The following is a 57671-nucleotide window of genomic DNA, read 5'->3' as shown; positions in this document are numbered from 1 at the left end:
ATTGTGCCAGGTTATACGGCATTTAAAAAGTCCATTCCATTGCTTTTGCGATGGAATGGCTTACCGTTTTTTTGGTGTATCGGCGGAAATTAACCAGGTTGTTTTGCATAACATATTTATTGTAAAATGATTATGTGTTTTAGTTGCCGGTGTTTGACAGAAGATATTATTGTTGAATAGGTAGCGCTAAAAAATGTAGAAATTTACTCGAATAAATTCGGCTATTAAATTGGAGATTTCTTGATGATTTATAGTGATATTTTACTAATATTTGTACTAATTATAGCACGACCCGAATCTTAAACATGCTTACTTTAAATGATGACACTTGATAAGATCAATCTTGGTCAGACCGTACCTTTAAGTCTCAGTTTTAGCCTCACCTTTGAGCATACCGGCAGGATGTTGACCTGAATCTTTGATGAATTTTATAGCATTAAAATAAAAAACATCTGTTTTTAGATGCACGTTTATAGAACTTTTAAAACCGGAAATTGTCTCAAAAGCTTTTGATACCTGTACTTTTCAATAACCCTTTGAATTAACCATCTTATACTATGGCAGAACCGTTCCTATCCGAGATTAGATTAATGAGCTTTGTCTTTGCGCCCAGGGGCTGGGCATTGTCTAATGGGCAACTGTTGCCCATAAACCAAAACCAGGGGTTGTTTTCGCTGCTGGGAACCACTTTTGGTGGAGATGGCCGTGTAAATTTTGCGTTACCGGATTACCGTGGCCGGGCACCGATTCATGTGGGGTCCGGCCATACGTTAGGTGAAAGAGGAGGGGAGCAAGCGCATACGCTGAGTATATCAGAGCTCCCGACGCACACCCACGTTTTAAATGCGGTGGATACCGGATCGTCGGATGCCAACGTCAATGTACCGGCGGGGAATCTCTTTTCTAATGCCAAGCCAAACAATCTTTACCAGAACACGGCCAGTGGCCTTACGCCCACCGTTGGTGTTTCCAACGTTGGAGGAAGCCAGGCGCATCTCAACATGCAGCCGTTTCTGACCATTTCCTTTTGTATTGCGCTGCAGGGAATTTTCCCTAGTCCGAATTAAAACCAAACCCGATCCTAATTTTCAAAATTAACGATAAGAAATAAATGGCACAGCCCTATGTAGGAGAAATCAGAATGTTTGCGGGAAATTTCGCTCCCGCCGGCTGGAATTTCTGCGAAGGACAATTACTTCCGATATCGGAAAACGAAACGCTTTTTCAATTAATAGGTACTACTTATGGTGGAGACGGCGAAAGTACTTTTGCAATGCCTGACCTGCGTGGCAGAATTCCTATCCATCAGGGAAATGGTTTTATTCTGGCAGAGACCGGAGGCGCAGAGGAAATCACGCTTACCGTTCAACAGATTCCGGGCCACAATCACCCGCTGATGGCCTCGACGAACATCGCGAATACGGCTCAGCCCGCCAATGCAGTGCTGGGGACGGCCTCATCCGTTTCGATGTATATTAGCGAACCGCCAGCGGGAGCGCCGATGAATGTGGCAAGTATTGCGCCGACGGGAGGTAGCCAGCCGCATACAAACTTTCAGCCATACCTTTGTGTGAATTTTATCATTTCTCTTTTTGGTATTTTCCCGTCGCCAACCTAAGCTTTTCGTACCGTTGGTGGACTTATTATACTTTAACTTTAATCAATATTATGGATCCTTTTGTCGCTGAGATAAGAATATTTCCCTTCAATTTTGCGCCCAGAGGATGGGCCTGGTGTGACGGTCAGCTATTGCCGCTCTCACAAAATACAGCGTTGTTTTCTTTGCTGGGTACTACTTATGGCGGGAACGGGAAATCGAATTTTGCCTTACCTGACTTACAGGGAAGATCACCGATGCACCCTGGCCAGGGTCCCGGATTGTCCCTACATGACCTTGGAGAGACAGGTGGCTCTGAAACCGTAACGTTACTGGAGTCTGAAATACCCTCTCATGCGCATGCTGTGGGTGATTCGCCAGAGCCGGGAGAGGTAAAAACGCCGACCGGGAACACGATTGCCAGGTCACTAGGTGGGAATATATATGTTGCCGGCAATCCGAATGTCACCATGAATGGTACTTCACTCGCTCCTGTGGGCGGTGATCAGCCGCATAATAATTTACAACCTTATCTGACGACCTATTTTTGTATCGCCTTGCAAGGTGTTTTTCCACCAAGAGGTTAATCAGATAAAGTATTGAGACCATTTTACTTATTTAAGTATAACCAATGACGCTTAAGCTTACAAACCCTTCTCTTTTTCTCAGGCCAATTGAGGAAAAAGACATGCCTTTACTGCTGGAAATGTATGCCAGCACGCGAAAGGATGAAATGGAGAGGGTTCCCAACTGGCCTGAAATCATGAAAATGGAATTTATTTCCGGCCAGTTTCGCGCGCAGCACGAACATTATCAGAGGAATTATCCGGGAGCATACTTCTGGGTGATCGAACTGGATACAAAACAAATAGGACGTTTATATCTGCATACAGATTATCAGTCCAAAGAAGTCCGGATTATTGATATTACGATTTTGCCTGAATTCAGAAATCGCAAGATAGGCGGGGGAATTCTGTCCGACCTTATGACAACAGCGGCGGAGATGCAAAAACCTTTGCGTATTCATGTCGAATCCTTCAATCCCGCTAAAAACCTTTACAACAGGTTAGGGTTTAAAAAAATAAGTGAAACCAACGGAGTCTATCATTTAATGGAATGGAAACATACGATCTAAGTAAAATAACTGCTGCCGATTTTAGTGAATACCTGGATCAAACGATGGATATCCATTTTTCAGAGACGGGTGCTGTTGCGGCCAGCGTTGTTAAAGTCACAGACCTGGACAATTACTCTCCACTGGAAAGAGGAGCGTTTTCGGTTGTGCTTCAAACAATTGGCGACAATGCGCACCACCCTCAGGGAATTTATGTGATCGAGCATCCGGAAAACAAAAAGCTTGAAGTTTTTTTAGTGCCGATCGGTCCCGGTCAAAATGGAATGAAATATGAAGCCGTTTTCTCCTGATGATGTCAGGGGATACCGGCGGGAAAACTTTCTTATACTCAATAACTGAACATGAAAAACTTTTACCTATTTCTCGCAGGACTTGCCTTGCTTGCATCGGGTGTGCCATTCCTCAATAACACTAAAGATGGTTTTCTTTACGATGTATTGGTATCCGAAAAAGCAGAAAAGCCAGCGGAAGCTGCCATTAAACAGCTAGCCTATTCTCCCTTAACAAAAAGCAGGCTGAAAAGCCACGCGTTGGTTGCGCCGACCATTTCGGCTACCAACGTTTATGCATTGACCAACGATACCGGATTGCCGGGTGCTTCTGCCGGTGATGAACTGGAATACACGGTTACAATCAACAACAGTGGCACGGATGCTGCGGGCGTGAAGTTTACGGAGCAGATCGACCCGAATACCACGCTGGTGCCCAACTCTTTAAAAGTCAGTCCGATTGCGGTAAATGAAACGTATACGACGATCGGAAATGCCGGTTTGAATGTGCTCGCTGCGAATGGCGTATTGGCCAATGATATAAGCCCAAATGGGGCTGTTTTGAGTATCTCCGGTTCAACTACGATCCCAACAACAGAAGGCGGTTCGGTTACCATGAATCTCGCAACCGGTGCATTTGTCTACGAGCCAAAGGCAGGTTTTACAGGTGCTGATACTTTTACCTATACCTTGCAGAATGGTTCAGGACTGACTGCAGCCGCTACAGTGACCATCACTTCCAGCGGCATGATCTGGTTTATTAAAGAAGGAGCAACAGCTGTCGGTGCGAATGGCACCTTTGCCAAACCGTTTCCTTCGCTGGCAACTTTTCAGGCAATCAACAACAATACCGGATTTAATGCCAAAACAGGGCATACGATCTTCATTTATTCAGGCACTTACGATGGTTCGCTTACGCTACTTGCGAGCCAGAAACTTATCGGGCAGGCATCAGCAGAGTCGCTCAGCACGGTCACAGGGATAACGATTCCAATTGGTGGTCAATTGCCAGGTACCGGAGGAACGGCTCCGGCATTGACAAGTTCTGGCAGTGCGGTAACCGTTGGTTCAGGCAATACGATACGTGGACTTAATATTGGTAATACGACGGCAAATAAAATAACCGGCTCCAATTACGGAACGCTTAGGCTCAAGGAAATGTCGTTAAGTGGTAATGGACGGGCGCTCAATCTGGTAGCTGGTACATTGGATGCTACCCTTACGGTTTTATCCGCGGTGGTAACAGGGGCTACTTCCGGGATTGATGTAACAGCTACGAACGGTACGTTGACCGCCACCTCTGGCTCTGTTTCCGCAGGAGCGGCCAGTGCGATTAATATTTCCGGGAAAGCAGCTAATGACCGGTTAGCGATTACGCTGCCTTTTACAGCCGTTTCGTCGAATGGTGCTACCAAAGGGGTATCGGTTTCCAATACAAGTGGCACTTTCCAGATTTTGGGAAACAATACAGACTTGGGTTCGGGCGGCACAATCCAGAATATTTCTGCCCGTGGACTTGAATTTATCAATGCCAATGGTATTACAATCAAAAATATAAACCTTACCAATGCCAATACGGCTGAGGGGGCTGACGGGGGAGTACCAAGCAACGGAAATAACACGAACAGTAATGCCCCCGTGTACGCAAATAATGTAGTTGGGTTAACCATGGACAGGATCATTATTACAGGTACAACTGTTCAGCAAGGGATAAACCTGACTGACGTTACGACGCTGGCGCTCTCCAATAGCTCTGTTGCCAAGGCCGGAACGCCAGGGCAAGCCGAAGAAGGTTGTATTTATGCTGTCAATACCCAGGGTACAAACACGATCACGAGCTGTACTTTCTCAAATCCGGCAGGTCGGGTTGCCTATTTCAGAAATACGAGCAAAAATCTGGCATTGCTAACCGTAACCGGCTCAACTTTTCAGAACTCGCCCAATAATTCAGGGCTTTTGTTTGAAGGATATGGTACGGCTATTATGAGTCTTAAAGTTTTGGGAAATAGTCAGTTTCTTGCCTGCCAGACCGACGGTGTGGAGGTTTATGGAAACGAAAACGCGCAAATGTTTGCCGATATTCGTGCCAGCGTGATGAATAATCAAGGGAATGCCGGTAAGGGAATTGAGATCTCCGGTTCGGGGTCTGCATCCGTCAAGTTTAACGTAATCGGTAATACGGCTTACGGGAAAAATGGCACCGCCATTAATATGTTTGCCAATGCCAATGCGTACCTGGAAGGAACGGTTGAAGGCAATACCATTGAGAAAAACGGCGGCGGTGGCTCAGGGATTTTCTTTGACGCCGAGGGACCTACTGCAAAAGGGGTTATCAAAATACATAACAACCTCGTTAAAAATATCGAGTCAGACTTTGGGGTTGGTGTTTCTGTTAAATCAGTTAATACCACCAGAAGCGATGTGACGATATCGAATAATACTATTAACGTTGTCCATCTCAATGCATTTTATAATATTGATGTAAATGCGGTTACTAGCTACGTCAATAACAAAGCTAAAATTTGCGCGAATATTGCCGATAATACTGTTACCACGGTAACTAATGGGATATATTTGAGAGCAAAGTCAGGGATTGCTGCCGGCACTGAGGTACTTTTACAGGGTGAAGCTGCCAATGTTCCGGAGATTTGGAATCTCAATGGAAACTTGCCGGGCGGTGCTACTTCTTCGAATGTTCTTCAGAGCGGCGCGGGTACTTTCACTTTTAACCAAACCTGTGCAACGCCTAATGTGGCCGATCTGCGCGTTGCAGCTCCGGAAGAACTGGCTGAAAATGCGAGAAAGTCTGCTGTTGATTCTGCTGCGGCGTTGTCTCAAAAATCTGTTGAGACAGTCGCTCCCGTTGCTGCACCAGCCGTAATTAGCACGAACGAAGTTCCCAATGAAGCGGTTTCTTATGAAGCTGCCAGAACAGAAGCTCCGCTTGCCGGTGAAACGGTGACGGTAGACGGTGTTGGCGGAGCTGGCTTTGCGCTTCCGGCCGCGAAAAGCGTTACCATTAAGTTTAAGGTATTGATCAATGCCAATATTCCTGTAAGTACTTGTCTTGTTTCTACGCAGGGAACGGTCAGTGGAACAGGTTTTACTTCTGTTCTTACGGATGATCCGGGTAAAGCAGGTCTTGCAAATCCAACAGATACGCCGGTTGTTTCTGCGCCCGTTGTGACCTGTCCGGCTAACGTATCCGTGAGCCCGGATGCAGGAACGTGTACAGCGACTTTGTCGCCTGTCGCCACGGCACAAGGCTGTCCTGTGCCAACCATTACCTACCGCGTGGCGGGTAATGTGATTACCTTTCCTTATGTTTTCCCGGCGGGTGTAACAACCGTTGCGGTGACAGCAGCCAATGGTATCGGAAGCAACGCCCTTTGTTCATTTACCGTAACGGTAACGCCGACACCGGCACCGGTTATTGACCAGAACCCGGTTGCCAAGAGTATATGTGTGGGAGGAAATACGACGTTCGCCGTAACCACAGCAGCGCTCAACGTAACCTACCAATGGCAGAAAAAGCCGTTTGGCGGAGCTTTTGCAAACATCACGATCGGTCAGAATGCAACGGCTACCTCTGCTACATTGTCGTTGTCAAATATTCCTGTTGGAGATAATCTGTCTGAATACAGATGTATCATTACCAATGCCTGCACCAATGCAAGCACGTCTAATGCTGCTGTGCTGACGGTAAATCAGATCACCTCTTCTTCATTGACAGGTACGACTAGTACTGAAAAAGGCAAACCTGCTGTTCCGGTAACCTTTGGTGCTGTGGGAGGTACTCTGCCTTACGCGTTCAGTTATAAAATTAACAATGGACCTGACCTCAGTGTGTCAACGACGGGTGGTCAAAGTACGGCTGTTGTGAATCAGCCCACTACGACAGAAGGTACCTTTGTTTACAGCCTGAAAATTGTGACGGATAATCAGGGTTGTACATTTACACCTTCACCCGCACAATCTGCAACTGTATCTATTACGCCGGCATTACCTGTTACGCTGGTAGATTTTACCGCTTCAAAATCTGAGAAATCTGTTTTATTGCAGTGGAAAACGACCTTGGAAACCAACAGTGAAAAGTTTGATGTTGAACACAGCCAGGATGGCAAAAACTGGAATGTGGTTGGGACCAGAGAATCCAAAGGCGAAAGCACGGTGATGGTGAAGTATTCATTTACCCATAACGAGCCGACACCTGGCGAGAATCTTTATCGTCTGAAAATGATTGATAAAGATCAGACCTACGCATACAGCAGGATCGTCAGTGTAAGTTTTGATAACCTTGTGAAATCGGTGCTTTACCCGAATCCGGTTACAGATCAGCTGTTTTTGAACAGCGCGGATTGGAACAAGGTATCAGCCGTTGAAATCCATAACCTTGCCGGGAATCTGGTGTACAGATCGGGCAAAAATGTTTCAAAAACGATTTCTGTGAAAGATCTTCCGGTAGGTATGTACATCGTCTCCGTTATTCAGAAAACGGGCGCAGTTGATACGCATAAGGTGGTCGTAAACCGATAAATTGGTTTTGATAGCTGATTATCGCTTTAAAGTAAAAAAGTCAGGATGAGCGATCTTCCTGACTTTTTTTACTTTAAAGCGATAAATATTTTACAACATCACCTTTTATTTATTCAGTGATTACAGGTAACACAATAGAGAAAATGGTTCCTGTATCTGATTCAGACTCTGCGGTAATTGCCCCGCCATGAATTCGGACAATTTTGCGGCAATAAGCCAGTCCAACTCCTTTTCCCTCGGGGATCTGGGCGTGTGGCAGCTGAGAGAAGATGTCAAATATTTTTTCAAGCTGGGATTTTTCAATACCGATGCCATTGTCTTCCAAACGGATTTCAGCATAAGTCAGATCAGCCTGTTCTGTAAGAGCGTGATCTGTTTTTTTTGCCGGAATTCGCTTTGTCGTGACCCGTAAATGTAAAGGCTTGTCTTTTTTAGAAAACTTAATTGCGTTATGGATCAAATGATAAAACAGCTGCTCAATCTGCGATGGAATTCCCTGAATGGAGGGCAGCGTATCCGAGTCGAATGTCGCATTTTTTTCTTCCATATTATCGCTCAACTGCACCCGGACGTCGGTTATAACTTTATTCAGATCGACTTTTTCGAAGGATTGTTTCTGATGATCCAGATCTGAAAAATCGGATAAGTCTTTGATCATCATCGAAAATCTTTGCGCGTTAGAATTAATCTTCAGGGCAAAATCTTTTGTCCGGTGGTTGTCATTTGTATCGGTCGCATTCACCAGCATATTGCTGAACATCCTGATCTTACGGAGAGGCTCCTGTAAATTGTGGTGAGAAATATACCGATACTGACGGTTTTCGTCCAGCGAGTCGGTCAGCTGTCGCTTGAGCTCTTTGACGGCAACATTGCTTCTTTCCAGCAAATCGGCACTCTGCAAATGAAACGAAATCAGTTCCGCAAACAGGCTGAACATGCCCATGATCTTTGGATTGTTCAGCTCTGCCGGGTTAGGGTCAATGGCGCAAAGGGTTCCGAAAAAATCTCCGTTTTTTTTAATGATCGGGAACGAGATATAACTTTGAAGTCCGTAAAGTTTTGGTGTATGGTGGTTGTGGTAAACCTCGCTTTTGTCTACATGATCAATAACGACGGCTTCCCGCATGTCACGAATTTCGTTGCAAATCGTTGTTTCAATTTTTAACTCACCTCCCGAAACGAGGCCAAAGCCAATTTCATCCCTTACGTCACAGGCGATCCACCGATCCTGCGTTACCCTGGCAATCGCGGCAAACCCCATTCCGGTCGACCTGCAAATCACTTCCAGCATGGTCGGAACAATTGGAATTTGTTTTATATTTTCAATGTCCAGTGCTAGACTAGCGTCAGTATAATTCATTTTTGTCAAGTCTTTGATAACGGCCCGCTTCAAATATAGAAATTAACGACAGAATAACATTGATTTGACTTTTTTTGCTAGTATTTAGGAATCAGCAGTACGCTTCTCCAAGATTTTCAAACATTTTATTATCATTAATTCCACCCATCGTTTAAGGTTCTTTTCATTCCTAATTAATTTAATTGGTCATATCAATACCACGAAACGTTCCTATTGGAACGAAAACCACATCGATCTATCCCAGCTTCTACCAACGAAATGTCCCGATGGGACAAGGATCTTAGGATGCTCGGTGTTTTGCTCCGATAGGAACATTTTTTATTTTAAACCGCTAACGTATTAATCTCGTTGACAACCTGCGAGAAAAGCTGGTAAGATTTTATTCTGGCTTGATGATCAAAGATATGCGAGGTTGCCATGATCTCATCAACCTGTGTCTGTTCAAAGAATTTTTTGATCCGCTGTTTTAGTTTTTCAGGTCCGCCGATAAACGAATAAGCCAGCATCTGGCTCACGGCATGTTCCTCCTGAATTCCCCAGATATCATTCATATCTTCTACTGGCGGTTGTAAAAGTTTGCGCTTGCCGCTTACAACACCCAGAAAAAACTGCAATATCGAGGTCGACAACCAGTCAGCTTCCACATCCGTATCGGCAGCGACTACGTTCACACAAGCCATCACGTAAGGCTTGTCCAGATAAACTGACGGGCGGAAATTTTTTCGGTACAGTGCAATGGCTTCCAGGAAATAAGCCGGTGCGAAGTGGCTGGCAAAGGCATAAGGCAGGCCCATCGCTGCCGCCACACGCGCGCTGTCCGTACTCGAACCAAGTACCCAGATGGGAATATCCAGTCCTTCTCCCGGATTAGCCCGTACTTTACTGGTATGGTTATCTTTTGAAAAGAAAGTCTGCAGAGCCTGGATATCATTCGGGAAATTGTGCACGGCATTGAAATTTTCTCCGCGAATAGCACGCGCGGTAACTTGGTCGGTACCCGGCGCACGGCCCAGTCCGAGATCAATTCTCCCCGGGTACAACGAAGCCAGCGTTCCGAACTGCTCCGCAACGATAAGCGGGGCATGGTTGGGAAGCATAATGCCGCCGGAACCAACACGGATCGACGAAGTGCCACCGGCAATGTAGCCGATCAGTACCGAAGTCGCGGAGCTGGCAACACTGATCATGTTGTGATGTTCGGCGAGCCAGTAGCGGGTGTAGCCAAGTTTTTCGGCTGCACGCGCCAACTCCAGACTGGTTTTAAAGGTGTCAGCCGGTGTTTTTCCCTCAATCACGGTAGCGAGGTCGAGGACCGAATAAGCAACAGGTTTTGACTCTTTTGTCTGCATCATATCGAATATTTTTGACTGAATATCTGCCAGGATATTCTTCATTTTTAAAGTAATTCTGTTAAGTAACTGATGGTTTTGCACGATTAGCTACATGTTATAACTTAGATCAACACCAAAAGAATACGAATAGTTGAATAATCGTTCAAGAATTATTGAAGAAATTTTCTTTGGCAAGAGAAATGGCCGCTCAGGCCTTACAGCTTGCTTTTTTGACAAAGGAAACTATTGAAAAGGGTGGAGCACAGGTCAATTTCGTTACTTTTCAATAACTATGCCCGGGCACGGGAACCATTCAGGCTGATTCAGGTTTTTTAATTTATCAGAACTATTTTACGCTACGTATGGACATCGCGAAAATTTCAAAGTAACTTTGCGCCATAATAACATACCATGATTTATTTCTTTTCCAACGACCACGACACTGTTTTTGCTTTACAGATAGAGCGAACTCTCACCGAGCCTGACATTGCTAAACTAAGCTGGCTATTTGGCGGTGCAAAACTTCAAAAGGAAACCGTCCTAAAAAACTTCTTCGTTGGTCCGCGTGCCGCCATGATTACCCCATGGAGCACAAATGCCGTTGAGATTACCCAGAATATGGATATTCATGGAATCATCAGGATTGAGGAATTTAGAAAAGTTGAAGCGGATTTTACCGGTTTTGACCCGATGTTATCTCAGAAATACGATGAGCTTAACCAGGAAATATATCTGATCAGTCTTCAGCCGGAGCCAATTATCGAAATTAACGATGTGGCAGCGTACAACAAGCAGGAGGGACTTTCACTCAGCGATGAGGAAGTCGATTATTTGAATAAACTTTCTGAAAAAATTGGTCGTAAACTGACTGATTCAGAGGTTTTTGGGTTCTCGCAGGTTAACTCGGAGCATTGCCGTCACAAAATATTTAATGGTACGTTCGTCATCGACGGTGTGGAACAACCGACTTCATTGTTTAAGCTGATCCGTAAAACTTCTGAAGCAAATCCGAACGGAATTGTTTCGGCTTACAAGGATAACGTGGCTTTTGTAAAGGGCCCTCGTGTTCAGCAGTTTGCGCCGAAACGTGCGGATGTTCCGGATTATTATGAAATAAAGGATTTTGATTCGGTTATTTCTTTGAAAGCCGAAACACATAATTTCCCGACGACCGTTGAGCCATTCAACGGAGCGGCCACGGGGTCTGGCGGAGAGATCAGGGACAGACTTGCCGGTGGGCAAGGTTCATTGCCTTTGGCCGGAACAGCCGTTTATATGACTTCTTTTTCCCGTCTGGAAGAAAATCGCCCATGGGAAAAGGGCGTGGAGGAGAGAAAATGGTTGTATCAGACACCAATGGATATCCTCATCAAGGCTTCAAACGGAGCTTCCGATTTCGGAAATAAGTTTGGCCAGCCATTAATTACCGGGTCATTGCTGACTTTTGAGCATGAAGAAGATGCGAGAAAGCTTGGGTTTGACAAAGTGATCATGCAGGCCGGTGGTGTTGGTTATGGTAAAGCGGATCAGGCGAAAAAAGAAAAACCATCCGTTGACGACAAAATTGTTGTTTTAGGCGGAGAAAATTATAGAATCGGGATGGGCGGCGCTGCGGTTTCGTCTGCGGATACCGGCGCATTTGGTTTAGGTATTACTTTGAATGCGATTCAGCGTTCAAATCCTGAAATGCAGAAAAGAGTTGCCAACGCGGTTCGTGGTATGGTGGAAAGCGATAAGAATACGATCGTTTCCATTCATGATCATGGTGCGGGCGGACACTTGAACTGTCTTTCTGAACTGGTAGAAGAAACAGGCGGAAAGATTGATCTTGACAAATTACCGGTTGGAGATCCAACGCTTTCTGCGAAGGAAATTATCGGTAACGAGTCTCAGGAACGTATGGGACTCGTGATCAGCAAGGAAAATGCAGCAACCCTGCAAAGAATTGCGGACCGTGAAAGAGCGCCGATGTACACGGTAGGAGAGGTAACCTCTGACCACCGTTTCACATTCGAGTCGGCCACAACAGGAGCCAAGCCAATGGATCTTGAAATGGATGACATGTTTGGAAGTTCTCCAAAGGTGGTTATGAACGACAAAACTATTGAAAGGACTTATCAGCCCGTGACTTATGATGCTGCCAACCTTGCTGCTTACCTTGAACAGGTACTTCAGCTTGAAGCGGTTGCAAGTAAAGACTGGCTTACCAATAAAGTTGACCGCTGTGTGGGTGGGCGTGTGGCAAAACAGCAATGTGCAGGCCCGCTTCAATTGCCTTTGAACAACTGCGGTGTGATGGCGCTGGATTATCAGGGTAAAGACGGAATTGCGACATCCATCGGACATGCACCGCTTTCGGCGTTGATCGATCCTGCTGCGGGTAGCCGTAATGCAATTGCCGAGTCGTTGTCAAATATTGTGTGGGCTCCGCTTAAAGACGGTTTGGAAAGTGTATCGCTTTCGGCCAATTGGATGTGGGCTTGCAAGAATGCGGGTGAGGATGCGCGTTTGTATAAAGCAGTGCAGGCATGTTCCGAATTTGCAATCAGTCTGGGAATCAATATCCCGACAGGAAAAGATTCATTGTCGATGAAACAGAAGTACAAGGATGCAGAAGTGATTGCGCCGGGTACTGTGATCATTTCGGCAGCTGGCCATTCTGACGATATCAGGGCGGTGGTAGAGCCGGTTCTTCAAAAAGATGGTGGTGATATTTATTACATCAATCTTTCTGGTGACGCCTATAAACTCGGCGGTTCGTCTTTTGCACAGATTCTTAACAAAATAGGAAACGAGACACCGGACGTTTTGAACGCTGACGCATTTAAAAATGCATTCAATACGATTCAACAGTTGATCAAAGCCGGGAAAATCCAGGCAGGTCACGATGTGGGCAGCGGTGGTTTGATCACGACCCTTCTGGAACTTTGTTTTGCAGACCGCGATCTGGGCGCTTCTATTGATCTTTCTTCTTTGGGAGATCAGAATATGATTGAAAAGCTATTCGCTGAAAATATCAGTATCGTTTTCCAGGCGGATAAATCTGCTGAGGTGATTTTGGATGCCAATGGTGTAACTTATCACAAAATAGGTTCTGTTGCTTCAAAAGCGGCTTTGACCGTTAAAGATGCAAGCGGAAGCTGGAATTTTGACGTCGATCATTTGCGTGATGTTTGGTTCAAAACTTCTTTCCTGCTGGATCAGAAACAGAGCGGTGAAGTGAAAGCCAGAGAGCGTTACGACAACTATAAAAACCATGTGCTGAACTACACTTTCCCAATTCAGTTTGACGGGAAAGCGCCAGTAATTGATCCTTCAAAACCAAGACCGAAAGCGGCTGTTCTTCGTGAGAAGGGAAGTAATTCGGAAAGAGAACTTGCCAACGCGATGTATCTGGCGGGTTTTGATGTGAAAGATGTACACATGACTGACTTGATCTCGGGCCGTGAAACGCTGGAAGATATTCAGTTTATCGGTGCCGTTGGCGGATTTTCTAATTCAGATGTATTGGGTTCTGCAAAAGGCTGGGCCGGAGCATTTTTATACAATGAAAGAGCAAAACTTTCACTGGAAAACTTCTTCAAACGTGATGATACACTTTCAGTAGGTATTTGTAACGGATGTCAGCTGTTTGTTGAGCTGGGTCTGATCAATGCGGATCACGAAGAGAAACCTAAAATGCTTCATAACGAGAGTCATAAGCACGAAAGTGGTTTTACTTCACTGACCATTCAGGAAAACAATTCGGTGATGTTGTCGACACTTTCCGGCAGTACGCTGGGTGTCTGGATCTCACATGGCGAAGGTAAATTTGCGCTTCCTTATACAGAAGACAAATATAAGATCGTAGCCAAATACGCTTATGAAACGTATCCGGCGAACCCGAACGGATCGGATTACAATACGGCGATGATGTGTGATAATTCAGGAAGACACCTGGTGATGATGCCGCATATCGAACGTTCGCTATTCCAATGGCACTGGGCTAATTATCCGGCAGGCAGAAACGACGAAGTTTCTCCATGGATTGAAGCTTTCGTGAACGCAAGAAAATGGATCGAAACGTCGGGAAAGTAAGGTTATCGTATCTGTTTTGAAAAACAGGTTTAACAATAAAAGTAAAGTCGGTCGCGGGATTAATCCCGCGACCGACTTTTTTATAAATAGCGTTTGTAAATTAGAAGCTTCCCTTCAATGGCCATCAGGCTCCAATTTGTATACAAAATGGACCGTTTTGTATAATCCCGCAAAATCTGAATCTGCCACCTTTGCAGTGTTAATCATTACTTCATTATACAAAATTGGTTTATGAGCAGTATTAAGAAAATAAAACTGGGGAGTCAGGGATTAGAAGTGCCGGTGCTGGGACTTGGCTGTATGGGTATGACGACCATAGCCGGCAATGATATTTACGGAAGGGCAGATGAAAAAGAGTCGATAGCGACGATTCACAGGGCTTTGGCGCTAGGTGTAAATTTCCTCGACACGGCTGATCTTTATGGACCGCTTTTAAATGAGCGGCTGATCAGCAAGGCAATATCCGGAAATCGGGATAAATACCTGATTGCTACAAAATTCGGATATGAAGTTGACGATAACGAGCAGCTTACCTGGAAAATTAACGGGCGCCCGGACTACCTGAGAAAGGCGGTGGAACGTTCTTTGAAAAATCTGGGTACGGATTATATCGACCTGTATTATCTGCACCGTGTTGATCCTGAAACACCCATAGAAGATACCGTTGGAGCGATGGCGGAGCTGGTTCAGTCCGGAAAGGTGAAATACATCGGATTGTCAGAAGTTTCAGCGCAGACATTACGAAAAGCGCATTCGATTCATCCGATCACAGCGGTGCAAATCGAGTATTCTTTATTTGAACGCAGTGCGGAAGAAAATGGTGTTTTTGATGCACTTGTGGAACTGGGGATCGGGTTTGTCTCATATTCTCCTTTGGGCCGCGGTTTTCTTACAGGAGATCTGAAAAGTCCGGAGGATTTTGAGGTAAATGATTTTCGACGGAGTATTCCGCGTTTTCAGGGAGAGAATTTTTATAAAAATCTTGAACTGGTGAAAGCAATACAGAAATTGGCGGAAGAAAAAGGCATCACACCTGCACAGGTGGCTATTGCATGGGCCTTATCAAAGGGAACAGTTCCGATTCCGGGGACAAAACGGATCAAAAATCTGGAAGATAATGTGGCCGCTTCGGACATTACCTTTACCCCGGAACAGCTTACACATCTGGAATCGATCGTACCGGTGGGAATCATTTCAGGTGACCGCTACGACCAGACGTCCATGGCCGGACTGAATTTGTAATTATTTCCCAAACAAAACAGGAATGCGTGTAATTTTAGGATGCGCTTTCCTGTTTTAGAAAATAAAGATCAGATGAAAAAAACGTCCGCTGTGCCACATATCATCAACTCCATTGCCGAGTACCACAGCATTGTGGGTTTGCCGGGCCCTGAACACCCGTTGATCAGTGTGATCGGGCTTACCTGTAACCCGGATTTACCGCAGCTACCAGACGACAAACTGATCTACAATTTTTACAGCATATTTCTCAAAAAAAATATAGACGCCATTGGCTATGGCCGTAAATACTATGATTTCAGCAACGGTGTCATGGGTTTTTCAATGCCCAGACAGGTTTTTACCCTGGATCGTAATGCAGATTATTCGAAAATTACCGGCTGGATGCTGCTGATTCATCCCGATTTCATACGAAAATATCCGCTTGCGAGCCGTATCGACACTTATGGATTTTTCTCTTACAATTTGAACGAAGCCCTGCATCTTTCTGAAAAGGAAGAGGCGATGGTCGACAGGATTATGCTGGATATCCGCAATGAGTATCAGCAGTCGATTGATGGTTTCAGTCAGGATGTGATCGTGTCGCATATTGAGGTTTTGCTTAACTATTCCAACCGCTTTTATAACCGACAGTTTATTACAAGAAGCAATTCGGAAGAGGAGCCGCTGGTCCGTTTTGAGCAATTGACCCGGAAGATTTTTCAACAGGATCATGTGCAGCAAATTCCGAGTGTCAACGAGATCGCTGAACAGCTTAATGTGTCAGCGCATTATATCAGTGATATGTTACGATCACTAACGGGTATGAGCGCGCAGCAACACATTCATAACCTGCTGATAGAAAAGGCCAAAGAGATTCTTCTGACAACCAACCTTTCAATAAACGAAACAGCCTACAGGCTCGGTTTTGAATATCCGCAGTATTTCAACCGTTTGTTCAAAAACAAGACGGGCACCACCCCGGCGGCATTTCGCAAGGCAACAGTCAATAATTTAAATTGAACTACAACTTCCGGATCGCCCAGGAAACCCCGGGAGTAAGTCCGCCTCCTATATTGATAAATGGCGTAAAACCATTGTTCTGATAAAACAGACCAAGCACATCGCCTGCTGTTAAATTAACATTTCTGGACAAAGTCACAACACCCCTGTCAAGAATAGCCTTTAACGTCAGTACTAAGATAATATTTACGTTCAACATGGGTAAATATCCACTTATGATACTGGAAGTGGCCGGTACTGTTTTTCTAACCTCAAAATATGGATTTATACCAACACCTAGATTAACTGTCGTAGTAGTGGTCAGGTTATAGTTAATGGTCGTTTCAATGGCATAAGTGCCGGTTTCCGGAACGGTGTAGTTACCTGTTGTGGGATTAAAACCGGTAGCAGTATAAGAAGGGGCGGTGACACTCCATCCTGTGAGTTGCGTGGAGGCATTGGTGGTGAGAGCATTCAGCGTTGCCGAAAAACCGGGATCACTTGCAGGTGCTGGAACAAGTTCTGAGCTAACCAGTTTCCAACCTTCGGTTTCATGATAAAAATAAAACCCACTTTTGCCGTCAGTCTGATAAACCATTAAGCCGGTAGCTGGTGTGGCGATTGCCTCGCGATCGGCTTTTAAAATTCTGGGAATGAGAATTCCTTTGTTTGGGCTGACAACTTCAAGCATGGCGTTGCCGTCCGGCGTAGTCGTTCCAATGCCAACCTGAGCGGTAACGGATGTAGTTTTAATAAGGAGACAAAATAAGGCAAGAATTACTGAAAGGCGGGTGGAGGGTTTCATATGTAGCATGTTTATTAAGAAGAAGTTCTACGAAATGTATGAAATTTTTCTCTTTTTAGTAATATTTCATGCAGGATTGTGCTGGAAAAGTGCAGTTTATCATTTGATTATTCAATTATTTTCCTGACCAGAAAAATAATCAGATTCAAAAGGCCGCTTAAAAGTATCATCGTGGTGATCGGGAAAAAGAATTTAAAATTTTCTTTTTCTACCCGAATATCTCCCGGGAGCCTCCCCAGCCAGTGGAGTTTGTCGCCCAGGAGATAAACAAGGGTGCCGAGTACAACGAGTATGAACCCGGCTATGATGATGAATTTACCTGTATTTTGAGACATGCCAGATCAGGTTCTTAGAACCTTATAAGGGTGCGTAGTCGATTTCGAGAAAATCCTCCACGTCACGCATCCAGCACTCCTGTACAAAGCGGGTATGGTCGGGATGGTCGGAATAAGCGTCATAAGTCTGCTGGTTTTCAAATTCCATCGTCAGGCCGTAGTCAAACTTGTTCTTCGGACTGGTTTGCTTTAAACACTGAAAATTAAGCACGCCGGGTATTAAAACCAAAGCTTTTGCTGCATCAAGAAATGCGGTTTCTTCAACAGAGTTTTTCGGGTATTTTAGCTTGAAAATAACGGAATGCTGTATCATGTGTTGGTGGTTTGAAATTCGAAAATATATAAGATGCTGTTGGGGAAAGGTAACAGGTTATGAAAAAACCGTTATCTGAAATGGATCATGATAACGGTTTTTTCTATCAATTTTTACGCTGATTACTTTGCAGGGGTGATGATGATGTTGCGGTACTCTACCGGACCGTGATCGCCCTGAATGTACAGCGGGCCTGGCTCACCTTCGTTACTGTCAAGCGCGCCTCCGGTAATGCCCGGAATTTCCTGATTGGTAATAACGGTTTTTCCATTGACTGTCAAGGTCAGCATTCTGCCGATCAGGGTGAGATCAAATGACTGCCATTCGCCCGGATCTTTTGCTACCATATCACTTGGCGTGATAAAACCATAAACGGCACCAAGTTGATCCAGTGCCGGCTCTAGCCCTTTGCCGTCGGTAACCTGAATTTCATAGCGGCCGCGAAGATAAACGCCGCTGTTACTTCCCTTTGGGATTTTAAATTCAGCATGCAATTTGAAGTCGTTGAATTTCTGGTCAGTTACCAGGTTAGCGCCTGATTTTGCACTTTTCAAAACGCCGTTTTCAGCAACCCACTGGTTGGTGCCTTCTGCGTGCCATCCTTTGATGGTGTTTCCATCCGTCAGGCGAATCGGTTTTCCCCAGACAGGAGCTGTTGCTCTGCGTAATGAGGGGGCACGGACACCTGTCCAGTTATACGTTTTGCCACCGGGTGTGGTCAGCGAACCGGTTAATTTTTCGCCCTGAATCGTTCCTTCCAGCGTGAAATCCTTATCACCGCTTTCCCATTGTGGTGGTATGGCAAAATGGAATTTCCCGTCTTTGAAATGAACTTCGGAAATCGGACGGGCACTGCCGGAAAATGAAACAAACTGGCCAATCAGCGTATGATTTCCGGAATGTCTTACTTCCAGCCAGGATGGTGATGGTTTTCCCGCAACATCAACCGTGATATCCCATCTGCCTTCAAGCGGAGAGGCCAGTGGTTTTGCGATGGATGGCATTGCTAAAATAGCCAAAAGCAGGGTGAAAGCCGGCAGCAGGCACCGGGAAAAATGACGTAGGTTGGTTTGGAATAATCTGTTCATACAATTGTTATATTAAGAGGCGTCAATTTACTTATAAAAGTTTAATAAACCGTTTGAATCCAGCCTTTAAGCGTTGGCTTATAAACCGGTATTTTAAACAGGGTTTGATTTACAGTGTATTATGTTTTTTAAGGTTAGAAACGCTAGCAGGATAAACCTGCCCACATGGTTTGACAATATCCGATTTATAGAAAATCTGATCACCCTCATTTTTATAATTTCTGACGATTTTTACGGAGGCGATAAAATCTGCTCCTGCATACTTATCCGTAAATTTTTGGTCCAGGCACATACATGAATTTGCATCCCGGACAAATAGCACTAGCATGGTGAACAAGAATGCTTTCATATCAGAAAAGTCTTTGCTAACTCCGTACAGAATCAAAAAAACAGGTTTGCAGTGCCTGGGCAATTTTTACAAAACCACCGAAGTTGTTGGGTTTCTTGATAAATGCATTGACGCCGGTCTGATAAGCTTCGTCGATCAAATTCCTGTCTGAGGAGGTGGAAATCATCACGGCTGGAATATGTTTTAATTTATCATTGGCGCGGATCGTTTGCAGCGCTTCAATGCCGGTGACCCGGGGCATGTTCATATCCAGCAAAATGAGGATATTAGCCTCTTCGGTATTTTCTAATTCAATAAGATTTAAAAGGTCGTCTCCGTCGGCTGCCTCAACAATTTTTATTGTCAGATCGAGTTTTCGGATAGCATCTGAAATAAATAAGCGGTCATCTTCATCATCATCAGCAACGTAGATAATTGTCGGTTTCATTCGTAAGTTGGGTAATTTAAAGGGCCCTGAGGCGGTTCCCCGGTCAAATCATCGATGAATGGCCGGACGCGCTTTAAAGGTAACGAAAAAACTCTTTTTGCTTTTGATATTGTACTGATTTTAGTCGCGTTGTCTAGCCGGTAGAAAGGGAGTCTTAGGTATTGGTATTCATATCCAACGCATTTCGCGTTGGTTGTGCTCGTTGGAGGATGTATTTGCTACTTACCCAGTGAAATTAAATTGGAAAAAAGACGATAGGCGCCGGGTACGCCTGCCGGCAGTTGACGAAACCAGCTCATGGTCGTGTAAACATAATTTCCTTTGCCGGACTTTGCAATGAGAATACCGCCGTCAAGTTTTTCACTGCCAGGGTCATTGCAGGAAATGATAGTTTCATATTTTTCTGACCAGTTTTCGGGCTGATAAAGACTACGTTCCTGTACCCAGCCGTCAAAATCTTTCTGGGTGATTTTGTTTGGATAGTTTAGCGCCTGGCAATCAGGTTTCAAAAAACGGACTTCTGCCTGTTCAACCGTAACGCGTTTGTTGGAAACCTTAAAGGGGTAGGGCCCAAAATCTTCCATGAGCAATCCCTGATCAGCATTGTATTGAACAATTAAATTTCCTCCATTTTCGACGTAATGCAGCAGTATGGGATTGACCACTTTCAAGCGCTCGACAATGTTGTAAGCCCTCACACCGATAATAACCGCGTCGTATTTTTGGAGTTTTTCAGTGGATATAGCGTCATCCTGCAGGAGCTCTACATGGTAACCGATCTGCTGTAAACTGGCCGGAACCATATCCCCGGCGCCTTTGATGTACCCGATCAGATTACCGGTTTTTTTGATCTCTACCCTGACAACCTTTGCTTTCGCTGGTGGAAAAAATACCTGTGTCGGAATGTGCGGATAACTGATGATTCCCTGGCTTCGGTCATACGTTCTGCCATCAACGGAAACCTCCGCGGTGATCTCATTTTCGTCGGCAAAGTCAGGAGGGAACAACTGGAAATCCACACATTGTTCTGCTCCTTTTGTATTGAGATTAAAGGCAACGGAGGTTGGCTCACAGCGCCAGCCAATTGGAATTTTAAGTTTTACCAAACCCGTGAGATTGTTTTTTCCAGCCTTTACCACCACATTTATTTTTTTATCATCCTTGCCGTCAAATAGGTAAACCTTCTGACTGACACTAACATAAGCAGGCGGGTTGATGGTCAATGGCTGATATGTTTCGCCCAGAATCGGATCCGTTTTTCGGTAAAAAACCGGAGCTGCATAGTGAAAATCCTGGCCATCAATTTCAAGTTCGAAGTCGATTTTCGCTGATGGTGCATTTTCGGCCAACCCGATTTCCTGTTGGGAGTCAATTTTAAAAAGCCCGAGCGTACCTTCTTTATGCAGCCAATAGGGTTGTGAATACGTCGTGTTTTCAGGAATCTTAATCTTGGCGGAGAATTGGATCTGCTGGTTATTGGTTAATCGGATATCAACCAAAGAATCTTTTTTTTCAAATGGAAAACTTACCTTTTTTAAAGTGACAGGGAACGAAGAGCGGTTGATCGCTTCGATATTTAGATTCAACTGCTCACCGGGTGTATAGGAATAATCCTGTGAGGTCGCCTGTAAATATAAACCAAGCGAGCTTGGGATGAGTTTATCAATATCCTGCAATTTGGTCTGCTTCCAGTATCCTTCGGGTAATTTATCTATTTCAGACCTGATTTTCAGTAGGGCAGGTACCACGGCGCAGGGATTGGCTGGCTGGTAACTGCTGATAGCACCGGCAATTAACTGATCGAGCCGTTCAGCCACTTTGACCCGACTCCAGTTGGTATCAACGCCATCCATTAAATCTTCGGATGCTTTATCGCCTTTAACATGTTTGAAATATTCGACCAGACTTCCTCTAAACCCAATCGTTCCAAATCCCTGACTGCGGTGCTGGCTCCGACTTTCAGCAGCAATTTCGCCGTAAGATTTGCCAAGCAACGGGTTGAAAATGCCGACATCTATTTTAAGATAATCTTTTGCGTCCTTTTCATCAACCTGATCCCTTCTCTGGTTCCACCACATGCCGGCATTCCAAACCAGGCGTTTTGTTTTCCAGGGTTTGACCCATTTCAACTGTTCAGGAAATTTATTGGGATCGGCGGCCGCGTCAAAAGCTTCTTCTGCAAGAATCGCCGAGGCAATATGATGGCCATGTCCGGCTCTCTGGTCAGGTGGGAAACGTGTAACAATAACATCGGGTTTGAAATTCCGAATAACCCACACCGCATCTGAAAGCAGCTTTTCTCTGTCCCAAATGGTAAAGACTTCTTCGGCACTCTTGGAAAAACCAAAGTCGACTGCGCGGGAAAAAAATTGCTGCCCTCCATCAATTTTCCTTGCCTGCAATAATTCCTGTGTCCTGAGAATACCCAGATTTTCCTTGATTTCTGTACCAATGAGATTTTGCCCGCCATCTCCCCGAGTCAGCGAAAAATATGCTGTGTTATAAAGTTTTTCATTGGCCAGATAAGCGATGAAAGTCGGGTTTTCATCATCGGGATGCGCCCCGAAATACAGTACATTACCCAGCACATTAAGTTTTTGAATGCCCTGTAAAATCCTCGACGAAGAAGGCCGAATCTGCGCTTGCACGGTCTGCGATAAACAAAAAGCACCGAGTAGGAACCCAGTTAGCAGAAAACGAGTAAAATGGCGCAGCATAACATTCGAAGGATGTGGTAATATAAACGGTCACCGGGTTTTAATCCATGCAAGATAATAAATACTATATATAAATTATAGGATAAATATACTTATTGTCTTATGAGTTATTTTCGGATATTTTACTATATCCGAATTCAATAGGATGGTGTTGTCTAATCGAATTTAGTTGTTAAATATAATATATAAAATCTATCGATTTTATATATTATAAAAATATTGTTTTAATTTGGCTGATATTAAATATAAAGGAGATAATTATCTAAGCTTATTCATCGACTAATTAGGATATAACTAATCATTAAACACAGAAAAAATGATACACGAAAAAACATTTATACTGGCAGTAGGGAGAGAAGCGAAAATCATCATTTCAGGAAAAATACAGCAAAACGGAAAGGAGATCGAAGTGGGTTTTGAATTCTTAATTAAAGACTCTCATGACCAGTACTTCCATAGCCCGATTGGTCTTAATCATCCCCAGTATTGGAAACTGAAAAAGTCGAAGGCGGAGAAAGCACAGTTGTTGCAAATGGAATACAGTGGCGTATCCCGAAAACAATTAAACGAGGTCATCCGGGAATTCAGGCACTTGATTGGTCCGGGGTTTAATTTGAAATACGATGTCAAAATTCAGGATCGGATCAAGACATTGAAAGGTATCCGTTTGAGTACGGGGACCCGGCGAATGCTTGCGGCTGTTTAGCAAAGAGTCTGGCGCCATTTTGAGATGCATGTAAGGATGCGCCGTGCTGGTTTGTAGATTGGTTTCGGGTTGAAGAAATTAGGGTAATGGGATCGGTCTGAATTACTTAGTTATCCAGGATTCAGGTATGATCATGAGCTAGTACCGCATCAAGAAAACATTTTAGCAAAGCCTGCCATTAAAGCAGGCTTTACCTGTTTTAAACCCATGTGAAAGGATCACCGGAGGCTAAATGTGTAACTTTAATATCAGTCAGTTTCGGTTCGATCCACTCCGCCACCCAGTCCATCCCGGGTTCTTCGCTTACTGCATGACCCAAAACGATTAGTGAGATTTTCCTGCCGAAAGATCTGGCATCGCGGATGTATTCAACAGTTTCCCACTCCGGTGATTCCCCGACAATCAATACGTCCGGTTTTTCTGATTCTGCAACGGAAACCTGCCTTTGTCCACCCCAGGCACCAGGAAGCAGCGCGATTCTTTCACATGGCTGCGTCGGCTCACCGATGGTTCTGACGTGCGAAATACCAAGCGATGATTTCAGATGCTGTACCAGTTGCTGAAAAGTCAGCTGAGGAATGGTTAACATCACCTGTCCGGTTTTGTAATAGGATAACCAGTTTGCTTTTTTGGCGACACCATAACTGATCGCGTCCGGTTTCAAAGCGTGGCAATAGTCGTGAAACCGCCAGACTGCGATTTTATGTTTTTCCAAAAGCGCTTGTTTTTCTTTCAAAACGGTGTTGTTTTTCACCCATTCAGGGTTATCACTGTGATTATAAAATGAGGGTTCGTGCGCAATAATGAAATTTGCATTTTGTTTCACGGCTTGTTCTATTACGGGAATGGTAGGAAACATCGTTGTAACAATGCCTGTCACAACCTGATCGGGCCTCCCGCTTTTGATTGTATCTACGGTATCTTTCAAAACAGACAAATTTCCCTCTTTTAGGATCAGGGCTATAATTTCCTGGACGGTGAAAGATTTTTTTACCGGCAAATCAGCATTTTTTATAAATGACGAATGCAAACCCAGCAATGTAAGAGCGCCTGCGGATTTGATAGAATTTTCAATAAACTTTCGTCGTTTGAGATCGGAATCCGAAAAGGGGGAAAGTAGTTTGTCCATAATATTTGTTTTTTATATAAAATGCTAAAAGATGATTAATTTACCTTAACAGCTGTTGCATTTGATTTCTTTGGAGAATTTTTTTTGAAAGAAAATCAAATTTTGAAGCATTGACGCAAAAAATGGAAAAATAGAACAGTTTCTTTCACAGTATGTTAGTCTGTTTGAAGATGAAGTGCGTATTGATGTAAAGAGGGACAAGATTTTACCCGATGAAAGCTTGTCTGGTAAAAACCAATATTTCGTAATTGTTAAATTTTGGGGAGTGCTTGATTGAAGATGTCAGACCATTTACCTTAGTTGAAAAAATAATGAACCCTGCCTAAGGTGACTTTATCTAACAGCGAACATGCGAAAGTATGCTGAATTATCTGATGAAGATTTGCTAATCCTGTTTCAGGAAGACGGTGAAGGCGTTTTTAAAGAAATCTACAACCGCTATTGGTCGCAACTTTATTCCGCTGCATACCGAAGGGTAAAATCAAGAGAGGTGTCCCAGGAAATTGTTCAGGATATTTTCACGAGCCTTTGGATCCACCGTGAAGAACTGAATGTAAAAACTTCGCTGACCGGTTATTTGTTGACTGCTGTGAAATACCGGGTTTTAAATCATATTGAGAAGGAAATGGTCAGGAGAAATTACAGGGCCCTGATTTTGGACATGCCTGACCAAAGCCCTAATTTCACCGAAGAGGCTGTCTTTTACGACGATCTTAATAGTCGGCTCGAATTGGAAGTCTCACAATTCTCTCCTAAATGCAAAGAAGTTTTTGAGCTCAGCCGCAAAAGTTACAAGTCCAATAAAGAGATAGCGGATTTGATGAATATTTCTGTCAAAACAGTTGAAAATCATCTTACCAAAGCCCTGCAAATTTTAAGAGTCCAGTTTAAGGAAGTGATGATTCTTGTCATTTACAGCCAGCTGTAATCTTCCATAGTTTTTCTGATATCAGAAAGGAAATACCCGCTAAAAATATTTTCCAAAATTGACTGGGGGATGTGTCGCCCTGGGCTGACTGTACTTTATAAGGGGTAGATTTTAATCCCATTTTCGAAATCAACGCAGATGTCAAAAGAAATCTCGCCGGAGTTGATCCGGAAGTATATTAACAAAGAATGTACGCCGGAAGAAATTCGTCTGGTTGAGGCATGGTATAGATCATTTGAAAATGAACAGGATCCCCTGCTTGATTTGCTGGTTGAAGAGCGTCAGGAGTTGCAAGGAGAGATGTTTGATAATATTCTATCCAGCATTGAGATGCAAGACAATCCGAAAACATCCGTATTCAGAAGCCGTACCGTTTATTATACGCTTGCAGGGATAGCCGCCACTGTGCTGTTGGTATTTGGTTTGCAGTGGGTTAAAGTAAATGGCACTTTTAAGAAATCAACTACTCGGGAAATTGTTTTTGAAAACCGCTCAAAAAGCATCAAAAGACAAATACTTTCGGATGGTAGTGTCGTGTGGCTGCAACCGCACACGAGCATTCGTTATCCTCAGGTTTTCACTGGGAAAATCAGACCGGTGCATCTCATTGGGGAAGCTTTTTTCGAAGTAAGCCGCGATACTGCGCATCCGTTTATTGTATATAGTGGGCACGTGATCACGAAAGTTCTGGGTACGAGTTTTAATATTAAAGCATTTGACCATGCGCCGTCGGTAGAAGTTTCAGTCGTTACCGGAAAGGTGACGGTCGGCGTCGAGGAAGTTTCTCCTTCGCGAAAAAGTGATAAAATGCTGGAAAAGCAGGTGGTGCTTTTACCGGAACAAAAGGCAGTTTTTCATGAAAACAAACAAATATTAAAAAAAGAAAAAATCCTGCCCGGTGCTGAAAATGATGTCCGGATCTGGGATAAAACAAGTGTTTCCTTTGACAACAAACCATTGCACGAAGTCGCCAAAACGTTATCGGAAGAATATGGCGTAACAATCCGTATCGAATCTTCGGCGTTGAAAAATTATATTTTGAAAGCGGATTTTTCGGGACAAAACCTGCCTGATATTTTAGAAATGATGGAAAAATCACTGAATGCAGCTTATGAAATCAACGATAAGGAAATCGTTCTCAAACCAAAATCAACTAACCCAACAGCGCAATAATATGAAGTAAACACCCGGTAAAAATTTAAAAAACAAAGAGCCGAAAGTGTCATCACCACTTCCGGCCCTATTAAAATTCCTTCCCCTATCACACCTTCTGAAAGGTGAACGGGGGATGAACTGTCCCATCGTTATCACAAATGAAACTATCAAATTTATGAATTATTATGTACAAATTCCGTTCGATTGGTGGAAAATCATGAGAATTACGTGTATTCAATTATTTGTCGCCATTGTTTTTACCTGCACATCCTTTGCGCATGACAGCAGGGCGCAGCAGGTCCTCGACAGGAAAGTAAGTCTGTCGGTACGAAATGTCAGTTTGCAGGAGGCACTTAGGAAATTGGAGCGGTCTGGCGAGGTGAAATTCGTATACAGTGAAAATGTAGTGAGCACCAGGCGCCTTGTCAGTGTGGAAACCAGAAATGCAAAATTGAACACTGTTTTGGATAAGTTGCTGAAATCATACGGCATTACTTATTCGGTGATCAATGACAGGATTGTGTTGGGCAAGGATACATCTGAGCATCAGGAGGCTGTTCTGGATGAGGACCTGACCTTTTCGACAGCACCTTTGCAAATTGTTGCGAAGGGTATGGTTACAGATGAAAAAGGCGATGGTCTTCCTGGGGTCAGCATTGTTTTGAAGGGAACGCAACGTGGAACCACCACAAATAGCGAGGGTAAATTTGATCTGGAAGTCCCGGATGACCAGTCCATTCTGGTATTTAGTTTTGTGGGTTATAAAACGCAGGAGCTTGTTGTTGGTAAAAGTACCAGTCTGTCTGTTTTGTTGATTCAGGAAGATAGGTCGCTGAATGAAGTGATCGTTACTGCTCTTGGTGTGAAACGTGATGAGAAAGCTCTTGGATATTCTGTGGCCCAGCTGGACGGTTCAGAGATCAGCAATGTTAAGTCTCCCAACATGCTCAACGCGCTTGCAGGTAAAGTAGCTGGGGTAAATATTGTGAGCACAAGTACCGATGCAGGTTCTACGGCGCTGATGACGATTCGTGGGCAATCATCGATTTCAAAATCCAATCAGCCTTTGTTCGTAGTGGATGGTGTACCGGTTGCTAACTCATTGAGAACTCCAAATATGGCCGTTGGGCGCTCTGTGACTGATTATGGAAGTCCGATTGGTGATATAAATCCTGATGATATTGAAACCATTACCATATTAAAAGGAGCAAGTGCTGCTGCGCTATACGGCAGCCGGGCTGGGAGCGGCGTGGTTCTGATCACTACGAAAAATGGCTCCGATGCGAAGAAAGGGTTAGGGGTAACGGTCAACTCAACAACGATGTTTGACAAGGTCTGGCAATATCCAGGCTTTCAGAATCAATACGGGACGGGAGATTTTCCGGGAACCAACAATACCAAACAGGGAAGTTCCTGGGGGCCTAAACTGGATCAGGGAACGAAACATGTTCAGTGGAACAGTCCGGTTGACGCGAGCGGTAAGGCTATACCGACAGACTGGGTTTCGTATCCAGACCGTGTGAGCGATTTTTTTAAAACCGGTGTAACTTATACCAATAACCTGGCCGTAACCGGCAATAACGGAAAAGGGAATTTCAGACTTTCCTTTACCAATATGACAAATCAGGGTGTTACACCCAACACAGGCTTGAAACGTAATACGCTTGATTTTGCAGCGGGTCATAAGTTAAATGATAAAGTCAAAATCTCGACAAACATTGGCTATACTAACAATTCCAGTGCCAACCGGGCTGCCGCGTATCGCGAAAGTGTAACGGAAGTTTTATATAAAATGCCTGCAAATGTTGATCTGCATCAGATGCGGAATTACTGGAAGCCTGGACGCGAAGGTTTTGAGCAGGTTACTTATGATCCGGGCGGGCAGGATAACCCTTTTCTAATTGTCAATGAAGAAACCAACGGATATAGCCGAAACCGGGTTACGGGAAACATCCAGGCGATGATTGATATTACCAAAGATCTGAGCCTTATGGCTCGTACCGGGCTGGATTTTTACACCGAAGATCAGGATTTGAAAAGACCGTTCAGTGCCAAAAGAACGGCCAAGGGAGGGTATTTCATCAATAACCTTTTCTTCATGGAGCAGAATACCGATTTCCTTTTGACTTACAAAAAGAATATCACACCCGACTGGTTCGCGTCGGTTTCTGTTGGCGCCAACCGTATGAGCCAAAAATCCAGACAGCTTTCGCAAACGGCCGGAAGCCTTGTACTGCCCAATATCTATAATGTTGCCAATGCGCAGGCCGGATCGCTCACGTCTTATCAGTGGAATTCGAACAAACGGATTAACAGTGTTTACGGAACGGGGGAGCTTTCCTACAAAAACATGGTGTTTCTTAATGTGACAGGAAGAAATGACTGGTCAAGCACGTTGCCTGCGCAGAATAATTCCTTCTTTTATCCTTCGGTTTCCCTGAGTGCAGCGTTAACGGATATTTTCAAGATATCTTCCAAAACATTGACCTTTGCCAAGCTTCGTGCAAACTGGTCGCAGGTGGGAAGTGATACGGACCCTTATCAGCTTTTTAACACGATTCAGCTTACCGACTGGGGCAGTGTAAAACGCGCCAATCTGGAATTTGATCTGAAAAACAATATGCTTAAACCTGAAATTGCCACTTCCTACGAAGTTGGGGCCGACCTTCGGTTTTTTACAGGCAGCAGATTGGGTCTGGATATTACCTGGTATAAAACCAATAACCGCAACCAGATCATCAGAATACCAACTTCGATTGCTGCGGGTTCAAGCTCGAAACTGATTAACGCAGGAAATATACAGAACGCGGGTTGGGAAATTGGCTTAAACGCTGTTCCTGTTAACACGGCTTTACGTTGGGAGATGTCTGCCAATTTTACAAGGAACGTAAACAAGGTGGTTGAGCTTGTCGACGGTGTTTCGGAGTATTCGATGGGAAGCGCTGATGGTGATAATATTCGTTACATCATTAAGGAAGGATCTAAAATCGGGGATATGTCCACGCCTACGTGGATCAAAGTACCTGATGGACAGTTTGCGGGGCAGCCACTTCTGGATGCAAATGGAAGGCATCAGCGGGCAACGACGTATGACTATGTAGGCAATTACAATCCTGATTTTACAGTTGGGTTTAACAACACGTTTACCTACAAAAATGTAACGCTGAATTTCCTGATCGACTGGCGGAAAGGCGGCATGTTTTATACATACCCTTTAAGACAGATGATTTTGCTTGGTACTTCTGATAAAACGCTGACGGGAAGAGATGCTGAATCCGGCGGTTTGCCTTGGATCGACTCGGAAAAACGTAACCGGAATGATGGGATGATCATAGATGGTTATATCAAAAACAGTGACGGAACTTATCGGGAAAATGATAAAGTCATTGCCGCTTCTGATTACTACGATAATCGTTACAACAAGTATTATGAGCGTTCGATGTATGAATCGACGTTTGTGAAACTCCGCGAAGCGTCGCTTACTTATGCGTTCAAAAACAAGACTTTTGGCAAATTTCCAATTCATAATCTGACAGTTTCGCTGATTGGTCGTAACCTTTTCAACTGGACGGCGGCTAATATTGGATTTGATCCGGAAACGAGCATGAGTGTGGCCGAAGATGGTTTTCGTCAGGGTGTGGGTCACTGGACCTTGCCGGGCGTTCGGTCTTATGGATTTAAGGTAGGCTTCAATTTTTAAATAGCGTTCTTGAAAATGAAAAATATAAAACCATTTTTCAGTGCTCCTCAGAGAAGGGCTGAAAGATTAAAAAAGAAAATATCTTCCGGGTTTTTCATGGTGGCTTTCATCGGGATTTGCCTGAGTTCGTGCACCGATGATTTTGAAAAAATAAATGAAAACCCCAATCGGCCGGAGTCCATCAACTCGGATTATCTGATGTCGAATGTGATCGTTTCCACAGCCTATTATTATCAGACACAGGCTTTTTCTGGCCGGCCGGCCATTGCCGGAAGATACATGACACTCGTGCGTACAACGGGTTATGATCTTTTCAACTGGGGCCCGGTTGGATGGTATGATGCCTATTCGTTTTTAATGGTGAATAAAACGCTGGCTGCCCAGGCCGAAAAACTTGGAGAGGTGCAGTATCTGGCTGTTTCTAAAATTATGAAGGCGTTCAACTATTCCTATGCCAGCGATCTTTATGGAGATTTGCCTTACACGGACGCACTGCAATCCAAGGAAAGTAATCTAACGCATCCAAAGTATGATCTGCAAAAGGATATTTACCCTGACTTATTGCGTGAATTGCGTGAGGCGAATGATCTGCTGGCTTCGACGGATAAGGTGATTCTGGCCAGTGCGGATATGATGTACGGTGGCAAGGCGCTGTTGTGGCGGAAACTGGCTAATTCTTTGAGGCTGCGTATGCTGCTTCGGATTTCAAAAAATTATCCTGCTGCGTTTACCGAAATGCAGGGAATTGTGAAGGATAAGTCCAAATATCCTGTTTTTGAAAGTAATGCTGACAACGCGGAAATCAGGTATTTGGGTGATATCGCTGCAAACAGCTGGCCCGGAGGCGCGCTTGCCATGATCGACTATGACTTTGTGAAAACAAAAGCGAGTAAAGAGGTGGTTGATCATCTTTTGGCAAGAAATGACCCGAGAGTTTCTGTCTGGTATACACCGGTTAAAACCACAGTGGGATCAACGGTCGATAAAAATGAATATGTCGGTGTGCCAAATGCTATTGACGAGCCGGCTTCCTATAATGGTGGCGAAGATCATATTTCCCAACTCGGTGCTATTTTTAGAAAAAACTCGGACAATATGCTCAAAGCGAGTCTGGTGACCTATTCGGAGGTTTGTTTTATTTTGGCAGAGGCGCTGCAAAGCGGGAAAATTACCGTTCCAGGAGAAACCGCGGAGTCTTTCTATAATAAGGGAATTGAGTCCTCGATGGATTATTATGGCGTAAAGGCGGAGGCGGTAAAAAGAGACTATTACAACCACGTCCTGGTGAAATACGATGGAACACTTGAACAGCTTATCACGCAAAAATGGCTTTCGATGTTCTTCAAAACCTCTGAGGGATGGTTTGATCACCGACGCACTGGTTTTCCTAAATTTCGTACAGGTCCGCTTGTCGTCAATAAGTTAATTCCAAAACGGTACCGTTATCCTGATAGCGAAAGTGCCACCAATAATGAAAATTACAAGAAGGCTGTCAGCATTTTCGGAACCGATGATGAGTATACTTTAATGTGGTATCTCAAATAGAACCAGAAGTACTTCGGATAGCCTGATTCGCTTTTTAAATCGTATCAATAGGTAGCCAAATGCATATAACCGGGTGATGAAGGCAACTGTTCACCCGGTTCTTTTTAATTCTAAAACCGAATCCTGATGCCAGTTAAAATTTGCAGTTTTTTATTTTTGCTGCTTTGTTATATGCCGCTGCACGGGCAAATAGCAGGCAACCCGTACGTTCCCGGAACATTTCCGGATCGGATTATTTTAAATGTAACCCAGGATCCGTCTACTTCCATGGCGGCGAACTGGCGGACACAGGAGTCGGTTACGGAAAGTTTCGCTGAAATTGTGCTCGCAGATGCAGATCCCCGCTTTGTTGACAAAGCAAAAAAAATCAAGGCCATTTCTCAAAAACTCCAGTTTGAAGATACACCGACAGCCGTTTACCATTCCGTGATTTTTGAAAATCTCATACCCAATACCAAGTATGCATACCGGGTGGGGCAGGGAGAACATTGGAGCGAGTGGATTCATTTCAACACGGCTGGAAAGGTCGGGGAGAAATTTTCCTTTATTTATTATGGTGATGTGCAGACCAATATTCGCTCGCTTTGGTCGCGAGTGGCGCGTGAAGCATATGGAAAAGCACCTGATGCGCGGCTGATGATGTATGCCGGGGATCTGATCAATAAGGCAAACCGGGATGTCGAATGGGGCGACTGGTTTCAGGCCGGCGGATTTATTCATAGCGTGATTCCGGGATTTCCGACACCTGGAAACCATGACCACTTTGATACGCCGGAGGGTGTTAACACGACATCAGTCTTTTGGCGGCCACAGTTTACACTGCCAGAAAACGGACCGAAAGGATTGGAGGAAACCTGTTATTATGCGGATATCCAGGGAACCCGGTTCATTTCGCTGAATTCTGATCAGGTGGAAGTTTCGGATCAGTATCTGGAAAAACAGCGGGTCTGGATGGAGGATATCCTAAAAAATAACCCCAACAAATGGACAGTGGTTACGTTTCATCATCCTATTTTTTCTCCGAAATCCACGCGTGACAACAAGCGTATGCGCGAGAATTTTAAACCAATTTTTGATAAATACAAGGTTGATCTCGTTTTGCAGGGGCATGATCATACCTATGCACGCGGCATGGTAAAAATTCCGATGAACGAAAAAGGTGCAAAGTCGGGCACGATGTATGTGGTTTCGGTGAGTGGCCCTAAAATGACCGATTCAAACGTGGAAAGAAGAGACTGGATGGATCGTTCGGCCCTTTACACGCAGCTTTTTCACGTCGTTACCGTTGATAACGACAAGCTGATGTTTGATACATTTACGGCAACAGGTGAGCTTTATGATGCTTTTGATCTGATCAAACAAAAGGGAAAGATTAATAAAATTATCGACAGAATTCCTGCCCAGGTGAAGGAAAGAAGATAATTGAGCGGCGGTAATTCCGCCCGGATAAAATCATATTCTGACTTTTCCAATCTGCATAAATCCTGCGATTCGTAACCCGGCTTTGAGCAAAGTTGCCTTTGAAGCCGGGTTATTGATATTACAGCGTGCGGCCGGGACTCTACCGGCTAAATAACATTCTTTTTTTATTTCCTGAATCAAAAAAGAACCAAACCCCATTTGTCTGTATTTTTCATGCACCTCCATGTACAAATCGGCGAAGGGCTTGTTGTAGTGCAGCAAAAAACCGCCTGTGGCAACCACATGTCCACCGGTTTCCACAACAAAGGGACCGTCCGGTTCGGATTTATGCTCGAAATAGTTTTCTCCTTCTTTTCGTGGTCTGAAAATCGCGTTATCGGCTTTTAGCGTGGTTAGCCGGTCCTCTTCAAAAAGAATTACGTCAGCAGTAACGTGATCGGTAAAGATATTGATCATTGAACACATGACCTTGTCATTGGTCTGGCATTCGATGTATGCAGCGCCCGAATCGGCTAAAAATGCAGCAAAAACTTTATCCAGGTTACTCCGGTAACTGGGAATGACGTAAAATTCAAAGGCGGTATCGCGGTCCTTTAAATCATCTTTCCCCTTGACAGCACCATACCCGGCGGGACGGCCGTCAACGGTGATAAGGTAGGAGTCTGACCAGCCGCGTTCATGGCAGGCATTGTATCGGATCTGGAAATTGTTTTCGGCAAGAAACAGATTGCGAAAAGGCAAAATTTCAGCCAGTGCGGTTTTTATGATCTGGACCTTCATTCGTTCTGATTTTACATTCCTGATTTAAAGATGCGCCGTTATTTCTCAGAAATCTTCAATATGTATTCATATGTAAATTTGAAATCTGTTAGATATTACAATTTACAGGCCGATGCTTTTCATGAAAATTTCCCGGTAATTATTGCCGATCGGTATTTCGTATTTTTCGATAAAAACCCGGTTTCCTTCGATATGGGTTATCTTGGATTTGTTGATAATGAACGAGCGGTGCACGCGGAGGAAGATCGCTTTCGGTACCAATTCTTCAAAATTTGAAAATGTCATAGCCGGTAAAAGCGTATTTTGTGCCGTAACAATTTTTGTGTTATTGCCGTTGGCCTCGGCAAAGAGCAGGTCTTCGAAACCTATTTTAAAAATTTTGCCTTCTGTTTTTATAAAAATGTAGTCGTCGGTTTTCGCGGTGTTGGTTTCTATTGGGATTTGCGGCTGAACCTGCAATTTTTCAACGGCCTTATCAACCGCGATCAGAAAGCGGTCGAACGAAAAAGGTTTTAACATGTAATCGCAGACCGCAAGATCAAAAGCATCCAGGGCATATTCCTTGTAAGCGGTGGTGAAAATAACAATGGGCTGATTTTTAAGCGTTTTCAGAAAGGAAATGCCGCTCATAACGGGCATGTTGATATCCAGAAATAAAATGTCAACGCTTTGCTGCTGTAAGATCAGTTTGGCGTCCAGCGCGTTTGCACAGGAATCCACCACATGCAAATAGGGCAAATGGGCGCAGTAAGCCTGCACAATATTTCTTGCAATAGGTTCGTCGTCAACGATCAGGCAATTGATTTTTACCATTCTATTTCATCTTTAATTGTAATATCACCTGGTATGAATTCGCTTCATTTTTGATCTGCAATTCATGCTGCCCGGCGTATAAAAGTTCAAGTCTTTTGTTGACATTGGCTAAGCCGAAGCCACTATGTTTATTGATCAGTTCATCATCTTCCAGACTAACGCCACATGAGTTTTTGATAGAAAACAGAATAGAATCGGCCCAGATTTTAAGTTGGATATCAATAAAAATCTTTGGTTCTGCCGTATTTTTTGAGTGTTTAAATGCATTTTCTATAAAAACGATCAGTAGCATCGGTGCTATTTTAATATCGTCACGGGTTATCGTTTCGAAATCCGTTGAAAGTACGAGCCGGTCGCCAAGCCTGATTTTTTCAAAGTCAATGTAGTTGCTAACATAGGCCATTTCGTCTTTTAACGGCGCAAATATTTCTGTGGCGTCGTAAATCGAATAACGCAGAAGATCCGATAATTTCAATAGCAAAGGCGGTACTTTTTCATGCTGGGTGATCGAGAGCCCGTACATGTTATTGAGCGTGTTAAACAAAAAATGCGGACTGAGCTGCGATTGCAAAAGGTGGAGTTCGCTTTTGTTGTGGGCGGCCAAACTTTGTGCTTCGCTTAACTGATTTTGCGTGACTGCCCTTACAATTTTGATCAGTATCCCCAGGGAAACACTCAGAATCACAAAAGGTATCCAGTAAAGCAGAATATTCAGCGCGCCGCGGCCTTCGAACGGATATTCAGCATGAAGAAAAAGTCCGATGATGCTCACGACGATCAGTACTGAAAGGAGTATGACGAGACCGGCCGGTAACGCTTTTAGTTTTGAAGTCCAGGTGGAAACAAGATATCTTCCCAAAAAAACACCGGCAAAAAAACACATCGTGACGGCCGTAGCAACGGCTTCGTCTTCATGGACATTAATTGCGTGCACGAATGAATTTGCAGCCAGCCATACAGGTACCGCGGCAATGGCGGTCAGAATGAAATACAAATAGTCCTTCGGAGCCAGGTTTTTGATATCGTTACTTAGATCGTTCATATCATTTTCGTTTGCCCTTGATTTTAATAACTGGCTGTAAATTTCAGTAGCCGGGGCAAGGCTTATAAATTCTGCTGACGAATAAACATTAATTCCTGACGGAAACCCTTTTTGGGCCTTTCAATCATTTTAACATCCGAAAATCTGGATCTGTCAGGCTTTTCGCAGGGTTCACCAACATTGTTTTATGCCCTGCACGGCGCTATCCATCTTTGTTTCATAAATCTGTTAGCCAACATTTAAAAGTAAACAAGATGTTCAAACTAATCACTTTTCTCATTTGCTGGTTTCTGACGCTGGAAACCTTTGCCCAGTCCAAAATGATTGCCGGGACTGTGAAAGATACGAAAAACGAAGTAATACCGGGCGCCATCGTGAAGCTGCTCAGGGCCGCAGATTCTACTATGGTAACCGGGGAAATTACAGATGACAAGGGAAAATTCCAGTTTTCTAAATTTTCAAACGGCGTTTATTTTTTGGCAATAACAGCCATCGGGCAAAACCCCTACAAAAGCGTTTTGCTGACAATAGACGATATGCACAGCCAGATCATACTGCCGGTGATTCTACTTCTTCCAGCACAAAATATTAATCTTAATGAGGTTGTCGTGAAGGCAAAACGGCCTTTAATTGAGCAGGACATCGATAAAACGATAGTTCATGTGGAATCCATGATCAGTGCTGCGACCAGTAATACGTTGGAGGTTTTGGAAAAGACGCCGGGGATTATGCTGAGTGTCAACGGGGAAATAAGTCTGAATGGCCGGGCTGGTGTGCTGGTACTTATCGACGGCAGGGCAACGTATATGTCCGGTCAGGATCTTGCCGCTTATTTAAAGTCGATTCCGGGTGGCGTTCTTGATAGGATCGAACTGATCGATAATCCGTCGGCTAAGTATGACGCTGCGGGTAATGCAGTCATCAACATTCGTTTGAAAAAAAATAGGGCGGGAGGTTTTACAGGAAGCCTTTCGGCGGGTTATTCACAGGGACGTTATGGAAGGAATAATGATGCGTTAAACTTGAATTACCGTTATAAAAAATTGAACGTGTTTGCGAACCTGGGGTATGGTTTTGAGAAAAATTACACAGACGAAAACTGGGACAGAAGGTTTTTTGATACCGCGAACGCGTTAACATCGTCGGTGAAACTGGAAAATGATCAGATTTACAAAAACAAGGGCTTATATGGTAACCTGGGACTGGATTATTCCGTTTCGGAAAATACTACCTATGGTTTTCAGGTAAATTTCAACGGCTCCCGAAGGGACGGCAGGCTGGATTACTACAGTGATTATTTTAATGCAAATCATGCGCTTGAGGCAGTCGGAATGGGTAATACGGTGGGCGGCGAAAAAAGGAAAAATCTGGCGACAAACTTTAACTTCGTTCACAAATTTGGTAAAAGCGGTAGGGAGATTTCCGGTGATGTGAATTATCTGAACTACAATACCAGAGGTAACCAGACGCTGGACAATTTTCTATATCAGCCGTCTGATTCTTCAACAACGGCAAACCGATTTATCTATCATATTCCTTCTGATATTAACATTTATACCCTGAAAGTTGACTACGTTCAGCCGTTCAAAAACAAGGCCAGGCTGGAAGCCGGTTTCAAATCCAGTATTGTGGACAACGACAACATCGTGAATTATTACAACTTGACCGGAACATCAGAAAGCATCGATTACGGTAAATCCAATCATTTTAAATACCATGAGAATCTCAATGCGGTGTATATCAATTCACAAAAATCCTGGAAACGGATCGGGGTACAGCTTGGATTACGGGTTGAGAATACACAGGTCGTTGGCAACCAGCTGGGTAATGAAGAAGTTGCGGGAAACCGTTTTACTAAAAATTACACCAGATTATTTCCCAGCATTTTTTTGCATTACAAACTCGATTCACTCAATAAAAACGCGCTGACATTTAGCCTGACCCGAAGAATATCGCGACCGAATTATCAGTTGCTCAACCCGTTTTTGTTTTTCCGTGACAAATACTCTTATACCGCCGGGAATTCTGATCTTAATCCGCAGTATCAGTATCGGTTTGAGCTGAAATTTACCCACAAGCAGTTTCTGCGTATGGGGTTGAGTTACAATAAATTCATCAATACGATTCTGAATGCGACAGACGTCAGGGACAGTGTTTTTATCACCAGACCGCAAAACATAGGAGGCGGTTTTATGCTGCTTTTATCAAACGGAATTTCGTTATCGCCGGCCAAATGGTGGAATATGAATCTGGAAGCGTTGCTGTCCAGAATCGGGGTTGACGGATTTGTGGATGGTAAAAAGCTGGATTTGAATACCTATATGGCCCGGATTAATCTATACAATCAGCTGACGATCAACAAGAAATGGAGTGCGGAGTTGGGTGGGTATTATGCGAGCCGGGACCTGGCCGGACAAGGTTTTACAAAAGGCATGTTCAGAGCTTTTGTAAGCATTAAAAAACGGATCTGGAAAGACAAAGGCACGGTCAGACTGAGTATGGAAGATATTTTCCACTCATGGGTTTATCACAATCATTCGGAGGGGCTTAAACAGGCAGATTATTTCCAGAGAAGTCAAACCGATACACAAAGAGTAGGGCTGGCCATGACTTATCGTTTTGGAAAAGAGACTTTTGCCAGAAAACGCAGGCATAGCAACAATGCTTCTGATGAGGAAAAAGGAAGAGTAGAATAGTACAAAAAACGGTCAGATGTCAAGACCGTTCATATCGGTGGTCAGTACGGCACTCATGTAATCGAAAAAAGGGCGCATATTTTTGAAAGTCTGGTTCACTTCCTGTAAAAAATCCGGACTAAGTACCTCCTGATCGGAGAACCGCTTCATGAGCAGGAACTGTTTGTAACGCAACAGGTCTATCGCCTCGTGATTCGCATCAAAGCCCTTCGGTGAGGTCTTGACCTGTTCTCCGTGCAAGGTGCCAAAGGTATCCAGGAATGATTGGGCATTGAGAATATTTCTCAATGGCGTGGCATCGAAACTGATATCATCACGGACCCGTTTTAAATCTTCCGGGTTTGGCCCCCAAAAACCGCCGCCGATAAAGCTGTTGCCCGGCTCGATATGAAAATAATATCCACCCCGAAGTTGTTTGGTTGCGCGGGCGAAACTCCCGCTCCAATTGGTTCTATAAGGAATTTTTTCTTTCGAAAAACGCGTATCCCGGTAAATGCGGTGAAGACTTTTTTTGCCGGAAGGCGTCTCGATCAGATCGTGTTTACGGAGTTCTGTTAGCAAGGCATCAGCAAAGATTTCAATAGCAGTTTGCTGCGCAATAAATTCCTCCTTGTGTGCATTGAACCAATCCCGGTTGTTATTCTGCTCTAACGATTTCAAAAATTCCAGGCTCGATGCGGGGATTTGCGTTTGTTGTGTTGACATTTTACTGGAAACCTTAATGATTAGAAAGATGGATTGTCGAAGCTTAGCGGTACGGCGACATTAGGGGAATTGCAAAAACTCAGGTAAAGTTCCATGAAAAAATATATAAAATACCTGATTCAACAGCTTATCTTTAGCGTTCGTGTTCCGTGCAGACTGTTAAAAAATAAATTTGAAAGAAATTTGCGATCGGATTTGTTCTATTTTTTGTCGGGTGTTCGTGCATTTTTGTTATCAAATTCAAACCTACTCAAGCTATGATGTCAATTGCCAATTTCGTTTTAATGATGACAGCCCTGACGACCGCTTTAATCGCTGGTCTTTTTTATGCCTATGCGTGCTCTGTAAACCCCGGACTGGCGCAGCTTGCTGATGCCGAATATATTGCGGCCATGAAATCGATCAACATAGCCATTGTTAATCCTGTTTTTATGTTCAGTTTTATGGGGACGTTACTTTTGTTGCCGTTGAGTACTTTTTTGCAATATCAACACGGTGTGTCCACGCGTTTTTGGTTTTTGCTTGCCGCAACACTGGTGTATGTGATCGGGACTTTTGGCGTTACTGTGGCGGGAAATGTACCCTTAAATGAAACGCTGGCACATTTTGATTTACAATCAGCTTCGCCAGATGTTATTGCCAGACAAAGAGCCGACTTTGAATTGCCCTGGAACCGTTTGCATACGATCCGTACGGCTGCTGGAATTGTCTCTCTTGTGCTCGTAATTCTGGCATGTCTGGACAGGAGCGGAGAATAGCAGGATTTCGCTGCTTCTGTTACTAAAACCTGAAATTAGACCAGTATCGATCTGCCTTTGTGCTGATAAACAGAGGGACTGACACCCATATACTTTTTAAAAGCGATAGAAAAATGCTGGGCATGTTCGTAGTGCAGGATACCGGCTACTTCGTCTACTGAAAGCGTGCAATTGGCCAGTAAATTACCGGCATATTCCATGCGTAATTTGCGTAAATAGTTGAAAACGGTCGTGTTGAACAATAATTTAAAGCCTTTTTTTACCTTGAACTCGTTGAGCAGGCAAATTCTGCTTAACTGCGTCAGGTTGAGATCGCAAAGAAAATGAGTGTCCAGATAGTTTTTGAGCTGGTGAAGTTTTTCTGCTTCGTCTGCGCGGATTTCTTCATGTTCAGACACTGTTTTACGAAATTGATCCATCTGAAGGGCGAGTAGTTCCAGAACCCTGGACTGCAAAAGAAGGTTTCGCATCGGGCCGGTTTCATTTGCATTTCTGATGGAATCGATCAGCCGAAGCATGTAAGGTGTGGTTTCCGGGTTAATCCGGTTTCCTGAAAAAGGTCGGTTATGTTGCAGATCATCGATAACCCGGTCGCTCCATGCATCTGAAAAATCCAGGCAGGAAAGGAAAAAATCCCGCTGTAAACTAATATGCAGCATTTCTACTGCTTGATTTGCCGCTATTCTGCTTACATCTTTTCCCTCGGGAGAATACACCAGATTGTGATAATTCGGGCGCATATTTAATTCATGGCTTAGTCCTGAAAAACAGGTGTCCAGCTTTCCTTTCATGAAAAAATTGATGTTGATTGTATCCGTTGCGTCAACATCGCGCAGCTCCGAATCATTAAGCATCTCAAACCGCATATCGGTGACCTGCATATAGGGCGTTGCCGTGTGTGCAAAATTGATCCGGCCAACGGAAGGGTGGAAGTAACCCGGGGAGGTTTCTGGTTTCGCAGAGGTACTGTCAGTTAACGATTTAGGGGGTGGAAGGGGCTCAAAACTAACGATGTCCGCAGCATCAATTACAAACACCATAACAATTTTTGATTTCTACTTTTAAAAAAAATACAATTTTGTAAACAAAAATAGAGCTTTTTGAATCTGTACCGGCAGATTTTACCACAAATGACTTTAATAGTTATTAACCGGTAATGGCATGTTTACACCTGACGAAAAAATCCTTTTTGCGTATCCGGTATTCCATTTTGCGTAGGTTGATATGGATTTTGAATGATGAATTTTGCATCAGTAATAAACACAAATCAATCTATTAGTCATGAAAAAGAAACTTTTGCTATTGGCCGCTATCCCGGCATTTTTATGGAATTGTACAGATCACGATCCCGCTTCATCAACAAAATTCACCCTTAATCCTCAGTCAGTCGCTGAATGGAAGGGATTTTTAAAAACCGGTTATTTTAACAATGGTACGATTGCCGTTGAAAGCGACGACATCATCGTGCAGGATGGGAAGGTAAAAGGTGGCTCGTTTACCATTCCCGTTTCATCCATTATTAACCTGAATCTGCCAACTGAGCAGGTTAAGGAACAATTGGTACACCATCTTCAAAGTGCTGATTTCTTCAACATGGCCCTGCATCCCGATGTGACGTACAACATCACGGATGTTACCCCGTATTCAGGATCAAAAGAAGGGGACGTTGCCGGAGCAAACTACCTGGTCAATGGCAATTTGACAATCCTTGGAAAAACCCATCCGGTATCTTTTCCAGCTAAAATTGTGATTGCTGGAAATCTTTTATCGGTAGAAGGAAATGTCAAATTTGACCGGACGAAGTGGGGGATCACTTTTGCATCGGATCCTGATTTGGCACCAGAAAATTACATTGAACCGATTGTTGAAGTTCATTTGCAACTGTCAGGGGAGAAAAAATAGGAATCGTGTTGTCTGGTTGTCGGACAATTTTAAAAATATCATTAGCCATGATCATAAAAATATTAAAATGGGCAGGGATAACGCTGCTGTCGGTAATCGTTTTGCTTGGGGCGGGTTACGGTTTGATCGCCATGAATATTAAAAACAGGACGGTCAAAGAATACAGGTTTGAGAATGAAGTTTTAGACATCAAATCGGATAGCAGTACGCTGGCGCGCGGTAAACATCTGATCGCTATTAAAGGCTGTCAGGATTGTCATGGCAAGGACCTTTCCGGCAAGATTATGATGGATGACGGGGCCGTTGGGCGACTTTCGGCCAGTAATCTGACAAGGGGGAAGGGAGGGCTTCCATTGGATTACAGCTCGGTGGACTGGATAATGGCGCTTCGCCATGGTATTGATAAAACCGGGCAGCCGCTGATTTTTATGCCTTCGCATGAAACGACGCTGTTGTCCGAGCAGGACATGGCAGCCATTATTGCCTACTGCCAGACGGTGCCGGACGTAGACAACGAACTGCCACCGATCGCGCTTGGGCCGGTTGCCAACGTCATGAGTTATTTCGATAAAATGCCCTTGTTTTCCGTTGAAAAAATTGATCACAGTAAACCGATGGTGGCAAAGGCGGATACGGCAGAAGGTGTAAAGCTGGGCGAATATCTGGCTGTGTCGTGCAGTGGCTGTCACCGTCCAGATTTTAAGGGAGGCGATCCCCTGGCGCCCGGATTGCCGCCGGTTCCGGATATTACGTCGAGCGGGAATCCTGGCAAGTGGACGCAGCAGCAGTTTCTGCAAACATTACGCAGCGGAAAAACGCCTGATGGCCATCAGATGAAAAATGAGGATATGCCCTGGCAGATGACCGCTCAGTACGAAGATAAGGAGCTTGCTTCCCTGTATCAGTTTCTTCATGCCAGATAATTAAGAACCGCTCATTCAACTTATGATTATTAACGGATATTATGTCTGAATGAGTTAAATACTGCACAAAATATTATATTGCAGCTCAACGAAGGGTACTTTTAGCATGTCACTTTTTATTTATTCACCATCCCGCGAGGACTATTTTCAAATTACAGAACTTTGGGAAGCATCAGTCCGGGCCAGCCATGATTTTCTTGGCGAAGCCGATATTCAATTTTTTAAACCGCTAATTCTTAGTGAATATCTTGACGCTGTGGATTTATTCTGCGTTAAGGATAAGGAGGGAGAAATAGCGGGTTTTATCGGTCTGGCAGAAGATAAGGTTGAAATGCTGTTTGTACACCCATCGTCTTTTGGAAAAGGGATTGGTACGTTTTTGATGCAGTTTGCAATCCGTGAAAAAGGGGTTGCGAAAGTTGATGTAAATGAGCAAAATCCCAGGGCCGTGGATTTTTACAGGCATATGGGCTTTGAGGTAATAAGTCGTTCGGAAACGGATGGTTTAGGCAAACCTTTTCCAATTTTGGCTATGAAACTGCAATAATTATTAGTGTCGCATGGAGATTAAAAAATACGAAGAAAAGCACAAAGCCGCAGTGCTGGAACTGCTGAGGTTAAACACACCGGAGTACTTTGCACCGGATGAAAAGCAGGATTTGATTGATTATCTGGACAATCACCTGGAATATTATTATGTCGTTGAAATGGAAAATAAGGTCATGGGTTGCGGAGGCCTGAATTTGTCCGAAGATCCTGAAACGATCAGGATTTCCTGGGATATCATTCATCCGGAGAGTCAGGGAAAAGGACTGGGCAGCCAGCTCACTAAATTCCGGATTGAACGTATCCGCGAAATGGGAGGCATCAATATCGTGTCGGTCCGTACATCGCAGCTTGTTTACAAGTTTTACGAAAAATTAGGTTTTGAGCTAAAAGAGGTTGCCAAAGATTTTTGGGCCGAGGGCTTTGATATGTACCGGATGGAATGTCACATCGACTCTTTTGTCTGGAAATAACCTGATTTATTCGGTACGGATGGCCTTAACCGGGTTCATCAGCGCGGCCCGGAATGTCATCATGCCGACAAGGGCTGTTACGATGAAACCAAAAATAAACGTAATGGCTGCAAAATTTGTCCATCCGATCTCAATACGGTAGGCATAATTTTGCAGCCATTTGTTGAGACCCAGCCAGGCAAGTGGAAACGCAATGAGCAAGGCGACCGTCGTCACGATCGCGAATTCTTGGAGAAAAAGTACCACAATACTAGCACCCGAAGCGCCCAAAACTTTCCTTATACCAAGTTCCTTGGTTCTTTTTGAGACGTTAAGTGACACCATTCCGAGAATTCCCAGCAGTACAATAATAATGGCCAGGATTGTGGCAGTACCTGCGGCCTTTTTCAGCTGTATTTCCGATTTATAAAGTTTCAAAAGCGTATCATCCATAAACACATACTCAAAAGGCGCGTCCGGCATCAGCTCCCGCCATTTTTTTTCAATATCCACGAGTGATGAGGAAATGTTGTCGGGTGGGATTTTAAAAGAAAGATACCGGTAAACGCTGGTTGTTTTAATGTGGACGAAAGCCAATGGTTTAATCTGCTGATGCATGGATTCGAAGTGAAAATTTTTCGTTACGCCACCAATGATTAAAGGTGTACTGCTGAAATGAATCCGTATTTGCTGGCCAATTGCTTCCTGGGGACTTTGATACCCCAGCGCTTTTACAGCCGCTTCGTTGATCACAATTTCGTCCGCTTTGTAGGTTCCTTCTTTGGCGTGGAAGAATTTTCCTGCAAGCATTTTAAGTTGGTAGGTATCTGCAAATTTCTCGTCCGTTGAAAGCATCTGTGTATAAACGGCCTGCGTGGAATCCTGACCGGTTTTGTATAAGCCGTTACTGTTTCCAAAATTCCCGTTTGGTATTTCATAAGACAAACTGACTTCCGATACATTTTTCAGCCGTGCCATTTGATGGCGGATCGATTCCATTTTCGTGACTCCTTCCGGTGTCCAGTCGCGGGGGGCAGCCACGGATACAATAGATTCCTTGTTGTATCCCAGATCTTTACTGAAAAAATAGTTTACCTGTTTGGAAATCAAAGCTGCGGCCGCGAAAACAAACAATGCAATGGAGAATTGTGCCACGATCAGGATTCTTCTGAACAAAATATTTTCCTTCACCGAACGGAGTTTTCCCTTCACAGATTCAATGGCGGGAAGTGACGAAAGGACAAATGCCGGATAAATACCGGCCAGCAAAGCAATGATTGCGGTAAAGGCGATAACCGTCAGGATTGAATAGGGCAGCAAAGCAAAAAACGAACTGATCTGTCTACCCAGAATATCTGCAAAATAAGGCCGAAGCAATTCATAGCAGCCAATAGAGCAGACCATAGCAACGGCAGCGAGGATGATGGATTCGGCCAGAAATTGTTTAATAAGTTGACTTTGAAGGCTGCCAAGCACTTTGCGGACACCAATTTCTTTTATCCGTGAAGATGAATTACCGATCGTAATATTTACAAAATTGACCACAGCCATCAACAGTATGAAAAGAGCAACACCTGACAAAGTGTAAACCATTTTTCTTGCCAGGCCGTTGTTTTGCAGCATGTAAAAGTCGGCTAGTGGTGTCAGATATACTTTCAGATTCTTCCTGATATTTTCCGGCGTGTTTGTCGTTAAAAGCTGATTTATGGCTTTGTTCAAGTCTTCTTTTTTTACCCCTTCTTTCAGTTCAAGGTAGGTGATCATGTATGGAAAGGTCCAGCTTTCCGCATTTTGACGGCCTTTCAGACTGCCGAGTGGAATGAAAATACTGGCCGGGGATTTTAAAAGATTGGTCACGGAATTGTCCGGAAGCGCTTTGAGCACGGCCGTGATCTTGTATTCCTGTTTTTGTCCAATGAAATTGTCCAGATTAAGCGTCTGCCCGAGCACGTCGGTTTTTCCGAAATATTTGATGGCCTTTTCCTCGGTAATCGCTACTGCATTGGGTTCTTGCAACGCCGTTTTTATATCGCCATGCAGCAACAGAAAACCGAAAATGGAAAGAAAAGTGGAATCTCCCGCCTGCACGTCCTCCCGAAAATGTTTATCGCCGTTTGAAACGGCAACCGTTATGCCGTCGAAACGGTAGTAATTAGCAACCAGATTTGGATAATTTTCTTTTAGTGATTTACCCAGCGGCCCAAGTGTTGCAATTTCGATGCCCATGTTTTCATCCGTCCATTTGCTTTGGAGGATGTACTGATTTTTGGGATTTTTCAGCGTTGCATTAACCTGCAATTCACTCCATACGTAACTACCGATCAGGAAGGTAAAAGTCATGCCGGCAGAAAGACCTAAAATACTGACCAGTGAAAAGAATTTACGTTTCAGAAGATTTCGCCAGGCGATCTTGAAGTAGTTGTGCAGCATGGAAGTTGTCAGGCCAATTTGAAAAGTATCATGTTTTCCAAAATTAGTGGAGTCCCGGCGGGTAATCTAACACGACTAAGGGATTTAACGCTTTTTAACTTTTGGTTGTCTTTAGGACAAAAAGCAAACGGCGCTAAAATCAGGGTTTCCGATTTAGCGCCGTTTTAAGGTATTTTAAACTTTGGTTATTTCCCGCTTGTTGACTTTTTCTGCTTTTTGGAATAACCTTTTTCTGCGGTTTTGGCTTTCTCAAAATCAAGCACCACCCCGTTTATACAGTACCGTAATCCCGTTGGCGGCGGGCCATCTTCAAAAACATGTCCAAGGTGTGATTTACAGCGTCCACAGGTTACCTCCGTTCTGACCATACCCAGGCTTGTGTCTTTGTGGTAAAGAATCGAAGTTTTACTGATCGGCTTATAGAAACTTGGCCAGCCGCATCCGCTGTCAAATTTGGTGTCGCTTTGAAAAAGCGGATTGCCGCAAACAGCACAGTAGTAAGTGCCAATTTCTTTGGAAGTTTCAAATTTGCTGGAAAAGGGACGTTCGGTGCCTTTCAGGCGGGCTATATTATAAATTTCAGGCGAAAGTACTTTTTTCCATTCCTTATCCGACTGATTTACCTTCGTGGTGTCGGTGTGGGAATAGACCGGACTTTTAGCCTTTTGTTCCTGACCATAACAGCTTTGAAACCATAACCCTGAGATCATCAGAGACCATATTATCAGTTTATTTTCCATGATCGTCCGCTTTATTTTTTCTAAGATATACGAAAATTGAATACGCAAAGATGTAACATATTGATATTTCAGCTTGTTCCGGTAGATTACAGTTACTATATGTTTATTTTTACAAAATTGGCTACTTTGATAAAATTACAATGTTAAAAATCACAGTACTACTGCTATTATGTCTTTCTTGTTCTTTCACACAAGGAAAACAGGTTATTGTTCCTTTGGCAGCTAACGCGGTAATCGATACACTTTTAGATGTTGGCGGCCACAGGCTACATTTCAATGTTAGAGTGGGCAAATATCCGGCAATTATATTTGAAAATGGAGGTGGTGATAACTTAACAGTGTGGAATGAAATATTAGATTCCATTTATAAAGCTACGGGTGCTACTTTAATTACTTATGATAGAGCTGGTTGTGGTGGAAGTGAACTTGATTCCAACCAAATATCCTTAACGCAGCAGGTGAAATCGTTAGAAAATGGCTTAAGAAAGTTAAATATTGAGCATAATTACTTCCTGGTTGCTCATTCAATGGGAGCATATTTTTCGACAATATTCGCAGAACGTAATTTTAGAAATGTGAAAGGGGCTGTTTTCATTGATGCCAACCATGTTGCGTTTTGGACGGACAAACAAACCAGGGAGTACTGGGTTCAATATGAGCCATTAAAGCAAAAATTTAAAGTAGAAAATATTGGCGTTTACTGGTTAATGAAAAATGCCCGGCAGAACGCAGTTGAGATGCGTAAAATTTCATTTCCTTCAACCGTTCCGGTAATTGATATCTTAGCAGAGAATCCACCCTGGGAATCAGCAGAGGAGTTAAGACTTTGGCGGCTTGCACACGAGCAATTTGTTGCTAAGGCTTCGAATCGTAAATTGATTAACAGCAAAGGGACAGGTCATTATATCATGAGAGACAAGCCGGAATTCGTAATTGATATCGTTGCGAACATGTACAATGGACAATGAGCAGTCTAAAAAAAGACTTACAACAAAGCTGTTTGAATAGCCCTTATGATGCTTTTTACAGTGACAACCGTCACGAAATCTTTTGATTTAATCCAGCATTTTCAAACGATCATTGTCTGGTTTGTTACCCCAAAATAACAGAAAAGCCTGAAATCAAAAATTTGATCTCAGGCTTTTCTGTTATCCGGTGGCAATAACCGGTCAGATAAATGACGAAAGGTCCTGAACGCCCAGCATGCGGCGTGTTGTAAATCCTTCGCCATATTTAACACCAATGGCATGTCCCATTTCCTCGGCTCTGGCTATGATAAATTCCAGAAAAGCAGGGGAAGAGATATAACTCTGCGGTTCATTGCTGTTTACATCATACTCGGAATTGAAAAACTGGCTTTTGAACGCACGGATCGCCTCAATTTTCAGTTCATGGAAAGCAGTAATATCAACAACGAAATCGGGCTTGATATAGCGATCCTGAATGGCATGAAAAACAAGGCGCGGCCTCCAGGCTTCCTGTTTACTGCCCAGTTCGTCAAAAGTTTCAATCATTCTTAATCCGGAATAGAAACAACTGTCGGCTACCAGTTGCGCTCCGCGTCCGTGATCAGGATGGCGATCGTCAATGGCATTCGTTATGACAATATCAGGTTGGTACTTTCTGATGTATGGGATAATTGCTTTCTGCTGTGATTCTATATTCTGGAAAAAACCGTCGGCAAGGCCCACATTATCCCTGATTTTAATATTAAGGACGGCTGCGGCATTGGCGGCTTCCCGGATGCGGCCTTCCGGCGTACCTCTGGTACCAAGTTCGCCACGGGTAAGGTCCACAATCCCGACTTTTTTGCCAAGTGCCATTTGAGCCAGTAAAGTACCGGCACAACAAAGTTCCACATCGTCGGGGTGTGCAGTTATGGCAAGAATATCAAGTTTCATTGGGCGTTTTGCTTTGCTACTGTAAAAATAAAGCCGGAATTAATCCGGCTTCCCTTGTTATTTGACTCTTATTTTTTGTCCCAGGCGTAAAGTTGACCGGGTTGATATTCGGTTCCTTTTGGCAATAGCCGAAATGGAAACTCCGTATTTTGACGCGATGGAAGAGAGTGTATCACCTGAGCGCACTTTATGCAAAATCGAACGCGTGTAGGCGGCCGGCGCATCACCTGCGTCAAACTCGCTTTTTGTCGCGCGGCCGCCCCGAAGGTGGCTCCATGCATTGCTGGTCAGCAAAAAGTGATCTGATTTGATCTGCGCATTTTCCCAATCGTATATATTTCTGGGGTCAAACGGATTTCCTTCGTAGCGGTTTTCATAATGTAAGTGAGAACCTGAACTACGGCCTGTATTCCCGCCAAGCCCGATCACCTCACCAGCTTTGACCAGCTGGCCTGATTCCACCAATTGCTTGGAAAGGTGTCCATAAAGTGTTTCCAGGCCATTGTAATGACGCACGAGAATGAATTTTCCATAACCGCTTCCGTCCCAGGCTACAATCCTGACCATTCCGTCATACGATGACCTGACCGTGTCACCTGTTTCCAGATCAAGGTCTGTACCGTTATGCCAGCGTCCCCAACGATAACTAAAATTAGACGTCGTCGGTGTTTGCGGCATTGGTGTGCTCCACATCCGGTTTACAGCAGGATTATACAAAGTCAGATCGACAGGTTCGTCAAAATCAAGCGGGCTTAAACCATATGGATTGATTGTCCGGGCGTCCCAGATTACATAATATTCAGCAGATTTTACCCATTCGTCTCCCACAAGAAGCGAATCGACAACTTCCACGACATTGGTTTCACCTTCGTCAATGGTTGCAGTATCTTCACTGACAACGGGATTAAGAGGTTTTACGGGTTCAAACTGGCTCTGGAATTTTAAGGTAGAGGTTTCTACCTGGTATTCGTCCTCGGGCTGCGGCGTTCCTACTTTGGTTGGGCCTTCGTTGGCATTACTTCCTGCCTGATTAATTTTGGGGTTTTTCTTGAACTTTCCTCGCTCTTGTGCTTGCGTGTTCCAGGGGATCAAACACACGACCATTAGCAAACCTACAATAAGCTTTTCTTTCATAAATATTATTAATATATCGGGCTACCAACTGTGTTTTGCACAAACTGGTAGCCCGACTTTACATGTCTGAGTTGTCCGGGTTATTCTTAATTTGTTTCAAGGATATCGTCAGCAATCACCTCAACCTCCCGCTCCATCAGGAAACGTTCAGCATCCAAAGCAGCCATACAACCCGTACCAGCGGCAGTTACCGCCTGACGGTACACATTGTCCTGTGCATCACCACAGGCAAATACACCCGCTACATTGGTATGTGAAGAGCCCTTGACGGTTTTGATATATCCCGTTTCATCCATGTCAATGGATCCTTTGAAAATCTCGGTGTTAGGCTTATGCCCGATCGCAACGAAGAATCCTGTTGCTTCTAGTACGCTTTCTTCCCCTGTTTTATTGTTTTTTACGATAACACTTTCCAAACCTTCTTCACCATTCAGTTTCACGGTTTCTGTGTTCCATAAAATCTCAATGTTTGGAAGCGTTTCAAGGCGTTTCTGCATGATTTTTGAAGCACGCATTTCGTCACGACGAACGACCAGATACACTTTACGGCACAATTTAGCAAGATAACTCGCTTCCTCGGCAGCCGTATCGCCGGCGCCTACTACAACGACATCCTGGCCGCGGAAGAAGAAACCATCACAAACCGCACAGGCCGATACGCCTCTTCCGTTTAATCTTTCTTCGTCAGGCAGGCCAAGCCATTTTGCAGAGGCACCTGTTGAAATGATCACCGAATCAGCTAAAATTTCTTTTTTGCCGTCAATGATCACTTTACGCGGATAAGACGTGAAATCAACCGCAGTCGCCATCCCGTAACGAACATCCGTTCCGAAACGTTTTGCTTGTTTTTCAAAATTGATCATCATCTCAGGGCCGGTAATTCCGTCCGGATAACCTGGGTAATTGTCAACTTCTGTGGTAATGGTTAGCTGTCCGCCCGGCTGTGCGCCCTGATACAGGACAGGGTTAAGGCCGGCTCTTGAAGCATATATGGCAGCGGTATAACCGGCAGGGCCGGATCCAATAATAAGGCAATCTACTTTTTCAGATGTCATGTTAATTTCTTACTTATAATAATCAAATTCTTTAATTCAACGTCTGTACAAGGGAGAACCGGTTGAACCTGTTCTTTGTAATTGTGTGCTAAAAAGTTTACGCTGAAATTTTGCACTCATGTAGGGTAACATATGCTTATAGACAAAAGTGCGAAATTTCACTTCTTTATGCAAATATTCTTACAAAACCCGCCACTCAATCCGACGATTCTTCTGCCGGTTTTCTTCCGAATCATTTTTAGCCACGGGTCGTGTCTCTCCGTATCCTTTGGCTGTTAATCTGGCGGCCTCAATACCTGACTGTTGCAGGTAACTCATCACCGATTGCGCCCTTTTTTTGGAGAGTTCGAGGTTGACCTGATCCGTCCCGACATCGTCCGTATGTCCGGATATTTCGATGCCGATCTGTTTGTTGTTTTTCAGGAAATCAACCATCAGGTCAAGCTCTACTTTGGATTTATCATCCAGCGTAAATGCACCGGTATTAAAGAAAATATTGTTTAAAACCTCAATCCGGTCTTTCTCAATCCCTTCCATCGGAATATCCAGATTAACCGAAGATGCTGAATCTGCTACCGAAAATGTAAGGCTTTTAAATAAATATCCGCTTTTGGAGACATAAAAGGCGTACTCACTTCCTTTGTTTAACACCGCCAGGAAATGACCCGTTTGAGCGTCCGACGAAAACTCCGCGACTTTCTCCTGCTTTTTCAGATCATAAAGCTCAATGCTGGATGCCAGCGGTTTCTGCGTTTTTTTATCAAAAACTTTCCCTTTGGCATATCTTGTCGGTGTGATCAGGTTTTGAAGCGTATCAGGCAAATCGAATGTATACAACAGCGAGCGGCCTTTGGATTTATCCGAGCTGTCGTCGGTGTAATAGGCTTTTTTACCATTGGCCGAAATAAAAAGAGCAACCTGATCTGCCAGCGTATTGATAGGGTATCCGATGTTTGTCGGCACGGACCATGTGGTATCTACTTTTTGAGAAAGGAAAATATCAAAACCGCCCATGCCCGGCAAGCCGTTTGATGCGTAAAAAAGTGTTCGGCCGTTGGCGTGGATGAAAGGTGCATTTTCATCATCCGGCGTATTAATTCCTGCGCCAAGATTCTTCGGTTCCGACCAAAGGTCTTTTCCTTTCAGCACGGAATACCAAAGGTCGGATTTACCTAAACCGCCCCGCCGGTCCGATGCAAAATACAAAACCCGTCCGTCGGCTGACAAGGAAGGCTGCGACTCCCAGTTCCGGGAATTAATGCTTTCTCCCAAATTCTGAGGCGCGCTCCAATCGTTGCCCTGTTTTTTTGAAATATACAAATCACATCCGCCATAGCTGTCAGGGCGGTTGCAGGCAGTCAGGACCAGCGTTATGCCGTCTGCCGAGATGCTGCATGTGCCCTCGTTATTGGTGGTATTGATGGATTTGGAAATTTGCTCGGGAACATCCCATCCGCCTGGAATACGGTGGGTTATATAAATATTTTCGTCCCGATTTTCGGTCAAACCCGTAAAAATGAGCGTTTCATCATCAGCGGTCATCACGGGAAAAAACTGAGAATTTAGAAAGTTGATTGTATCGCCCATGGGTTTTTTGCGCACTTTCAACGGGTGCAACAAGGCTTTCTGCGCGAAACGGGCCGAGGCCGTACTTTTTTGTGCCAACCGTGCCAATCCTGATTTTGCAGGGGCTAAGGCCAGTGCTTTTTCAAAATAAACAATGGATGAATCGTATTTTTCAGCATTGAAAAAATTGCTTCCAAGCCATTGGTAAGCCATGGAAGACTGAGGATCGGAAGGCCGGAGTGTTACAAAACGCAGAAAATGTTTCCGGGTAAGCTCTGTTTTTTTTTGCAGCTCATAAATCTGCGCCAGTCGCAAATGTAGTTCGGCATTGTCCGGATCGGTTTCTTCCACCTTTTCAAACAGCACCATTGCTTCATTTAATTGTCTGGCCTGCCAGGCTTTTTGGGCTTTGTCAAAAGTCTCCCGCCCACGACGGGACAATGGCGCATCCTGTGCATGGCCAGGTGAAGGATACAACCAGACTAAAAACAGCAGGCTCAGCAGAAAGCGGTACATTACGGGATATTCATATATTTATGAGTCTGTAACGACATTTTCCATTTTGGATTGTCTTTGATATAATCAATTATCAAAGGCAGCATTTGCTCATGTTTACTCCATTCCGGTTGCAGCAATAACGTACAATCGTTGTTAACCAGCGCGGCGTGTTCTTCGGCGAATTCAAAATCACTTTTATTATAAATGATCGCTTTCAGCTCGTTGGCATTTGCGTAAATATCGGAATGCGGCGTTTTGAATTTCTTGGGAGAAAAACATACCCAGTCCCAGTGTCCGGTAAAAGGGCATACCCCGGAGGTTTCAATATTGGTTTGAAAGCCTGCAGCCCGCAGGGCGCCCGTCAGTTCGTCGAGGTTATACATCAAAGGCTCTCCGCCGGTGATGACGGCAAGTCGGCCAGGGTAGGCCAGTGCGCCTTCCACAATTGTATTGATCTCCTGTTTTGGATGCGCATCCGCGTCCCAGGATTCTTTTACATCACACCAATGGCAACCGACCTCGCATCCGCCTAGGCGAATGAAATAGGCGGCTTTTCCACTATGCTGGCCCTCTCCCTGCAAAGTGTAAAATGCTTCCATGAGAGGAAGCTGACTGGTGACGATGGGTAATGTTTCAGTTAGCAAAATTCAAAAAGTAAATAAGCAATGTATAAAATTGGGTACTAAGATAGGATGTAACAAAATAAATCCTGAAATAATTGCCGACTGCATGCCATCTTTGCATTATGATCAATAATCCAATACATCAACAGGAAGCAATTTGCGCATTGGCAACACCATCGGGTGTAGGCGCAATTGGGGTAATACGCGTTTCCGGACTTAATTCAATAAGTATAGTAAACGAAATTTTTAAGGGAAAAAACCTGAATCAGGTTGAAAGTCATACTGCACATTTCGGGACAATTCAGTCCGAAAGTGAGCTTATTGACGAAGTGCTGGTTACGGTTTTTAAAACACCAAAATCTTTTACGAAAGAAGATTCCGTAGAAATTTCCTGCCACGGCTCTGATTATATCATTAAACAAATCCTCAAACTCCTGATCAAAAAAGGAGCGCGCATAGCACGCCCGGGGGAATTTACCCAACGTGCATTTTTAAACGGACAATTTGACCTGGTGCAGGCTGAGGCCGTTGCGGATCTTATTGCTGCGGATTCAGAGGCCAGTCACAAAACGGCTTTGAATCAACTGCGGGGAGGTTTTTCGAAGAAACTGGCATCCTTACGTACAGAATTGATTCATTTTGCTTCTCTAGTCGAGCTTGAACTGGATTTCGGTGAAGAAGATGTTGAATTTGCGGAACGCGACGATTTAAGGCAATTGATTATCAAGCTTCGGAAGACAATCGCACCGCTTATCGAATCATTTGATTTCGGAAATGCGTTGAAAGAAGGCGTTCCGGTCGCGATTGTCGGTTCGCCCAATGTTGGAAAATCAACATTGCTTAATGCGCTTTTAAATGAAGAAAAAGCCATTGTAACCAGTGTGGCCGGTACAACCCGTGACGTGATTGAAGACACAATGGTGCTGGAAGGATTAAAATTCAGGTTTATTGATACGGCCGGTATTCGCGAAACGACCGATCTGGTTGAATCGATTGGTATTGAACGTTCCCGTGGGGCGATGGAAAAAGCCGATATCGTCATTTTCCTTTCCGACAGTGAAGAAACGTATTTGCAAAACAAACAGCTGGCAAAAGAGCTTTCGGGCAAAAAGGATATCCTTTGGGTACTAAATAAACTGGATATCAATCAGGGAATTTTGACCAAGTTACAGACCGATAATCCTGAAATGATAGGAATTTCCGCCCAAACGCAGGAAGGGCTCCTGGCGCTGACCAATACCCTGGTCGCTCGCGTGTATAGCCAGTCTGCTACGGATACCGTTGTCACCAACCTTCGCCATTACGAACATTTACTGAAAACCCAGGATGCTTTGAACGAAGTGATCAATGGTTTGGACACGGGAATCACTGGGGATTTTCTGGCACAGGATATCCGGTTGTCGTTGCATCATTTGGGGGAAATAACAGGAACGATTGTGACGGATGATTTGCTGGATAATATTTTTAGTAAGTTTTGTATTGGAAAATAAGAGCACAAAGTAACTGTAAGTAAAAATAAATAGACGATTTAAAATTAGGCTATTAGTCAAAATTTTCAACCGTTTATTTTTGATTATTTGCTGCTATTTTGATTATATTTGTCCCCTATTTGTCCCTCAAGGACGCTAGTTCAAAATATATAACATATAATTCATCGTATGTTGTATATTAACACTACTTAAATTAACTTATTTAAACTTATTGGTATTTATGAGTAGTAATATTGCTGTTAAACGTAAGTGTGAATTTTGTGGCAATGAGTTTACGGCGAAGAAGACTGTAACAAGATTTTGCGGGTTGCAATGCAATCGTAAATTCTATAAGTTGAAAATAAAAAATGAAAAGATAAAGCGGAGTAATCTTGAGACCAATGATCTAAATTTTAAACCAGAAACCTCTCTTTTAGCAAAAGAGATATTAACCGTCGAGGATGTTGCTAAGTTACTGAAATCGTCAAAGAGCGCTATTTACGATATGATAAATAGTGGCCGGCTTAAATCAACCAAATTGTCAGTCCGAAAAACCAGGATACTTCGATCAGACTTTCTAGCTTTATTTGAGCAACCGAATCTTATCGAAGATAGGCCGGTCAAGGAAAAAGCCAGGAAAATCGATGATGAAATTCATGGTGAGTTTGATGTAGGTTATAGAATAGCAGAATTGATGCCCGTCTTTAAAAAATCACGGGATGCACTTTATACATACCTTAAAAAGAATAATATTCCCAAGGTTAAAATTGGGAAAGAAATATTGTTGTCAAAGGAGGCTGTAAATAAATTGTTTCGTAAATTTAGGGAACCAAAATCTGCGGGTAATGATGCTGAGCGAAAGGCAAATTTACGTTTGGCGAATAAAGGTCTTAAAGTGGCAGATTGTTATTCAATCGAAGAATGTGTGATGATGTTTGGAAAAAGACGTGAGTTGTTATATGGCATTTTTAATCGTCGCGAAGTTCCGAGACTTAAAGTCGATAAACACATTTATGTTTCAAAAAAAGCAGTTGACAGAATATTAAGAGGGAAGAAAGGAGGGGAGGAACTGTGAGCAAGGTAACACTAAGACGAAAAGCAATAGGGAAGGGAAGAAACACTCTGTTTCTAGACATATACCCTCCGATAGTTCATCCTGATACAGGCAGGTTGGCCAGAAAGCATTATTTGATTATGATAAGCCTAAAACCGAGCTTGAGAGACTTCATGATAAAGAAACCATTGAGTTAGCTGAAACGATTCGTGCCAGAAGACAACTTGAAGTTCAAAACCGGCGGTTTGACTTCTTGTCTGGAAGGATACTTAATGGTGATTTCGTTAGTTTTTTTGAAGATCAAAAATCAAAACGAAAATCTTCCAACAGTGAGAACTGGCGGATGGCTTTAAATTATTTTAAGAGTTTTGCAGGTGAGAAAGTGCTTTTTCCGCAAATCAATGAAACGTTTTGTGAAGAATTTGCAGACTATTTGCTATCCGCTCCGGGTATTGGCAGGACAGGTAGGGAAATTTCGATAAATACAGCGGTTAGCTATTTTGCGAAGTTTAAGGCAACTTTGAAAGAAGCGTATAAATAAGGATTTTTGTCCAGCAATGTAGGAGAGATGGTTGAAAGTATCTCTCCCAAGGATACTCATCGCGAATTTTTGTTTCTGGATGAATTACAACAATTGGCTAATACGAAGTGTGAGTCAGAAGTAGTCAAAAAAGCTTCCTTGTTTTCAGTCTTAACAGGTTTGAGGTTCTCTGACATCAATACACTTGAGTGGAGTGAATTACGGGGATCTGCCGGGAACCGCTATATTCAGTTCTCGACTGATAAAACAGGGAGTGCAGAGTTTTTGCCGTTTTCAGATCAGGCCTACGCGCTTCTGGAAGAAAAAGGTAATGGCAAAGTTTTTCAAGGACTGAAATATTATCTTGTAGACACGGTGCTACCGGATTGGCTGAAAGAAGCAGGTATAGACAAGCATATCACATTTCATTGTTTCAGACACACTTTCGCCACGCTTCAGTTGGTCCTTGGAACTGATATAGTTACCGTCTCAAAATTGCTTGGACATCGCGATATCAAAACCACCATGATTTATGTTAAAATTGTGGATAAATTAAAAAGAGATGCTTCGCATAGAATCAAGCTTAATATTTCTGGGGAGTGGTTATTGGTCGCGTAAAATTCGAATTACTTATTTATTCAGTGTGTAAAAATTTACAAAATCGAGGTGGTTGGTATTGACCTACCAAAATGGAGAAATTGATATTTCGTCAAAATAAATCTGAACAAACTTCGATTTGGTAAATCGACCTGCTTAACTTTCATTTTCTGTTGTTCATCTGGATTATGCACGGACACTATCCGTATGCGTCCGATAAACACCATATTTGAACGGATCTGGATATCAGGTAATCTTGCCTCATGAAAAATGAGACAGAAAAAATGCGTGATCTGTACGATCAGTGGCAGACGCAAGGTATA

General features: G+C 43.8%; 48 protein-coding genes. 26 read left to right on the top strand and 22 right to left on the bottom strand.

Translation table 11 applies throughout. The features are described 5' to 3' along the window. Positions 1 to 557: 557 nt before the first annotated feature. Genes RB622_RS23215 through RB622_RS23190 form a run of 6 tightly spaced genes read left to right on the top strand, consistent with a single transcriptional unit; the run spans position 558 to position 7537 of the window. Positions 558 to 1067, top strand: a complete 510-nt coding sequence (locus tag RB622_RS23215) for a tail fiber protein (protein WP_308049096.1) — start codon at positions 558 to 560, stop codon at positions 1065 to 1067. Between the two features lie 44 nt (positions 1068 to 1111). Beyond that, positions 1112 to 1618, top strand: coding sequence for a tail fiber protein (locus tag RB622_RS23210; protein ID WP_308049095.1), 507 nt, complete (start codon positions 1112 to 1114; stop codon positions 1616 to 1618). A gap of 50 nt (positions 1619 to 1668) precedes the next feature. After that, positions 1669 to 2184: a tail fiber protein gene (locus RB622_RS23205; RefSeq protein ID WP_308049094.1), complete on the top strand. Its 516-nt coding sequence runs from the start codon at positions 1669 to 1671 to the stop codon at positions 2182 to 2184. A gap of 44 nt (positions 2185 to 2228) precedes the next feature. Further along, complete coding sequence (locus RB622_RS23200; RefSeq protein WP_308049093.1) at positions 2229 to 2732, top strand: GNAT family N-acetyltransferase; 504 nt, start codon at positions 2229 to 2231, stop codon at positions 2730 to 2732. Further along, positions 2714 to 3022: a DUF6916 family protein gene (locus RB622_RS23195; protein ID WP_308049092.1), complete on the top strand. Its 309-nt coding sequence runs from the start codon at positions 2714 to 2716 to the stop codon at positions 3020 to 3022. Before RB622_RS23200 ends, RB622_RS23195 begins: the two co-directional genes overlap by 19 nt. 51 nt (positions 3023 to 3073) lie before the next feature. Next, a complete protein-coding gene (locus RB622_RS23190) occupies positions 3074 to 7537 on the top strand; it encodes an Ig-like domain-containing protein (protein ID WP_308049091.1) in 4464 nt (1487 codons plus the stop codon). 109 nt (positions 7538 to 7646) lie between these two features. Here the strand turns inward: RB622_RS23190 and RB622_RS23185 are convergent, their stop codons facing one another. Both RB622_RS23185 and RB622_RS23180 read right to left on the bottom strand, forming a co-directional pair. Next, entirely contained in the window at positions 7647 to 8897 is a 1251-nt protein-coding gene (locus RB622_RS23185) for an ATP-binding protein (protein ID WP_308049090.1), read from the bottom strand. 323 nt (positions 8898 to 9220) lie between these two features. Next, a complete protein-coding gene (locus tag RB622_RS23180; protein WP_308049089.1) occupies positions 9221 to 10291 on the bottom strand; it encodes an LLM class flavin-dependent oxidoreductase in 1071 nt (356 codons plus the stop codon). A 348-nt stretch (positions 10292 to 10639) separates the two neighbouring features. On the opposite strand from RB622_RS23180, the gene purL reads away from it, so the two are divergent. From purL to RB622_RS23165, 3 genes are all read left to right on the top strand, one after another. Further along, a complete protein-coding gene (gene purL, locus RB622_RS23175; protein ID WP_308049088.1) occupies positions 10640 to 14305 on the top strand; it encodes a phosphoribosylformylglycinamidine synthase in 3666 nt (1221 codons plus the stop codon). A gap of 231 nt (positions 14306 to 14536) precedes the next feature. Then, entirely contained in the window at positions 14537 to 15547 is a 1011-nt protein-coding gene (locus RB622_RS23170) for an aldo/keto reductase (protein ID WP_308049087.1), read from the top strand. Positions 15548 to 15619: 72 nt separating this feature from the next. Then, positions 15620 to 16546 (top strand): helix-turn-helix transcriptional regulator, encoded by a 927-nt coding sequence (locus RB622_RS23165; RefSeq protein ID WP_308049086.1) that lies wholly within the window; start codon positions 15620 to 15622, stop codon positions 16544 to 16546. A gap of 1 nt (position 16547) precedes the next feature. On the opposite strand, the gene RB622_RS23160 is transcribed toward RB622_RS23165, so the two are convergent. The 7 genes from RB622_RS23160 to RB622_RS23130 all read right to left on the bottom strand — a co-directional run bounded on the left by RB622_RS23160 (position 16548) and on the right by RB622_RS23130 (position 22490). Next, the gene (locus RB622_RS23160; protein WP_308049085.1) at positions 16548 to 17330 is read right to left on the bottom strand and encodes a hypothetical protein; all 783 of its coding nucleotides are present in this window, start codon (positions 17328 to 17330) and stop codon (positions 16548 to 16550) included. A gap of 107 nt (positions 17331 to 17437) precedes the next feature. Further along, entirely contained in the window at positions 17438 to 17665 is a 228-nt protein-coding gene (locus RB622_RS23155; RefSeq protein ID WP_308049084.1) for a DUF2905 domain-containing protein, read from the bottom strand. 22 nt (positions 17666 to 17687) lie between these two features. Further along, on the bottom strand, positions 17688 to 17978 hold the full coding sequence (locus RB622_RS23150) for a Dabb family protein (RefSeq protein ID WP_308049083.1): 291 nt from the start codon (positions 17976 to 17978) through the stop codon (positions 17688 to 17690). Positions 17979 to 18100: 122 nt separating this feature from the next. Then, a complete protein-coding gene (locus tag RB622_RS23145) occupies positions 18101 to 19066 on the bottom strand; it encodes a DUF1080 domain-containing protein (protein ID WP_308049082.1) in 966 nt (321 codons plus the stop codon). Between the two features lie 109 nt (positions 19067 to 19175). Beyond that, a complete protein-coding gene (locus RB622_RS23140) occupies positions 19176 to 19415 on the bottom strand; it encodes a hypothetical protein (RefSeq protein WP_308049081.1) in 240 nt (79 codons plus the stop codon). Positions 19416 to 19431: 16 nt separating this feature from the next. Then, positions 19432 to 19842, bottom strand: coding sequence for a response regulator (locus tag RB622_RS23135; protein WP_308049080.1), 411 nt, complete (start codon positions 19840 to 19842; stop codon positions 19432 to 19434). Positions 19843 to 20060: 218 nt separating this feature from the next. Next, complete coding sequence (locus RB622_RS23130; protein WP_308049079.1) at positions 20061 to 22490, bottom strand: PIG-L family deacetylase; 2430 nt, start codon at positions 22488 to 22490, stop codon at positions 20061 to 20063. A 385-nt stretch (positions 22491 to 22875) separates the two neighbouring features. On the opposite strand from RB622_RS23130, the gene RB622_RS23125 reads away from it, so the two are divergent. Continuing rightward, the gene (locus tag RB622_RS23125; RefSeq protein WP_308049077.1) at positions 22876 to 23265 is read left to right on the top strand and encodes a hypothetical protein; all 390 of its coding nucleotides are present in this window, start codon (positions 22876 to 22878) and stop codon (positions 23263 to 23265) included. 199 nt (positions 23266 to 23464) lie between these two features. Here the strand turns inward: RB622_RS23125 and RB622_RS23120 are convergent, their stop codons facing one another. Next, positions 23465 to 24394 (bottom strand): Nif3-like dinuclear metal center hexameric protein, encoded by a 930-nt coding sequence (locus RB622_RS23120; protein WP_308049076.1) that lies wholly within the window; start codon positions 24392 to 24394, stop codon positions 23465 to 23467. A 349-nt stretch (positions 24395 to 24743) separates the two neighbouring features. On the opposite strand from RB622_RS23120, the gene RB622_RS23115 reads away from it, so the two are divergent. From RB622_RS23115 to RB622_RS23095, 5 genes are all read left to right on the top strand, one after another. Beyond that, entirely contained in the window at positions 24744 to 25322 is a 579-nt protein-coding gene (locus RB622_RS23115) for an RNA polymerase sigma-70 factor (protein WP_308049075.1), read from the top strand. Positions 25323 to 25460: 138 nt separating this feature from the next. Beyond that, positions 25461 to 26495 (top strand): FecR family protein, encoded by a 1035-nt coding sequence (locus RB622_RS23110; RefSeq protein ID WP_308049074.1) that lies wholly within the window; start codon positions 25461 to 25463, stop codon positions 26493 to 26495. A 157-nt stretch (positions 26496 to 26652) separates the two neighbouring features. Beyond that, on the top strand, positions 26653 to 30177 hold the full coding sequence (locus RB622_RS23105; protein ID WP_308049073.1) for a SusC/RagA family TonB-linked outer membrane protein: 3525 nt from the start codon (positions 26653 to 26655) through the stop codon (positions 30175 to 30177). Positions 30178 to 30192: 15 nt separating this feature from the next. After that, positions 30193 to 31722, top strand: coding sequence for a SusD/RagB family nutrient-binding outer membrane lipoprotein (locus RB622_RS23100; protein ID WP_308049072.1), 1530 nt, complete (start codon positions 30193 to 30195; stop codon positions 31720 to 31722). A 126-nt stretch (positions 31723 to 31848) separates the two neighbouring features. After that, positions 31849 to 33144: a metallophosphoesterase family protein gene (locus tag RB622_RS23095; protein WP_308049071.1), complete on the top strand. Its 1296-nt coding sequence runs from the start codon at positions 31849 to 31851 to the stop codon at positions 33142 to 33144. A 30-nt stretch (positions 33145 to 33174) separates the two neighbouring features. Here RB622_RS23095 and RB622_RS23090 read toward each other — a convergent pair whose 3' ends face one another. From RB622_RS23090 to RB622_RS23080, 3 genes are all read right to left on the bottom strand, one after another. Further along, entirely contained in the window at positions 33175 to 33924 is a 750-nt protein-coding gene (locus RB622_RS23090; protein ID WP_308049070.1) for a GNAT family N-acetyltransferase, read from the bottom strand. 102 nt (positions 33925 to 34026) lie between these two features. Continuing rightward, positions 34027 to 34737, bottom strand: coding sequence for a LytTR family DNA-binding domain-containing protein (locus RB622_RS23085; RefSeq protein ID WP_308049069.1), 711 nt, complete (start codon positions 34735 to 34737; stop codon positions 34027 to 34029). Between the two features lies 1 nt (position 34738). Further along, the gene (locus tag RB622_RS23080) at positions 34739 to 35779 is read right to left on the bottom strand and encodes a histidine kinase (RefSeq protein ID WP_308049068.1); all 1041 of its coding nucleotides are present in this window, start codon (positions 35777 to 35779) and stop codon (positions 34739 to 34741) included. 254 nt (positions 35780 to 36033) lie between these two features. On the opposite strand from RB622_RS23080, the gene RB622_RS23075 reads away from it, so the two are divergent. Next, positions 36034 to 38475 carry an outer membrane beta-barrel protein gene (locus tag RB622_RS23075; RefSeq protein ID WP_308049067.1) on the top strand — a complete coding sequence of 814 codons (2442 nt, stop codon included), beginning with the start codon at positions 36034 to 36036 and terminating at the stop codon, positions 38473 to 38475. 12 nt (positions 38476 to 38487) lie between these two features. Here the strand turns inward: RB622_RS23075 and RB622_RS23070 are convergent, their stop codons facing one another. Beyond that, positions 38488 to 39180: a DUF2461 domain-containing protein gene (locus RB622_RS23070; RefSeq protein ID WP_308049066.1), complete on the bottom strand. Its 693-nt coding sequence runs from the start codon at positions 39178 to 39180 to the stop codon at positions 38488 to 38490. Positions 39181 to 39437: 257 nt separating this feature from the next. On the opposite strand from RB622_RS23070, the gene RB622_RS23065 reads away from it, so the two are divergent. After that, positions 39438 to 39938, top strand: a complete 501-nt coding sequence (locus RB622_RS23065) for an anthrone oxygenase family protein (RefSeq protein ID WP_308049065.1) — start codon at positions 39438 to 39440, stop codon at positions 39936 to 39938. A 35-nt stretch (positions 39939 to 39973) separates the two neighbouring features. Here the strand turns inward: RB622_RS23065 and RB622_RS23060 are convergent, their stop codons facing one another. Further along, positions 39974 to 40978, bottom strand: coding sequence for an AraC family transcriptional regulator (locus RB622_RS23060; RefSeq protein ID WP_308049064.1), 1005 nt, complete (start codon positions 40976 to 40978; stop codon positions 39974 to 39976). Between the two features lie 241 nt (positions 40979 to 41219). Between RB622_RS23060 and RB622_RS23055 the strand changes: the two genes are divergently transcribed. The 4 genes from RB622_RS23055 (at position 41220) to RB622_RS23040 (ending at position 43782) form a co-directional block, all read left to right on the top strand. Next, on the top strand, positions 41220 to 41840 hold the full coding sequence (locus tag RB622_RS23055; RefSeq protein WP_308049063.1) for a YceI family protein: 621 nt from the start codon (positions 41220 to 41222) through the stop codon (positions 41838 to 41840). 47 nt (positions 41841 to 41887) lie between these two features. After that, positions 41888 to 42763 (top strand): c-type cytochrome, encoded by an 876-nt coding sequence (locus tag RB622_RS23050; RefSeq protein ID WP_308049062.1) that lies wholly within the window; start codon positions 41888 to 41890, stop codon positions 42761 to 42763. A 106-nt stretch (positions 42764 to 42869) separates the two neighbouring features. Next, on the top strand, positions 42870 to 43310 hold the full coding sequence (locus RB622_RS23045; RefSeq protein ID WP_308049061.1) for a GNAT family N-acetyltransferase: 441 nt from the start codon (positions 42870 to 42872) through the stop codon (positions 43308 to 43310). Between the two features lie 13 nt (positions 43311 to 43323). Then, positions 43324 to 43782, top strand: a complete 459-nt coding sequence (locus tag RB622_RS23040; RefSeq protein ID WP_308049060.1) for a GNAT family N-acetyltransferase — start codon at positions 43324 to 43326, stop codon at positions 43780 to 43782. A 6-nt stretch (positions 43783 to 43788) separates the two neighbouring features. Here the strand turns inward: RB622_RS23040 and RB622_RS23035 are convergent, their stop codons facing one another. Both RB622_RS23035 and msrB read right to left on the bottom strand, forming a co-directional pair. Beyond that, positions 43789 to 46191, bottom strand: coding sequence for an ABC transporter permease (locus tag RB622_RS23035; protein WP_308049059.1), 2403 nt, complete (start codon positions 46189 to 46191; stop codon positions 43789 to 43791). A gap of 185 nt (positions 46192 to 46376) precedes the next feature. Next, positions 46377 to 46931, bottom strand: coding sequence for a peptide-methionine (R)-S-oxide reductase MsrB (gene msrB / locus RB622_RS23030; protein WP_308049058.1), 555 nt, complete (start codon positions 46929 to 46931; stop codon positions 46377 to 46379). 140 nt (positions 46932 to 47071) lie between these two features. Between msrB and RB622_RS23025 the strand changes: the two genes are divergently transcribed. Then, on the top strand, positions 47072 to 47899 hold the full coding sequence (locus RB622_RS23025) for an alpha/beta hydrolase (RefSeq protein WP_308049056.1): 828 nt from the start codon (positions 47072 to 47074) through the stop codon (positions 47897 to 47899). A 201-nt stretch (positions 47900 to 48100) separates the two neighbouring features. Here RB622_RS23025 and bshB1 read toward each other — a convergent pair whose 3' ends face one another. The 5 genes from bshB1 to RB622_RS23000 all read right to left on the bottom strand — a co-directional run bounded on the left by bshB1 (position 48101) and on the right by RB622_RS23000 (position 53729). Then, positions 48101 to 48832, bottom strand: a complete 732-nt coding sequence (gene bshB1 / locus RB622_RS23020) for a bacillithiol biosynthesis deacetylase BshB1 (protein WP_308049055.1) — start codon at positions 48830 to 48832, stop codon at positions 48101 to 48103. A gap of 57 nt (positions 48833 to 48889) precedes the next feature. Next, on the bottom strand, positions 48890 to 49966 hold the full coding sequence (locus tag RB622_RS23015) for a M23 family metallopeptidase (RefSeq protein ID WP_308049054.1): 1077 nt from the start codon (positions 49964 to 49966) through the stop codon (positions 48890 to 48892). An 86-nt stretch (positions 49967 to 50052) separates the two neighbouring features. Continuing rightward, positions 50053 to 51021, bottom strand: a complete 969-nt coding sequence (gene trxB, locus RB622_RS23010) for a thioredoxin-disulfide reductase (protein WP_308049053.1) — start codon at positions 51019 to 51021, stop codon at positions 50053 to 50055. Between the two features lie 180 nt (positions 51022 to 51201). Continuing rightward, the gene (locus RB622_RS23005; protein ID WP_308049052.1) at positions 51202 to 53103 is read right to left on the bottom strand and encodes an OmpA family protein; all 1902 of its coding nucleotides are present in this window, start codon (positions 53101 to 53103) and stop codon (positions 51202 to 51204) included. Beyond that, positions 53103 to 53729 carry a 7-carboxy-7-deazaguanine synthase QueE gene (locus RB622_RS23000; RefSeq protein ID WP_409021831.1) on the bottom strand — a complete coding sequence of 209 codons (627 nt, stop codon included), beginning with the start codon at positions 53727 to 53729 and terminating at the stop codon, positions 53103 to 53105. The genes RB622_RS23005 and RB622_RS23000 overlap by 1 nt, the downstream gene beginning before the upstream one ends. A 101-nt stretch (positions 53730 to 53830) precedes the next feature. Here RB622_RS23000 and mnmE point away from each other — a divergent pair, with 101 nt between their 5' ends. From mnmE to RB622_RS22980, 4 genes are all read left to right on the top strand, one after another. Further along, positions 53831 to 55198 (top strand): tRNA uridine-5-carboxymethylaminomethyl(34) synthesis GTPase MnmE, encoded by a 1368-nt coding sequence (mnmE, locus tag RB622_RS22995; RefSeq protein ID WP_308049050.1) that lies wholly within the window; start codon positions 53831 to 53833, stop codon positions 55196 to 55198. A 220-nt stretch (positions 55199 to 55418) separates the two neighbouring features. After that, complete coding sequence (locus RB622_RS22990; protein ID WP_308049049.1) at positions 55419 to 56252, top strand: helix-turn-helix domain-containing protein; 834 nt, start codon at positions 55419 to 55421, stop codon at positions 56250 to 56252. A 232-nt stretch (positions 56253 to 56484) separates the two neighbouring features. Next, a complete protein-coding gene (locus tag RB622_RS22985) occupies positions 56485 to 56772 on the top strand; it encodes a phage integrase SAM-like domain-containing protein (RefSeq protein ID WP_308049048.1) in 288 nt (95 codons plus the stop codon). Between the two features lie 6 nt (positions 56773 to 56778). Continuing rightward, on the top strand, positions 56779 to 57369 hold the full coding sequence (locus RB622_RS22980; RefSeq protein ID WP_308049047.1) for a site-specific integrase: 591 nt from the start codon (positions 56779 to 56781) through the stop codon (positions 57367 to 57369). Positions 57370 to 57671: the final 302 nt, after the last annotated feature.

This window comes from Dyadobacter sp. LHD-138 (assembly GCF_030929615.1).
Lineage (GTDB): Bacteria > Bacteroidota > Bacteroidia > Cytophagales > Spirosomataceae > Dyadobacter.
The sequence above is the reverse complement of the archived record's forward strand: the minus strand, read 5'-3'. Positions and strand labels throughout refer to the sequence as shown.

What these genes read in the sequence shown, in the direction of transcription:
- RB622_RS23205 (WP_308049094.1), top strand. Translation starts at nt 1,669, where the DNA reads ATGGATCCTTTTGTCGCTGAGATAAGAATATTTCCCTTCAATTTTGCG.
- RB622_RS23185 (WP_308049090.1), bottom strand. Translation starts at nt 8,897, where the DNA reads ATGAATTATACTGACGCTAGTCTAGCACTGGACATTGAAAATATAAAA.
- RB622_RS23085 (WP_308049069.1), bottom strand. Translation starts at nt 34,737, where the DNA reads ATGGTAAAAATCAATTGCCTGATCGTTGACGACGAACCTATTGCAAGA.
- RB622_RS23050 (WP_308049062.1), top strand. Translation starts at nt 41,888, where the DNA reads ATGATCATAAAAATATTAAAATGGGCAGGGATAACGCTGCTGTCGGTA.
- RB622_RS23180 (WP_308049089.1), bottom strand. Translation starts at nt 10,291, where the DNA reads ATGAAGAATATCCTGGCAGATATTCAGTCAAAAATATTCGATATGATG.
- RB622_RS22990 (WP_308049049.1), top strand. Translation starts at nt 55,419, where the DNA reads ATGAGTAGTAATATTGCTGTTAAACGTAAGTGTGAATTTTGTGGCAAT.
- RB622_RS23060 (WP_308049064.1), bottom strand. Translation starts at nt 40,978, where the DNA reads ATGGTGTTTGTAATTGATGCTGCGGACATCGTTAGTTTTGAGCCCCTT.
- RB622_RS23110 (WP_308049074.1), top strand. Translation starts at nt 25,461, where the DNA reads ATGTCAAAAGAAATCTCGCCGGAGTTGATCCGGAAGTATATTAACAAA.
- RB622_RS23195 (WP_308049092.1), top strand. Translation starts at nt 2,714, where the DNA reads ATGGAAACATACGATCTAAGTAAAATAACTGCTGCCGATTTTAGTGAA.
- RB622_RS23120 (WP_308049076.1), bottom strand. Translation starts at nt 24,394, where the DNA reads ATGGACAAACTACTTTCCCCCTTTTCGGATTCCGATCTCAAACGACGA.
- RB622_RS23040 (WP_308049060.1), top strand. Translation starts at nt 43,324, where the DNA reads ATGGAGATTAAAAAATACGAAGAAAAGCACAAAGCCGCAGTGCTGGAA.
- RB622_RS23025 (WP_308049056.1), top strand. Translation starts at nt 47,072, where the DNA reads ATGTTAAAAATCACAGTACTACTGCTATTATGTCTTTCTTGTTCTTTC.
- RB622_RS23055 (WP_308049063.1), top strand. Translation starts at nt 41,220, where the DNA reads ATGAAAAAGAAACTTTTGCTATTGGCCGCTATCCCGGCATTTTTATGG.
- mnmE (WP_308049050.1), top strand. Translation starts at nt 53,831, where the DNA reads ATGATCAATAATCCAATACATCAACAGGAAGCAATTTGCGCATTGGCA.
- bshB1 (WP_308049055.1), bottom strand. Translation starts at nt 48,832, where the DNA reads ATGAAACTTGATATTCTTGCCATAACTGCACACCCCGACGATGTGGAA.
- RB622_RS23135 (WP_308049080.1), bottom strand. Translation starts at nt 19,842, where the DNA reads ATGAAACCGACAATTATCTACGTTGCTGATGATGATGAAGATGACCGC.
- RB622_RS23065 (WP_308049065.1), top strand. Translation starts at nt 39,438, where the DNA reads ATGATGTCAATTGCCAATTTCGTTTTAATGATGACAGCCCTGACGACC.
- RB622_RS23150 (WP_308049083.1), bottom strand. Translation starts at nt 17,978, where the DNA reads ATGATACAGCATTCCGTTATTTTCAAGCTAAAATACCCGAAAAACTCT.
- RB622_RS23035 (WP_308049059.1), bottom strand. Translation starts at nt 46,191, where the DNA reads ATGCTGCACAACTACTTCAAGATCGCCTGGCGAAATCTTCTGAAACGT.
- RB622_RS23190 (WP_308049091.1), top strand. Translation starts at nt 3,074, where the DNA reads ATGAAAAACTTTTACCTATTTCTCGCAGGACTTGCCTTGCTTGCATCG.
- trxB (WP_308049053.1), bottom strand. Translation starts at nt 51,021, where the DNA reads ATGACATCTGAAAAAGTAGATTGCCTTATTATTGGATCCGGCCCTGCC.
- RB622_RS23045 (WP_308049061.1), top strand. Translation starts at nt 42,870, where the DNA reads ATGTCACTTTTTATTTATTCACCATCCCGCGAGGACTATTTTCAAATT.
- RB622_RS23140 (WP_308049081.1), bottom strand. Translation starts at nt 19,415, where the DNA reads ATGAAAGCATTCTTGTTCACCATGCTAGTGCTATTTGTCCGGGATGCA.
- RB622_RS23095 (WP_308049071.1), top strand. Translation starts at nt 31,849, where the DNA reads ATGCCAGTTAAAATTTGCAGTTTTTTATTTTTGCTGCTTTGTTATATG.
- RB622_RS23075 (WP_308049067.1), top strand. Translation starts at nt 36,034, where the DNA reads ATGTTCAAACTAATCACTTTTCTCATTTGCTGGTTTCTGACGCTGGAA.
- RB622_RS23105 (WP_308049073.1), top strand. Translation starts at nt 26,653, where the DNA reads ATGAATTATTATGTACAAATTCCGTTCGATTGGTGGAAAATCATGAGA.
- RB622_RS23165 (WP_308049086.1), top strand. Translation starts at nt 15,620, where the DNA reads ATGAAAAAAACGTCCGCTGTGCCACATATCATCAACTCCATTGCCGAG.
- RB622_RS23070 (WP_308049066.1), bottom strand. Translation starts at nt 39,180, where the DNA reads ATGTCAACACAACAAACGCAAATCCCCGCATCGAGCCTGGAATTTTTG.
- msrB (WP_308049058.1), bottom strand. Translation starts at nt 46,931, where the DNA reads ATGGAAAATAAACTGATAATATGGTCTCTGATGATCTCAGGGTTATGG.
- RB622_RS23160 (WP_308049085.1), bottom strand. Translation starts at nt 17,330, where the DNA reads ATGAAACCCTCCACCCGCCTTTCAGTAATTCTTGCCTTATTTTGTCTC.
- RB622_RS23005 (WP_308049052.1), bottom strand. Translation starts at nt 53,103, where the DNA reads ATGTACCGCTTTCTGCTGAGCCTGCTGTTTTTAGTCTGGTTGTATCCT.
- RB622_RS23200 (WP_308049093.1), top strand. Translation starts at nt 2,229, where the DNA reads ATGACGCTTAAGCTTACAAACCCTTCTCTTTTTCTCAGGCCAATTGAG.
- RB622_RS23115 (WP_308049075.1), top strand. Translation starts at nt 24,744, where the DNA reads ATGCGAAAGTATGCTGAATTATCTGATGAAGATTTGCTAATCCTGTTT.
- purL (WP_308049088.1), top strand. Translation starts at nt 10,640, where the DNA reads ATGATTTATTTCTTTTCCAACGACCACGACACTGTTTTTGCTTTACAG.
- RB622_RS23015 (WP_308049054.1), bottom strand. Translation starts at nt 49,966, where the DNA reads ATGAAAGAAAAGCTTATTGTAGGTTTGCTAATGGTCGTGTGTTTGATC.
- RB622_RS23215 (WP_308049096.1), top strand. Translation starts at nt 558, where the DNA reads ATGGCAGAACCGTTCCTATCCGAGATTAGATTAATGAGCTTTGTCTTT.
- RB622_RS23155 (WP_308049084.1), bottom strand. Translation starts at nt 17,665, where the DNA reads ATGTCTCAAAATACAGGTAAATTCATCATCATAGCCGGGTTCATACTC.
- RB622_RS23210 (WP_308049095.1), top strand. Translation starts at nt 1,112, where the DNA reads ATGGCACAGCCCTATGTAGGAGAAATCAGAATGTTTGCGGGAAATTTC.
- RB622_RS23090 (WP_308049070.1), bottom strand. Translation starts at nt 33,924, where the DNA reads ATGAAGGTCCAGATCATAAAAACCGCACTGGCTGAAATTTTGCCTTTT.
- RB622_RS23080 (WP_308049068.1), bottom strand. Translation starts at nt 35,779, where the DNA reads ATGAACGATCTAAGTAACGATATCAAAAACCTGGCTCCGAAGGACTAT.
- RB622_RS23145 (WP_308049082.1), bottom strand. Translation starts at nt 19,066, where the DNA reads ATGAACAGATTATTCCAAACCAACCTACGTCATTTTTCCCGGTGCCTG.
- RB622_RS23125 (WP_308049077.1), top strand. Translation starts at nt 22,876, where the DNA reads ATGATACACGAAAAAACATTTATACTGGCAGTAGGGAGAGAAGCGAAA.
- RB622_RS23100 (WP_308049072.1), top strand. Translation starts at nt 30,193, where the DNA reads ATGAAAAATATAAAACCATTTTTCAGTGCTCCTCAGAGAAGGGCTGAA.
- RB622_RS23170 (WP_308049087.1), top strand. Translation starts at nt 14,537, where the DNA reads ATGAGCAGTATTAAGAAAATAAAACTGGGGAGTCAGGGATTAGAAGTG.